The sequence below is a fragment of the Salinicola sp. RZ23 genome (genome assembly GCF_003206675.1).
In the GTDB taxonomy this organism is placed as follows: Bacteria; Pseudomonadota; Gammaproteobacteria; order Pseudomonadales; family Halomonadaceae; genus Salinicola; species Salinicola endophyticus.
Genome location: NZ_PZJK01000011.1, coordinates 1 through 54091, shown reverse-complemented (window position 1 = coordinate 54091; position 54091 = coordinate 1). Strand labels below are relative to the sequence as shown.

Below are 54091 nucleotides of genomic sequence, written 5' to 3'. Positions count from 1 at the left end.
GTTGCTGTCACGGGCCGTGCACATACAGCAGGGTGACCTGACCAGGCTACGTCGCGACAAGGCGCGCACCGGCACGGGATCGCAGATCCTGGCGCGGCTCGGCGTGACGCGGATACGACTGCTGGGCGCGCCGGGCCCCTACCGCGGGTTGGCGGGGTTCGGGCTGGAGGTGGTGGATACGCTGGCGCCGCAAGGGGCAGAGGATGGCTCTCACGAGATGAAGTGAATGTGCCCGCTTTCCATGCTGCCACTGTAGACGCCGTGGCGGCCGGTAAGGCCTTCGTCGAAGTAGCGCGTGAGAATCTGGCCGATGGCAGGATAGAAGATCTCCTGCCACGGCAGATCATTGGCGCCGAACCACTGCACTTGCAGGCTTTCGGGGCCAGGCTCGGTCTCCTGGGCGACCAGGGTGGCGCGGTAGATCAGATAGATCTCGTTGGTCGGCGGGACGCTGAAAATCGAGTAGGGGGAGCGGATCTCGACCCGCATCCCGGTCTCTTCCATCACTTCCCGCGCGGCGGCCTCTTCGACGCTCTCGCCGTGCTCCATGAACCCCGCCGGCAGTGTCCAGCGCCCGACGCCGGGCGGAATGCCGCGCTGGCACAGCGCGATGCGCCCGCCTTCATCGATGATCGCGCCGGCGATGACGCGCGGGTTGTCATAGATCAGGTGGGCACAGGCCGGGCAGCGTAACCGCAGGTGGGTATCGCCCGGCGGCACGCACTGCTCCAGCGGCGCATGGCCGCACTGGGGGCAGTGGCGGGCGGCGGGGTGGCGTGGATTCACGGCAGGTTCTCGACCGGTAAGGGTGGGGTGATGGGGTCCGCGCTGACACCGTCGCGCTCGGCCAGCATCTCCAGTGCGACGAGGCTGGCGGACTCGATATGGGCGACACACGCCTGATGCGCCGCGGCGGCGTCACGTGCCCGAATCGCCTCGACGATGCGCGACATCTCGCGAAAGCTCTCGCGATAGCGCCCCGAGCGCGAGACGGTGGTCGCACGCAGATAGCTCACGCGGGCCTGCAACTGGGCCAGCAGCTGCCCGGCGACGCGGTTGCCGGAGCCGTCGTAGAGCACGCCATAGAAGGTACTGACCGCTTCCACGATGGCATCCGTCTTGCCGCTGCGCAGATGCGCCTTGAGCACCTCCCAGGCGGCGTCGAGCTGAGCCATCTGCACGGCTGTCGCCTTCTGGGTGAACAGCTGCACGATCAGGCTCTCCAGGCTGCAGCGCAGTTCATAGATGTCGCGGGCGTCCTGCAGCGAGATCACTGCCACGCGTGGCCCGCGGGTGCCGCACTGCTCGACCAGGCCTTCGGCCTGCAGATGACGCAACGCTTCACGCACCGAGGTGCGGCTGACGCCGAGGCGTTCGCACAGGTCGCGCTCGACCAGGCGGTCTCCGGGCAGGAACTGAAAGTTCATGATCGCTTCGCGGAGCTTTTCGAGGACCATTTCGCGCAGGGTGACCTGGGGGCGGGTGACCTTGAGGCTGTCGTCCATGGGGGTTCTTTTCATCGCTGACGTGTCCCTGGCGTCCGATTGAGCGAGCGAGAGGCCGCCGTCGGCAGGGCCGACGCACGCGCCTCGAGAGCTCGATCTTAGCATGGCGCCGGGGCCCGCCGCGGCTAGCCGCACGGGCGCGTGGTCAGCGCCTCGGGCAGTCGGCTCATCATGCCGCGGCAGTAGAGCAGCGGGTCGGGGCTGTCATCGCACAGCGTCAGGTGCTCGACTTCGCCGACGATGATGGCGTGGTCGCCCCCGGGATAGTTCTCCCATAGCCGGCACTCCAGGTAGGCGGCAGCGCCGGCGAGAATGGCATGTCCCCGCGGCGAGCGCTCCCAGGCGATGCCTGCGCTCTTGTCGGGGCGCTTGGAGGCGAAGCGGTAAGCGGTCTCTTCCTGGTCGTGGCCCAGAATATGGATGGTGAAGCGCCCGCTTCTGCAGATCACCGGATAGGAGTCCGATGTCAGGGCGGGGCAGACCAGCACCAGGGGCGGGTCCATGGAGACGGCCGAGAAGGCGCTGGCGGTGAAACCGACCAGGCGCTCCTGCTCATCCAGGGTGGTGACGACGGTGACGCCGCTGGGGAACGAACCCAGTACGCGCTTGTAGTTGTCGCTAACGCTCAGGGTCATGACGGTCTCCTCTCTCTCAACGCATGACGAAGGGGTCTGGCATCGGCTCATCGGAGAGATTGATCCAGATCGTCTTCAGTTCGGTGTAGTCCTTGACGCTATCCGGGCCGCACTCGCGGCCGTAGCCGCTGGCCTCGAAGCCGCCGATAGGCGCCATCGCCGAGACCGCCCGGTAGGTGTTGACCCACACGATGCCGGCGCGGATATCGCGGCTCAGTCGGTGCGCCCGTGCCACGTCGCGGGTCCAGATGCCCGCGGCCAGGCCATAGTCGGAGTCGTTGGCCAGCGCCAGGGCTTCGGCCTCGTCGCGGAAGGGCATCACCACCATCACCGGGCCGAAGACCTCTTCGCGCACGATGCGCGCCTGCGGATCGCGGGTGAGCAGGATGGTGGGCTGGAAGTACCACCCCGCGGCATCGCCCGGGGGGCGGTGGCCACCGGAGATCAGCTCCACGCCCTGCGCTTCGGCATCGCGTACGCGGCGCTCGACCGCTTCGAGCTGGGCCTGGGTCGCCATCGGGCCCATCTCGGTCGCGGGGTCGTCGGGGCGGCCGATGACGATGCTCTCGGCGCGCCGGCGCAGGGTCTCCAGCAGCGCGGGCAGGGCCTGTTCCTGGACCAGCACCCGCGAGCCGGCGACACAGCTCTGCCCGGCAGCGGCGAAGACGCCGGCGACGATACCGTTGGCGGCGCTGTCGAGATCGGCGTCGGCAAAGACGATGTTGGGCGACTTGCCGCCGAGCTCCAGCGATAGCTGGGCGAAGTTCTCGGCGCTGCCACGGACCACATGACGGGCGCTCTCGGTGCCCCCGGTGAACGCGATCTTGCGCACTTTGGGATGGCGTGTGAGGGCGGCGCCGGCGGTGGCGCCGTAGCCGGTCACCAGATTGACGACGCCCGCCGGGAAGCCGGCGCGCTCGACCAGCCGCAGCAGTCCGACCAGGCTGGCGGAGGCGTGCTCCGAGGGCTTGATGACCAGAGTGTTACCCGCTGCCAGCGCTGGCGCGAGCTTGATCGCGGTCAGATAGAGCGGGCTGTTCCAGGGAATGATGGCAGCGACCACGCCCAGCGGCACACGCACCGTGGCACCGAACATGTCGGGCTTGTCCAGCGCCAGGGTATCGCCGGTGACCTTGTCGGCCATCCCCGCGGCGTAGCGGAAGAAGGCCGGCAGATAGGCGACCTGGCCGCGGGTCTCGCGGATCAGCTTGCCGTTGTCGCGGCTCTCCAGCTGCGCCAGCGTCTCGGCTTCCGAGGCGATCAGGTCGGCCAGGTGGTTGAGCATCTGGCCACGGCGCGAGGCAGTCAGCGTCGGCCATTCGCCCTGTCTGAAGGCGCGGTGGGCACTCTCTACCGCGCTGTCGATATCTTTCTCGCCGGCATCTGGGAAGCGGCACCAGGGCGCGGCGGTGACCGGATCGAAGCTCTCGAAAGTGGCGCCGTCCTGCGCATCGCACCACTGTCCGTCGATGTACATCTGCATGTGCTCGAGGGTCATGACTGCATCTCTCCACGCGAGTGAGCGGAATGGTGGATCGTGAGGAAGTTGGCGATCAGCTCGGTGGCGACGCGTGGATGCTCCATCACGAACATGTGCCGCATGGCCGGCAGAATTCGGCACTCGGCGTTGGCCAGCCGCTGGCTCAAGCGCCGGGCCATGGCCGGGGTCGAGCCCGGGTCGTCGTCGCCGGTGGCGACCAGAACCGGCACATCGATCTGTGACAGACGGTCGCGACCGACGTTGTGCTCGCTGCCGAACAGCGCATAGCTGACGGTGTAGCCGTCTGGATCGTTGCTGGCCACCATGTCGCGAATGCGCGCGATGGCCTGTGGATGAGTGGCGCGGTAGGCGGGGCTGAACCAGCGCTCGATGGCGCTATCGACGTTGGCAGCCGGGCCCTCGGCACGCACCTGTGCCAGGCGCTCGCCCACGCCCTCGACCTGGCTCGGGCTGCGCTCGAAGACGCTGGCCAGAATCACCAGCGCCCAGCAGCGCTGGGGGTGATCCAGCGCCATCAGCCGTGCCACCAGGCCACCCATCGAGAAACCGACGATCGCTGCCGTGTCTATCTGCAGGGCATCCATCAGCTCGCAGGTCTGGGCGGCGTAATCCTCGAGCGTGCAGCCGGAGGGCGGCCGCGGGCTCGCGCCATGGCCCAGCATGTCGTAGGCGATGACGTCGTAGCGCTCGGCCAGCGCCGCGAACTGGGCCGACCAGATCGTGGCATCGAGACCGACGCCATGGATCAGCACCACGCTGGGGCCATGGCCCGCCCGCCAGTAGCGCGTGCCCGCTGGCGTCTCGCGCGCCTGGTGGGTGTGCATGCTCGCGTCCCGGGAACTCATTGTCCGGTATCACCCTCCGCCGCAAGCTCCTCGAGGTCCTGGTAACGGTTGCCGATCCGCGGATGCAGACGGCCGCCGTCGGCGGCACCCAGCGCGACCACGATTTCGTTGGCGCGGGGGGCATCCTCGATACGCATTTCGAGCGTGATGTAGTGCGAGCGGAAGCCCTCGTCGTCCTTGTGCATCATCGGGATCTGAATGGATGTGCCCGGGGCGCCGCGCTTGTTGGTGAAGCTGAGATAGCTCTGAGCGTTGACCGCACGACGGTAGTGATTGCCGAAGCGCAGCGTATGGATGATCGCCGAGGCGTGCTCGATCTCGCCCTCTGCACCCACCACGGCCGCCTTGCCGTAGGCCTCGATGGTATCGCCCGGCATCTCGCGCAGAAGGCGCGCGACGATCTCTTCACCCAGCGCCGAGCAGTGCTGCCGAATTTCGGGCTTCAGGTCCTCGACGAAGCCCCGGCCGGCCCACGGATTGGTCACCACGGCGGCGATACCCAGCATGGTCACGGGTTTGTCGCCGGCGCGGCCGCCCTCGATGAAGGTGGTCTCGCGGTAGCTGACGATCTTGCGAATCTCGAAACTCATGGCGCTCTCCCTTGAGCTGGTGAACAGGCCGGCGCGCGGCACTGCGATCGTTTTTATTCTTGGCATACCATAATACAGAAAGTCAAACCCCATGAATCGACAGCGAATCTCGCGGCAGACCCGAATTGAACTTTGGTATCAGGGGGCCTTTTTTGAGGTGACTGGATTTTTCTCTGAGTTTAAGGTTTTGTATTACGGTATACCAAAAACCCGAAAAACAATGATGCGCTTCGGCTGACAGCGGTGGGACCGGTTCGGCTCGAGGCTCCCGACAGGAGAGGCAGATGCACGACACGCGAGAGGACATTCCTCGATCCGGGCCGTTGGCTGGCGTCGACGTCACGACCACGGTGGCAGCGACGACCATGGTCATCGCTTTCATTCTCTTTACCGTGCTGATGCCGGATACGGCTCAGGCGACCTATACCTCGATCAAGGACTTCATCACCCAGCGGCTGGGCTGGTACTACATCGCCACCGTCAACCTGGTGCTGCTGGCGGCCGTGGTGCTGATCCTCTCTCCATGGGGCGGCATCCGCCTCGGGCGTGACGAGGATCGCCCCGAATTCAAGTGGTTCAGCTGGTTCGCGATGCTGTTCAGCGCCTCGGTCGGCACCGGCCTGATGTTCTTCAGCATCGCCGAGCCACTCACCCATATGCAGGGCAATCCGTTTCAGCGTATGGCGGGGATCGAGGCGGGGTCACTGGCCAGTGGCGAGCAGGCGCTGCAGATCACGCTGTTCCACTGGGGCCTGCACGGCTGGGCGATCTACATCCTGATCGGAGCCATGCTCGGCTACTTCTCCTATCGGCGCGGCCTGCCGTTGACCATCCGCTCTGCGTTCTATCCGCTACTGGGACGCCACATCTATGGCCCACTGGGTCATGCCATCGATCTACTGGCGATCTTTGCCACCCTGTTCGGCACCGCGACCACGCTGGGGCTGGGGGTGGCGCAGATGAATGCCGGGCTCAACCAGCTCTTCGGCTTGAGCATCAGCACCACGCACCAGGTGGTTCTGGTGGTGATCGTGAGCGTGCTGGCGACGCTGTCGGTCGTCTCGGGGCTGAAGAAGGGGATTCGGCTGCTGAGCGAATGGAACATCCATCTCAGCATGATTCTGTTCGCGTTCTTCATCATTGCTGGGCCCACGCTCTTCCTGCTGACCACCTTCGGCAAGACGATCGGCGGCTATCTGCTCCACATGATCCCGATGGGGCTGTGGGTCAATACCGATCCCAGTGACCAGTGGCAGAGCTGGTGGACCCTGTTCTATTGGGGCTGGTGGCTCTCCTGGGGCCCGTTCGTGGGCATGTTCATCGCGCGGATCTCCTACGGTCGCACCATTCGGCAGGTGCTGCTCGGTGGCATGGCGGCGTCGCTGCTGGCGGCCGGAGCCTGGATCGCCATCTTCGGTGGCACTGCGCTGCACCTGCAGTTCTTCGCCGGCGTCGATCTGGCCAACCTGGCGTCGAAGGATCTCGCCTCGGTGCTGTTCCACACCATCGACTCCGTCGCCGGTGGCGCGCTCGGCACCACCATGATCGGCATGGCGACGCTGATGATCATCACCTGGTTCGTCACTTCGGCCGACTCGGGAACCCTGGTGATCTGCACCATCCTCTCCCGCGGGGAGGCGCATCCGCCGCAGCTGCAGCGTGTCTTCTGGGGGCTTTTCCTCGGTGCGACCTCTGCCGTCCTGCTGGTCGCCGGTGGGCTGCAGGCGCTGCAGACCGCGGCCATCGCCTCCGCGCTGCCTTTCTCGGTGGTACTGCTGCTGATGTGTTTCTGCCTGTTCAAGGCTCTGATCGAGGACGGCCGCAGTCCCAGCCCGAAACGCTACGCATCCTCGCAGCAATGACCACATCACGTTCACCTTGGAGGCAATGATGAAGTTCTCTCTCTTTCTGCACATGGAACGCTATCAGGACAAAGAGTACCGGCAGCTGTTCGAGGAGCTGTGCGAACTGGCCCAGATCGCCGAGCAGGGCGGTTTCGACAAGATCTGGATCGGTGAACATCACGGCATGCAGTACACGGCGTCGCCCAGTCCGAGCCAGCAACTGGCCTACCTGGCGTCCAAGACGTCGCGGATCCGGCTGGGCGCCGGCACCTACATCGCGCCGTTCTGGGATCCGCTGCGCCTGGCCGGCGAAGCCGCCATGCTCGATGTGATCAGCAACGGCCGTCTCGAGTTCGGGATCGCGCGCGGTGCCTACCAGTACGAGTTCGACCGCCTGGTGCCCGGCATGAAGGCCTCGGAGGGCGGTGCCGCGCTACGTGAGATGGTGCCGGCGATCAAGGCGTTGTGGCAGGGCGACTACGCCCATGAGGGCGAGGTCTACCAGTTTCCTACCAGTACCTGCGTGCCCAAGCCCCAGCAGTCGATGCCACCGATGTGGATCGCGGCGCGCGATCCCAGCTCGCACGAGTTTGCGGTCGCCAATGGCTGCAATGTCATGGTCACGGCGCTGATGAAGGGGGACGAGGAGGTGGCCGACCTGGCGGACAAGTTCGCTACTGCCTGCGCCAAGCATCCTGAGGTGCCGCGGCCTGAGCTGATGCTGCTGCGCCACACCTATGTCCACGAGGAAGACGATCCGGAGGGCTGGAAGGTCGGTGCCGAAGGGCTCAACCGCTTTTATCGCCACTTCCTTGGCTGGTTCAAGAACGAGTCGCCGGTGACCGATGGCTACATGCCCCCGGTCAGCCCCGAGAGCGTGGCCGACAACCCTGAATTCACCCTTGAGAGCCTGCATCGCAACATGATGGTGGGGACGCCGGACGCCTTGACCGAGCGCTTGCGCTATTACGAGTCCCTGGGCATTACCGAGTACAGCTACTGGACCGACAATACCCTGTCGTTCGAGGAGAAGAAGCGCTCGCTGGAACGCTTCATTCGCGACGTGATGCCGCGCTTCGCGGCCTAGCGGGCCAGCGCCCGGGCTCGGTTGCACGGGCGCGGGGTGTCGTGGCCGCCGATGGGCCGCGACACCCGCTCTCGATCTGATCACGCGGCTGGTGCAGGAGGGCGGCTCGTCGGGGGCGTTCGAGCTCATCGATGGCCCGCATACCGATTATCGATGCCTTCAATTTTCCGTCACACTTTCGTGATTATATCCTTGCTGCCAATCCCCCCAGTACCTCTCTTGCAAGGAGACGCAGCGTGAAAATCTCAGGGCGCATCAAGGCGTTGATCATCATGGCCGTGGCTATCTACGTGGTTGCCCACGTAGTGCGTGTCATGGTGATGATGCTGGCGCGCCCGGCCATGCTGCGTCTGCCGGCCCGCGAGGCGCGGCCGCGCCCGGCCATGCTGCGTCTGCCGGCCCGCGAGGCGCGGCCGCGCCTGACCAGCGCCGAGCGCAAGGCCCTGAAGTCTTGCTCACGTTGCTGAAGCCGTTCTGCTCGCACTGTTGAAGATATGGCGTTGATCGCTCTGCGCTCGCCGACTTTTTGATCATTCGCCGAGTGCTGGCTGGCGCTCGCTGCGGGCGCTGGCCAGCAAGGCGGAATCGGAAGGCGAAACCGGCAGGTGAAACAGCGAGATAAAAAAATGCCCGCACTCATGGAGCGCGGGCATTTTTCTGTGGCTTGTTGGTGCGCCTGGGCAGCCGGTTTACTTGTTGGGCTGCTTGGTCACGCGCAGGTAGGGCTTCTTCTCGTCCCAGCCGTTGGGGAACAGCTCCTTGGCTTTCTCGTTGTCGATCGACGGCACGATGATGACGTCGTCGCCATCCTGCCAGTTGACCGGGGTGGCGACCTTGTAGCCGTCGGTCAGCTGCAGGCTGTCGAGTACGCGCAGGATCTCGGAGAAGTTACGTCCGGTGCTGGGCGGATAGGTGATGGTCAGGCGCACTTTCTTGGCCGGATCGATGATGAATACCGAACGCACGGTGTTGGTGCCGCTGGCGTTGGGGTGGATCATGCCGTAGGCCTCGCTCACCGAGCGGTCGGCATCCGCCAACAGCGGGAAGTTGAGGCCGCAGCCCTGGGTTTCCTCGATGTCGCCGACCCAGCGCTGGTGGTCGTCCAGCGGGTCGACCGAGAGACCGATCGCTTTGGTGTTGCGGCGCTCGAACTCCGGCTTGAGGCGCGAGACCTCGCCGAGTTCGGTGGTGCACACCGGCGTGAAGTCGGCCGGGTGGGAGAACAGGATGACCCAGCTGTCGCCGGCCCACTGGTGGAACGAGATCGGCCCTTCGGTGCTCTCCTGGGTGAAGTCCGGGGCGGTATCGCCGAGCTGTAACGCCATGACACTCTCCTGTTTGCCTGTTGACCTGGGGTGGCCGTGAAGCCGGAATCGGACGCTCATCATGACGCAGCGCCGAGAAGGTGTGAAACAACCGCTGGCGCTAACGACATGCCCGACATCCCGGGCGGCGGCGCCGGCCCGGGATGTCGTTCTCTATATGAAGTGGTAGCGCTGTCGGTGTTTCTCAAGCCCCTGGCCGGATTCTGCGTGGCATCAGCGCTTGTGCGCCTGGCGCAGCTGCTCGCGGCGGTAGTCGCCCTGGCGTTCGAGCATCCAGCCGGGGTACTCGGCGGGCAGGGCACTGACCTGATCGAGCCGCGCCAGCTCGTCGTCGCTCAGCGTGACCTGGGTCGAGGCGATGTTGTCGTCGAGCTGATCGAGCCGCTTGGCGCCGACGATCACGCTGGTCACACGCGGCTGGTGCAGTAGCCAGGCCAGGGCGATCTGGGCCACCGAGACGCCCTTGGCGTCGGCGATCTCGCGCATGGTGTCGATGCAGTCGAAGCCGCGTTCGCGGTCGACCGGCGGGAAGTCGAAGGTGGTACGGCGGTTGCCGGCCTGGGCCTCGCCGTCGCGTGAGTACTTGCCGCTGAGCAGGCCGCCCGCCAGCGGGCTCCACACCATCAGCCCCAGATCCTCGCTCTCGAGCATGGGGATCAGCTCGCGCTCCAGGTCGCGTCCGGCCACGGTGTAGTAGGCCTGCAGCGATTCGAAGCGGTGCCAGCCGTTGCGCTGGGCGATCCCCAGCGCCTTCATGATCTGCCACGCGGCCCAGTTGGAGACGCCGACGTAGCGCACGTGCCCATGCTCGACCAGCGTGTGCAGGGCGCGCACGGTCTCCTCGATCGGCGTGGCGGGATCGAAGCCATGGATCTGGTAGAGGTCGATATGGTCGAGCTGCAGCCGTTTCAGGCTCGCCTTGACTCCCTCCATGATGTGGTAGCGCGAGGCGCCGCGGTTGTTGACCCCGGTCGAGCGGTAGGGGTCGTCGGTGCCGGTGGGGCCGAACACCTTGGTCGCGACCACCACATCGTCACGCGCCACGCCGAGGTTCTTGAGCGCCTGGCCGGTGATCACCTCCGACTGCCCCTGGGAGTAGACATCGGCGGTATCGATGAAGTTGATGCCGGCGTCGAGCGCGCGACCGACCAGCTTGTCCGCGTCCGCCTGCTGTAGATCGCCGATCTGGCGCCACATGTCACCGTCGCCGCCGAAGGTCATGGTGCCGAGACAGAGTTCGGAGACGAACAGGCCGGTATTGCCGAGCTTGCTGTAACGCATGGGGAGAGCTCCTGACACGAGAATGAAGGGCGCGACGTCGAGCGTCGCCGCTGCCACCCCAGTATGGTCAAGCCCGGGCGCGGAGACTGGCTCGATCCGGTCGGATATTTGCTCAAAACTCTTTGTCGTCTTGATGGCCGCCACACCGGCTTTCGGCTTGGCGTAAGCTGTCCCTGGCGCGACAGAACAGGAGGGGAGAGCCGTGCGGCTTTATCGGATGGGAGAGATGGCGATGTCGGCACGCCAGGAGACGGCTGCTGCGAACGCCCAGGCGCTGCGCCAGGAGCTGATCGAGTTGCTCGATCGTCTGACCCGTGGGCGCCAGGGCAAGTTGCCCACGGCGATCCCCGGGCTCGGCATCAATCGGTTCGATGCGCCGCAGCCGCCGCGCCACGTCATTCACGACCCGGTCTTCAGCGTGATCGCCCAGGGCGCCAAGCAGCTGGCGGTGGGGGAGACGCTGTTCGAGTACGACCCCATGCACAGCCTGCTCGCCGCGGTCGATATGCCGGTGCTGGCCGAAGTCACCCAGGCCAGCCGCGAACGCCCCTATCTGGGGCTGCGCCTGGATCTGGATCTCGAGTGCATCGGTGAGCTGCTGCGCGATCCCGGGCTACCCGCCATCGCCACCGGCGAGACTGCGGGCGGGCTCAGCGTGAGCGACCTGGAAACACCGCTGCTGGAGGCCTGCGTGCGCCTGCTGCGGCTGCTCGAGACGCCAGCGGACATCGCCGTCCTGGCACCGATGCTGCGGCGGGAGATCTTCTATCGCCTGCTGCGCGGTGAGCAGGGCGCACGACTGGCGCAGATCGCCAGCCAGGAGAGCCACGCTCACCGGGTGGCAGCGGCGGTGCGGCGGCTGCGCGAGCGTTACGCCGAGCCATTGACGATCACCGAGCTGGCCGCCGGCGTGCACATGAGCGTGTCCGCCTTCCATCATCACTTCAAGGCGGTCACGGCGATGAGCCCGCTGCAGTATCAGAAGCGGCTGCGGCTGCAGGAGGCGAGGCGATTGCTGCTGGGCGAGGGGCTGGAGGTGACGCTGGCGGCGCAGCGCGTGGGCTATGCCAGCCTGTCCCAGTTCAGCCGCGAGTATCGACGCTGCTTTGGACTGTCGGCGCAGCAGGACCGCCAGCGCTGGCGTCGCGGTGAGCGGAGTCAGTCGGTCGGGGCCGCTGCCCCCAGGTAGTGCTTGCGCCAGTAGCGCACGTCCAGCGACGAGACCGTCACCGTGCGGCCGCTGCCGGGGGCGTGGATCATCTGGCGGTGGCCCATGTAGATGCCGACATGGGTGGCGCGGTTGCCGCCGCCGAAGAACAGTAGATCGCCGGGGCGGGCGACGTCGATCTCGGGCAGGGCGTGGTACTGCTGGTTGGCGGTGCGTGGCAGCTGTACGCCGATCTTGGCGTAGGCCATCTGCACCAGCCCCGAGCAGTCGTAGCCGGCGGGGGTGCTGCCACCCCAGCGGTAGGGCGTGCCGAGGGCATTCTTGGCTGCCGCCATGACCAGGATGCGCGAGATCGAAAGGTTGTCGCCGTCGATCGCCGGGCCGCTGTCGCGGGTGACGATCGCCTTCTGGGTGCTGCAGCCGGCAGCGAGTAGCAGCAGAGTGCAGAGCAGTAGCCAGCCTAAGGTTCGCACAGGGGCCTTGATGGATGTGCCACTCGGGGTTGTCGCAGAACAGCGTGTCGCGGGTGTCGCCATGCCTACTCGTCTCGCGCCGGTTTGTCAGGAGTGTAGAGCAGGCCGCGGGCAGGCAACAGCGCGTTGCCCCTGCCCGGTTGAGACGCGGGGGTACGCTCCCCATCTCTCTACGACAGGCCTGCAAGGCTATAGGTTTTCAAGGCTATAGGTTTCAAAACTATAGGTTTTCAAGCACCAGATGCTGTCGTCGCGAACGGCATTCAGCCCGGTCGCGCCGCGCATGCATCATTATCGATCATACACAGCAGGAGAGTGCCCATGAGTATCGCCGAAGACCAGGTGCCGGGCGTCGAGCCCGCCACTGCCGAGAGTCAGGGTTTCGTGTTCAACCACACCATGCTGCGGGCCAAGGACCCCAAGGTCTCGCTGGCGTTCTACACCCGGGTGTTCGGCATGCGCCTGCTGCGCAAGCTCGACTTCCCGGAGATGCAGTTCACGCTCTACTTTCTCGGTCACGCCGAGGCGGGAGAGGTCCCGGAGGATGATGCCGAGCGCACCGCCTATACCTTCTCGCAGAAGGGCGTACTCGAACTGACTCACAACTGGGGCAGCGAGAACGACCCCGAGCTCAGCTATCACGACGGTAACGCCGAGCCCCAGGGCTTCGGTCATATCTGCTTCGCGGTGCCGGATCTGGCCGCCGCCGAGCGCTGGTTCGACGCCAACGATGTCGAATTCAAGAAGCGCGCCAACGAAGGCAAGATGCCCAACGTGGTGTTCGTCAAGGACCCGGACGGCTACTGGATCGAGGTGGTACAGCCCGCGCTCTCCGCCGGCCTCGGCGACTGAGCCGCGCGTGGCCGTGGCACTGGCTGGCGTCGCCCCGACGCCGGCCAGCCCCGATCTGTCGACCTTTCCGGCGTTACCCCGTCTACCCTTCGTTATTCGCCACGTGCTCACGGTAGCCGTCGATTCCGCTCCCTCGACCGGCCATCGACGGGAACCCATCTGCCCGACCAGCGTCTTATCATGGGATTTTATCGATGCAGCCCGGCGCGCGACGATCGGGTATGCTGCCAATCGTTGGTCCACCGAGGTCGGACTCGAGACGCAAAAAGGATGGGGTGTTCATGGATCGTAGAAGTGTACTGAAAAGTGCCATTGCGCTGGCGGCCTGGTATGGCGTGCCTTCGGCGCCACTGTTCGCAGCGGCAAAGGCATCCAGCGGTATCGCCGACGGCAAGTCGCAGGCATTCAGTTTCGACTGGCTCAAGCAGTACGCCGGTTCGCTGGCGGCGAAGCCCTACCAGAGCACGGTCGAGAAGTTGCCGCCGACGCTGGCCAACCTCACGCCGCAGCAGTACAACGCCATCGGCTACGATCCGGCCCACTCGCTGTGGCACGACATGAAGGGCCCGCTGGATATCCAGTTCTTCCATGTCGGCATGGCCTTCAATCAGCCGGTGCGGATGTACTCGATCGACCCGGAGACGCAGCAGGCCAAGGAGATCCACTTCCGCCCGGAGCTGTTCGACTACAGCAAGGCGGACGTCGATGTCTCCCAGCTCGAGGGCCAGGGCGATCTCGGCTTCGCCGGCTTCCGCGTGTTCAAGGCGCCGTCGCTGACCCAGCGCGACATCGTCTCCTTCCTGGGCGCCAGCTACTTCCGCGCGGTCGACGACACCTATCAGTACGGCCTGTCGGCACGCGGCGTGGCGGTCAACACCTATACCGACGGTAAGCGCGAGGAGTTCCCCGCCTTCACCCGCTTCTGGTTCGAGACGCCGAAGCCGGGCAGCACCACCTTCACCGCCTATGCGCTGCTCGATTCACCGAGCCTCGCCGGCGCCTATCGCTTCATCATCCACTGCGAAGAGACCCGCGTGGTGATGGAGATCGACAACCATCTCTACCCGCGTGAGACGATCGCCCAGCTCGGCATTTCGCCGATGACCAGCATGTTCAGCTGCGGTACCCAGCAGCGTGACATGTGCCTGACCTTCCACCCGCAGATCCACGACTCCGACCGCCTGTCGATGTGGCGCGGCAACGGCGAGTGGGTGTGCCGGCCGCTCAACAACCCGCCGCGGCTGCAGTTCAACACCTTCGACGACGACAGCCCCAAGGGCTTCGGGCTGTTGCAGACGGATCACGACTTCGAGAGCTACGAAGATATCGTCGGCAACTACCACGCGCGTCCGAGCCTGTGGGTCGAGCCCAAGGGTAACTGGGGCAAGGGCGAGATCCAGATGCTGGAGATCCCCACCACCGGCGAGACCATGGACAACGTGGTGGCGTTCTGGAAGCCGGCCAAGCCGGTGAAACCCGGCGAGACCTTCAGCTACGGCTACAAGCTCTACTGGAGCGCGCTGCCGCCGGTGCAGAGCGACCTGGCCCGGGTGCGCAAGACCTTCACTGGCATCGGTGGTTTCCCCGAAGGGTGGGCGCCGGGCGAGCACTACCCCAAGGTGTGGGCGCAGCGTATCGCGGTCGACTTCGTCGGCGGCGAGCTCAAGCACTTCTACGACGACGGGATTCCGGTACACGCCCAGCTCGACGTGCCCGATGGCAAGGTCGAGCAGGTCGAGATCCTGTGGGTGGAGGAGGTCAACGCCTTCCGCATCCAGTTCGACTGGTATCCGACCAGCGACTCCACGGATCCGATCAATATGCGCCTGACCCTCAACGCCGATGGCAAGACGGTCAGCGAGACCTGGCTCTATCAGTACTTCCCGCCGGCACCGGAGGATCGCAAGTACCCGGCGCACCCCAACGAGGCGAGCTGAGCGACGCCTCGGGCGGCTGATATCAGCCTGTGACATCCAGAAGGGCGGCCCGGTGGGGCCGCCCTTCTGGTTTCCAGGGGCTGGCGTCGTCTAGGGGATGGCGTCCAGGGGCTGGTGCGTGCCGTACGGTGCGAGGCGTGCAGGCCGCAGGCATTGGATTGGGCATATTGCGACGATCCTCCTGGTTTCTGAGTGTCTGTGATCGTTTTCGCCACCATTCGCGCCTGTTCGCCATCTAGGTGGGTCGAGTGACCGCTGCCAATCCGATGTGACCCGAGGCCTGGAGGCGTCGGCAGAGGAGGAAAATCGTGGCTTCCCCTGGCGTTCGCGGCCTGTAGCGATATCATCGGCGGCTTCGCGCGTAGGGTCGGCCGTTGGCGCCGGCGTCATGAAGCAGAGAGTCGAGGCGACGCATGAATGCAGTGGTTCTGGCCATCCTGGTGATGGTCACGTTGAGTCTGGCCCGGGTATCGGTGGTCTTCGCGCTGATCGTGGCGGCGCTGGTCGGTGGCTTGTATGCCGGCCTGCCGCTGGCGACGATCCTCACCGCGTTCAACGACGGGCTGGGCGGTGGCGCCACGGTGGCGCTCTCCTACGCGGTGCTGGGGGCTTTTGCCGTGGCGCTGTCGCGCTCCGGTATCACCCAGTGGCTATCCCACCGGGCGGTGGGCAAGCTGGCGCTGGATGGCAGCGGGCCGTCGCGGCGCAGCGTGATCCTGGGTCTGCTGGGCTGTCTGCTGCTGGCGGCGATCAGTTCGCAGAACCTGATCCCGGTGCATATCGCCTTCATCCCCATCCTGGTGCCGCCGCTGCTGGGGCTGATGAATCGGCTCAAGCTGGACCGCCGCGCAGTGGCCTGCGTGATCACCTTCGGTATCACCGCGCCCTACATGCTGCTGCCGGTGGGGTTCGGGGCGATCTTCCTCAACGACATCCTGCTCAGCAACGTCAACGCCAGCGGCGCCGCCTACGGGCTGCAGGTGCAGGCATCGCAGGTGCCACTGGCCATGGCGATTCCCATTGGCGGCATGGCGTTGGGGCTGCTCACCGCGGTGTTCTTCAGCTATCGCGGCCAGCGCCACTACGAGGATCTGCCCTATGTCGGCGAGAGCCCGGCCGATGAGCACGATCCGGCGGCCAGCGCCGGTGGACTGGCGCTATGGCAGAAACTGCTGCTGCTCGTGTCGCTGGCGGGCACGGTGCTGGTGCAGCTCTACACCGATTCGATGGTGCTGGGCGGGCTGTTCGGTTTCGCCGTGCTCTCGTTCACCGGGGTCTTCCGCTGGCACGAGCAGGACAGCGTCTTCACCGAAGGCATGCGCATGATGGCGCTGGTCGGCTTCATCATGATCGCCGCTGCCGGCTTCGCCAGCGTGATGCAGGCGACCGGCGCGGTCGACAGCCTGGTCGGCAGCTCCACCGCGCTGATCGGTGACCACAAGGGGCTGGCGGCGCTGATCATGCTGCTGGTGGGGCTGTTCATCACCATGGGGATCGGCTCGTCGTTCTCGACCATCCCGATCATCGCCTCGCTCTATGTACCGCTGGCGCTCAACTTCGGCTTCTCGCCGCTGGCCACGATCGCCCTGGTGGGCACCGCGGCGGCGCTGGGCGACGCCGGCTCGCCGGCCTCCGACTCGACCCTGGGGCCGACCGCGGGGCTCAATGCCGACGGCCAGCACGACCACATCTGGGACAGCGTGGTGCCCACCTTCCTGCACTACAACGTGCCGCTGCTGGTCTTCGGCTGGATCGCCGCGATGACGCTCTGAGCGCCGCCGAGGCTCATCCGGCGCTCATGCGGGGCACACCCGGCGTTCACTCAGGAGCAGGGGCGGCCGCCTCTGCCTGCACCTGACGGGCGATGGCCCCGGGGGTGGTCCACCATACCCCTTCGGCCTCGCGGTAGCCGGCCAGCTCGGTGAGCACCTCGCGCAGCTGGCGCAGGCGGAACGGCTGGCCCACCAGCCAGGGGTGCAGGGCGATCCCCATCACCAGTCGCTGCTGCTGCGACTGCGCCAGCAGCTCCAGGAACTGATCGCGGATCATGGTGCAGAACTCCTGCATGCTCACCCGGTGGGTGGAGATGGTGGGAATGTCGTTGACCTCCTGCGGGTAGGGGATCGACCACAGCGTGCAGGCGGTGGTGCGCATGGCGGTCGGGCGGTCGTCATGGGCCCAGTTGAGAAGGTAGTCGAAGCCCGCCTCGGCGAGCAGGTCGGGCGTACGCTCGCTCTCCGAGATCCAGGGTGAGAGCCAACCGCTCGGCGCCTGGCCCAGGTGGGTCGCCAGACGCTCACGGCAGGCGACGATCAGGCGGCGCTCGGCGGCTTCATCGAGCTGGCCCTGACGCTCGGCGTTGGTGTGGCCATGGGCGATGATCTCGTCGCCCCGCGCGGCGAACGCCTCGAGCAGCTCGGGGCAGTGGTCGAGCAGCGCGGTATTGGCGATCACCCCTGCCGGCAGATTCAACGATTCGAACAGTGCCAGACAGCGCCAGGCGCCGACTCGGTTGCCATAGTCACGCCAGGCGTAGTTGAGCACGTCCGGCTCGCCCTCGGGGGCCGGTGGGGCGATGCCCACGCCGCGCCCCTCGCCGAAGGCGTAGTGCTCCAGGTTGAAGCCGAGATAGACCGCCAGGCGGGTCTCGCCGGGCCAGTGGGCGGGATCGTGGTCGGTGATCGGGCGGTAGGGAAAGCGGCCGTGGTGGCGCAGAAGGGGTTGAGACATCCTGTCGGTTCCTGTCCGTCATGGGGCGCTGGCGCGGCGGGGGAGCGCCGGGGCCAGCGGATCTCCCCAGCGTAGCTTGCGCGTTGCGCTGGCGCTGCCCATTCGCGGCGCGGCACTGCTAAGCTGGACGAGGAATCCTCCTCTTCACGACAGACACCAGTCAGGAAGGTGGTATGAGCAAGAGCACTAGTTCCAGCAAGAACGCTAGTTCCAGCAAGAACACCAAGGCCAAGACGCCGAAACGCACGCGCAGCGGCGGCAAGCCGCTCGACGATCAGGCGATGGCGTTCCTGGAGCGCTATCTCAACAACGCATCCCCCACCGGCTACGAGTGGGAGGGCCAGAAGCTGTGGATGGAGTATCTGCGCCCCTACGTGGATGAGTTCATCACCGACACCTATGGCACTGCGGTGGGCGTGATCAACCCCGACGCCGAGTACAAGGTGGTGATCGAGGGGCACGCCGACGAGATCTCCTGGTACGTCAACTACATCACCGACAACGGCCTGATCTACGTCATCCGCAACGGCGGCAGCGACCATCAGATCGCCCCCTCCAAGCGGGTCAATATCCACACCGACAACGGCATCGTGCCCGGCGTCTTCGGCTGGCCGGCGATCCATACCCGTCGCCAGGGGCCGCAGGAGAAGCCGCCGGAGCTGGACAACATCTTCATCGATGTCGGTGCCAGCACCAAGGACGAGGTCGAGGCGCTGGGCGTGCATGTCGGTTGCGTGATCACCTACCCGGACGAGTTCTTCGTGCTCAATGGCGACAAGTTCGTCTGCCGCGCGATCGACAACCGCATCGGCGGCTTCATGATCGCGGAAGTGGCGCGGCTGCTGAAGGCGCGCAAGCAGAAGCTCGATGTCGGCCTCTATATCGTCAACGCGGTGCAGGAGGAAGTGGGGCTGCGCGGGGCGGAGATGATCGCCGAGCGGTTGAAGCCGAACGTGGCGATCGTCACCGACGTCAGCCACGACACCTCGACGCCGATGATCGAACCCAAGCGCGAGGGCGCCAACAAGATCGGCGACGGCCCGGTGATCTGCTACGCCCCGGCGATCCAGAACAAGCTGCGCGAGCGCCTGATCCAGGTCGCCAACGCGCAGAAGATCCCGTTCCAGCGTCTGCCGCGTTCGCGGGCCACCGGCACCGACACCGATGCCTTCGCCTACTCCAACTCGGGGGTGGCCTCGGCGCTGATCTCGCTGCCGCTGCGCTATATGCACACCACCGTGGAGATGGTCCACAAGCAGGACGTCGAGCATGTGATCGAGCTGATCTACCACACGCTGCTCGACATCAAGCCCGGCGAGACCTTCAGCTACTTCGAGTGATGGCCGGCGCCTGACGCCTCCCGACCCGCGCCGGCGTTATCGCCGGCGCGCGGTTCTCACACGCTGATCAGATTTTCCCACCACCGCTTCACCGACACCCACCAGTCTGGCTGCGTCTCGTGCTCGGCGCGATCGCCGCCGAGATAGATGGTGGCGGTGAGTCCGGCGGAGAGCTTGGTCCCCGGCGGAATGTCGTCGAGGGCGATACGCACCGGAATGCGCTGCGACAGCCGCACCCAGTCGAAGGAGGCGTTGACCGAGGCCAGCCCGCCGTTCTGGTTGCTCAGGCTGCTGTCGCTGATGCCGCGGGCGAAGCTGTCGACGTGGCCCCAGATCGGGCGACCGTTGGCCAGCAGCTGGACCCGCGCCGGCTCGCCGATCTCGATGCTGTCGAGCTTGGTCTCCTCGAAGTAGCCCAGGGCGTAGAAGCTATTGGCATCGACCAGGGTGAGGGTGTCGGCCCCCACACCGACATACTGCCCCGGACGCAGCAGCAGATTGGTGACATAGCCATCCACCGGGGCGCGCACCGTCGCTCGCTCCAGATCGAGTTCGGCCTTGGCCACCTCGACCTTGGCCTGTTCGACCGCGGCCTGGGCGGTCGACAGGGCGAAGCGGGCGTTGTCCTTGTCCTCCTGGGAGACGTAGTTCTTCAACTGCTGGCGCCGGCCGCTGGCGGCCTGGGCCTCGTCGCGCTGCTGCTGCAGGCGGTTCAGGTTGGCACGGGCATCGTCGAGGGCCAGCTGATAGCGGCGCTTGTCGATGGTGAAGAGCACGTCGCCCTTGGCCACTCGCTGGTTGTCGTGGACCTCGAGATCGTCGACCAGCCCCGCCACGTCGGTGCCGAGATGGATGACGTCGGCACGGATACGTCCGTCCCGGGTCCACGGGTCGTGCATGTAGTGGTTCCAGATCTCGGCCACGGCGACCAGGGCCGCCGCCACCAGGATCAGCGTCAGGGTCAGGCGGATCGCCCGGCGGAGTCGGTGGGTCATGGTCATGGTGTCTCTTGTCTCGGTCTCGGGCAGCCTGGCGTTGTCGATCAGGCGTTGTCGATCAGGTCTTGTCGATCAGATGTTGTCGATCGGATCTAGCGGTATCCCTGCCGGCAGCGGCGGGCGACCGGCGCCAGCACGATCATGGGGCGATCGGCAGTGCGCCGCTGAGCGCGAGCACCGCCCACAGTAGCAGGGCGAAGATCGCGATATCGGCCAGCACCGGCTGCCATAGCCAGTGATAGAGCCGCCAGCGCACGAACAGCCGCCGGATCAGCAGATAGAGCGCCAGCGCCAGCAGGACCGGCAGCGCCAGCGGAGGCAGCAGAAAGCCGAGAAACGACCACTCAGCGAACATGTGGATCTTCTCCCGTATCGGGCTCGTCCGAGCCGCTATCTGTCTCGTTCGTGCCCGTGTCTGGCGCATCCGGGCCGGTATTTGTCTCGTTCACGTCCGAGTCTGGCTCATCCGGGCCGCTATCTGTCTCGTTCACCCCCGTGTCCGGCGCATCCGGGCCGCTATCCGTTTCGTTCACGTTCGTGTCTGGCGCATCCGGGCCGCTATCCGTCTCGTTCGCGCCCGTCTCTGGCTCATCCGAGCCGGTATCCGTCTCGTTCACGTCCGCGTCCGGCTGGCTCGGCTCGGGCGCGGCCGTCGCGCCCGGCGTGGCGGTGGGCGCTGCCATGACTGCCTCTGCCTTGTTGGCGTCCTGCGGCGCCGGGGCCGTGGTGTCGCCCTGTTCCAGTGTGACACCGGGGGCCGCGCGCATCAGGTGCCCGAGCATGGCGATCTCGCCGATGCTGGCGATGGGCAGGCGGGTCTCGTGGTAGAGCCGCTCGACCCAGGCGATCGCCTCGTCGGCGAGCTGGCGCCAGACCGCCGGGTCGTGGCGCTGGCGCGCCAGCAGGCGCGTGCCGATGCCTGCCAGCCACGCCTCGATCGCCTCGCGGTGCACGCCCAGCTCCGGGCCCAGGCGGCGAATGCGCCACACGCACAGGGCCAGGGCGTGGAGGTCGATCGCCTCGCGCAGGGCGGTATCGCTGCCACCCAGCGCCACCAAGCGGCCGAGGCGGTCGTAGAGGCGGCTCTCCAGGCGCGCGCGGCTGGGCTGGCTGCGCTCGCCGAGCAGCCGCGCCAGCCCCTGCCAGTAGGCCGACATCAGGGTGCGAATCCGCTCGTGCGGCGAGCGCTGACGCATCACCGAGTAGGTGATCATCGCCACCAGCGTGCCGATGATCGAGGCCACACCGCCGTTGATATAGCGTGCCGGGGCGAAGGTGTAGGTCGAGTTGAGATTGAGCAGGGTCATCATGGTGATCGCGCCGGCCAGACCCATCGCCGACCAGCGCGGGTGCGGCGTCAGCAGGGTGCCGATGGTCACCGGTACCGCCACTGCCAGGGCCAGCAGCGGGAAGCCGTTGATCACCGGCAGCACCAGGAACAGCAGCACGCCGCCCAGTATCACCGCCGCCAGCGATCCCCAGAGAAACTGATAGACCACCGCCGCGGGGTTGGGCGCCTTGGCGAACAGCATGGTGAAGACCCCCAGCAGCATCATCGCCAGATAGCCCGAGTGCCAGCCGCTGTGGATCCAGTAAAGCCCCAGCAGCTCGAAGGCGATGAATACACGCAGGGCGTTGTAGCGTGCCACGAAGTGCTCGTTGTGGGTGGTGCGCGAGCGGCGCTTTCGCGGCAATGTCTCGATCCGCGCCGAATCGGGGGCGGCCAGGGCGTGGCGCAGGCGCTGGCCGTGGTGGAGCAGGTCGAGCACCCCGCCCAGGCGCTGGCGCACCAGCTCGGCGCGGGTACGGCTGCGCGGCGAGACCTGATCGGGGTCCCAGTCGAACGCGTCCAGTACCACCGGCTCATCCGGCGCGGCGGCGGGCTCGGCGGCGATGCGCTCGAGCACCGGCAGGGCCTGGTCGAGCAGCGGCGCCAGCCAGCGCTGGCCATCGTCGCAGGCGCGCAGGTAGTCCAGGGCGGTCTCCAGCTCGCGGATCGCGGTGATCAGCGCCAGGCTGTCACTGGCGAAACGGTCCAGGGCCGGGATGAAGTGGCTCAGCCGCCGGGTCTCCAGGCGGGTCAGCCCGCGCAGCTTCTGGAACTGCTGGTAGTGGCCCAGCAGGCGCTTGAACTGGCTGTCGCGCAGCGCCCGCGAGCGTGGCTGTGCCAGCGCGGCGAGGGTGTCGCGGGCGCCTTCGGCGAGAAACTCGGAGAGCGTCTGCGGCAGCGCGCGGCTGCCGAAGCGGGGCGCAATGGCGATATGCATCAGCAGCGCACAGCCGATGCCCAGGGCGGTCTCGCTGAAGCGCGCCTGGGCCACGTGCCACACCTGATCGACCCCGGTGCCGATGGCGGTCAGCGAGACCAGGGTCGCTGTATAGCCGCTGAGCATCATCACGTAGCCGAGATACTCGTCCTGCTCGAGCATCACCCAGTACATGCAGAAGGCCAGCCAGCCGCCGGCAAACAGCAGATAGAGCATCGGCTGCTGGCCGAACAGCGAGATCAGCACCAGCCCGACGATGGCGCCGAACAGGGTGCCGAACAGCCGCGCCACGCCGCGCCCGATGATGATGCCGATGGGCGGTGTGCCGCCGGTGAACATGACCGGCTGCAGGGTCACGATCATCACCGCCAGGATGGACCAGGCGGGCTGATAGAGATCCAGGCGCATGGCCAGGAACAGTGCCAGCCAGACGGCGAGCAAGGTCCTCAGGGCGAGCAGCCAGTGATCGGCGGGAATGCGTGTCATAAAAGAACCAGAGCCCGGACGTGTGCACACGCCCGGGCCAGTCGTCGATGTCTCGAAAAAGACGCGAAAAAGTGAACTAACAGTTAGTCTGCGAAGTATCACATCGACTACGACGTTTGTCTAGCGCCGGCCAGCGGATTGGGTCAGACGAAAAAAAGGCCACCGCACGGGTGGCCAAGGAGAGAGTGGGAGCTCCCTGAGAAGATCGAGTCGCCGGCCCTGCCGGCCGGCGGCTTTAAACGTGGTTACCTAGAAGCGGTAGCCGAGGCCCGCCATCACCACCCAGGGGTCGATATGCAGGGTGGTGTCGTAGGACTGCCCGCCCACCTTGGCAGTGGCATCGGAGTCGATATCGAGATACCAGGCAGCGGCGTTGAGCGACCAGTGATCGTCGATCAGCAGATCGACCCCCAACTGACCGGCGGCGCCCCAGGAGTCGTCCAGGTCGAGACTGGCGCCGGGTACGTCGATCTTTTCATCGGAAAAGTGGGTGTAGTTGAGACCCGCGCCGACATAGGGCTGGACCCAGGCATCGGTGCCGCCGAGCGGGTAGTACTGCAGCGTCAGGGTCGGCGGCAGGTGCTTGATCGAGGCGCCGTCGTTGCCGTTCAGATTGATGTCGTGCTTGAACGGTGCCGCTGCCAGCAGTTCCACCCCGAATTTGTCGTGAAAGCGGTAGCCCAGTGTGAAGGCGAAGTTGCTCTTGTCCTGGACGTCGACATCGATACCGAGGTCATCGAAGCGGCCGTTGTCGTCCTTGGGCGAGACCTTGGCCACCCCGAAGTGGGTGAACCAGTCGCCGGCGCCATAGGCGAGGGCGGTGCTGCTCGGCAGTGCGGTAGCCACGGCGACGGCAGCGAGACAGAGATGACGAGTCATTACGTTCATTAGCGTTCCCTTGTGCGATCCACAAGCACAGGTTACGCGGTAAAAACCTTATGGATAATGTGGTTATTTGTCGCAAAAGCAAACTTAGGCTGCGTACCGATCCTGGTTTTGACGCAACGCCGTCTCATCCCAGACGCTGTCTCATCCCAGATGGTGGGCGAGCCACTGCCCCGGCGGTCGGGCATCGTGCAGCTGCAGGCTCAGCCCGAGCCACGCCGCCAGGCGCTCGAGTTCGCCCGACAGCGCGCCCAGGGCGTCGGCGTCCAGCGTGGCCCCCGGCTCCGGGTGCAGCGCCAGCACGGCGAGCTGGCCCTCGCCGCGGCGCGCGCGCAGATCGAGTCGGGCGATCAGGCGCTCGCGATAGAGGAAGGGCATGACGTAGTAGCCGTAGCGCCGCTGCGCCGGCGGCACGTAGAACTCCAGCCGGTAGTGGAAATCGAACAGCCGCTCGGTGCGCTCACGCGCCCAGATCAGCGAGTCGAACGGAGACAGCAGCGCCGCGGCTTCGATCCGGCGCGGCACCCGCGGCGTACCGCAGACGAAGGCGGTATGACGCCAGCCGTGCACCGCTACCGGGGTCAGGGTGGCATCCTCCACCAGCGTCGCCAGCGCCGCGCGGCTATCCTCGGGCGCCAAGCGGTAGTAGTCGCGCAGGTCGCGTTCGGTGGCGACTCCGAGCGCCTGTGCGGCGTGGCGCAGCAGCTCGCGGTGTGCCTCCAGCAGGGTCGGCTCGGGGCGCGCGAGCACAGCGGCGGGGATCACCCGCTCGGGCAGATCGTAGAGGCGCTCGAAGCCGCGACGGCTGGCCACGGTCACCTCGCCGGCGGCGAACAGCCACTCCAGCGCCTGCTTCTCGTCGCTCCAGTCCCACCAGGCGCCGGCCGGCCCGTCGCGGGTGCTGAGTTCGCCGGCGCCGAGCGGGCCCTGGGCGGCGACCCGCGCCAGCACCTGGTCGATCAACGGGCGCTGCTCGCGTCCGAAGCGTGCCAGATGCTTGTAGATGCCCTGACCGCGGCGCGCCCGATGCATGCGCCAGCGCAGCGCCGGGTAGCTTGGGAGTGGCAGCAGCGAGGCTTCGTGCCCCCAGTACTCGAACAGGCTGCGCTGGCGATTTCGGCCCCAGGCGAGCTCGTCGAGCAGCGCCCTGGGGTAGGCGCCGAGACGCGCAAAGAGCGGCAGGTAGTGCGAGCGGGCGAGGGCGTTGACCGAGTCGATCTGGAGCACGCCGAGTCGGTTCAGCAGCCGGCGAAGATGGCCGCGGTCGATCGCTGTGGTGGGGGCGGCACCGAAACCCTGGGCGCGCAGCGTCAGACGGCGGGCCTGAGCCGGTGTCAGCGTATCCTGGGTGGGGGGTATAGCGGCGGGCATGGCGGCTCGCGTCGGCGACATATGGCGATCAGTCTCGTCGACGCGAGTGTGAAAGGCCAGCGACGCGCGCCGCCGGCCTGCCGAGGTCGAGTCAGTGACCGCCCTCCAGGGCGTCCACCAGGGTATCCACGTTGTGGCGGAACATGCCCAGGTAGGTGCTGCCTTCACCCTTCGGCGTCAGGGCGTCGGCGTAGAGGGTGCCGCCGATGGCGATACCGGTCTCCTGATGCAGCTGCTGCACCAGCGCCGGATTGCTCATGTTCTCCAGGAACAGCGCCTTGGCGTGGTTGTGCTCGATCTGCTGGATCAGTTCGGCCATGTCGCTGGCGCTGGGTTCGGCCAGGGTGTTGAGCCCTACCGGCGCGAGCAGCTTGAGGCCGTAGGCGTGAGCGAAGTAGCCGAAGGCGTCGTGGCTGGTGATGATCAGCCGATCGGCTTCGGGAATCTTGGCCAGACGCTCGCGGGTTTCGGTATCGAGCACCTTCATCTGCTCGATATAGCGTTCGGCGTTACGGCGGTAGTCGTCGGCGTGGCTGGGGTCGACCTTGATCAGACCGTCGCGGATATTGCGCGCGTACTGTTCGCCGTTGCGCAGATCCTGCCAGGCATGGGGGTCGAGATTACCGTGGTGGTGATGTCCGGCTTCGGCGTGATCGTGATCGGTATCGCCATGGTCGTGGTCATGGTCGGCATCGCCGTGGTCATGGTCATGCTCGTGGTCGCCGTGGTCGTGGTCGGCGTCGCCATGGTCGTGATCGGCGTCATGATCCGCGACTTCCTCGTCGTGGTGGCCGTCGAACGCCAGCGGTTGGATGCCGCGGCTCGCCACCACCACATCGCCCTGATAGCCGCTGGCCTCGATCAGGCGGTCGATCCAGCCCTCGAACTGCAGGCCGTTGACCACCACCAGATCGGCCTTGGCCAGCGACTGGGCATCGGAGGGCTTGGGCGAGAAGGCGTGGGCATCGCCGTTGGGACCGACCAGCGAGGTTACCGCGACATGGTCACCGCCGATGGTCGAGACCATGTCGTCGAGGATGCTGAAACTGGTGACCACGTCGAGCGGCTCGTCGGCGTGGGCCGGGCCGAGCAGGGCAAGACCCAGGGTGCCGGCGATCAGCCCCTGGCGCAGGGCGGCTGAGAGTGAGAGACGGGACATCGCGACTTCCTCCTTCTTTGTTTTCGTGACGAGTGTGGGTGTGACGAAGCGTGTGACGTGACGACCCCGGGCGCTGATGCCTGCCCGGGCAAGATGGCCAGACGAGATGGCTCAGCCATGCGCATCCGGCGGCAGAATCGGCTGCACCCGGCGGCGCCAGCGCGCGAAGACGCTGTGGTAGCGGCCGAACAGCGCGGAGAGCAGATAGATCGCCCCCGCCAGCAGAATGATGCAGGGCCCGGAGGGCAGGCCGGCGTGATACGACAGCAGCAGCCCGCCGACGCTGGAGAGCATCCCGATCGCGATGGCCAGCCCCATCAGCCCCTCGAGGCGCGTCGACCAGAAGCGCGCCGCGGTGGCCGGCAGCATCATCAGCCCCACCGCCATCAGCGTGCCCAGGGTCTGGAAGCCGGCGGTGAGATTGAGCACCATCAGCCCCAGGAAGAGCCCGTGCACCGCGCCGCCGCGAATCCCCTGGCCGCGCAGGAACAGCGGGTCGAGACACTCCACCACCAGGATGCGGAAGATCGCCGCGAGCACCACCAGGGTGACGCTGGAGACACCCACGATCAGCCATAGCGCGGTGGTGTCGACGGCCAGGATCGAGCCGAACAGCACATGGGTGAGGTCGACGCTTGAGCCGCGCAGCGAGATCAGCATCACCCCGGCGGCCAGTGAGATCAGATAGAAGCTGGCGATCGCCGAATCCTCGCGGTGCCCGGTCAGGCGCGAGACGCTGCCGGCCAGCCCGGCCACCAGCAGCCCGGCGGCCAACCCGCCCAGGCTCATCGCGGGTAGCGAGAAGCCGGCGAGGAGGAAGCCGACCGCCACCCCGGGCAGCACCGCGTGGGCCATGGCGTCACCGACCAGGCTCATGCCACGCAGGGTGAGGAAAACGCCCAGCGGCGGGGCCACCAGCGACAGCGCCAGCCCGGCCACCAGGGCACGGCGCATGAAGCCGAAGTCGAGCAGCGGAGAGATCAGCCAGTCGATCATGACGTCGGCCCCTGAGTCGTCGCGGTAGCCGTCATGGGCTGGCCGCTGGGCGCCCAGGTCATGGTCTGTGGCGTGTACCAGTGGCCGTGGCCGCGGTCGAGGTGGAGCACCCGGTCGGCCAGTCGGCGTAACTGGTCGTGGTCGTGCAGCACGATGATCACCGACACGCCCTCGGCGGCCATGTCTCGCAGCGTCTGGATCAGCAGCTCGACGGTCGCCGCGTCGACGTTGGCGAAGGGCTCGTCGAGCAGCAGCAACCGGGCTTCCTGCATCAGCGTGCGGCCGAGCAGGGCGCGCTGGCGCTGGCCGCCGGAGAGCTCGCCCAGCGGTCGGTGCTCCAACGCCTGCAGCCCCAGGCGCTGCATCACCGCCTGGCCGCGGCGATACTCCGCTGGGCCGTAGCGGCGGAAGCTGCCGTGGGTGGGCCAGCAGCCGCTCATCACCAGCTCTTCGACGCTCATGGGGAAGGAGAGGTCCAGGGCCAGCTGCTGTGGCAGCCAGGCGCGGCGGGCGTGGGGCACCTGACACAGCACGCGACCGCGCAGCGGCCGCAGCACGCCCATGATGCCCTGTACCAGGGTGCTCTTGCCGGCGCCGTTGGGGCCGACCAGGGCGGTGATACTGCCGGCTTCGAATTCGCCGCTGAGATCCTCCAGCACCAGGCGATTGCCCTGGGCCAGCGACAGCGATTCAAGGGTCAGAATGGCGGCCATGCTCAGCCCTGCATCCCGACAGACCAGGCCGCGACCAGCCACAGCAGGGCCAGCGGCAGTAGGGTCAGCAGCATGCGACGCCCGGCGCCAAGCGACATCAGCGAAAAGTGACAGGGCCCATCCGGGCGGTGGCGGTGACGATGCGACATGGAACGACCTCTTGGATAGGTCGTGAAGGTTATAATATAACAAAATTGCTGCCAAGGAGAATCACGGCACAGTGACGACCTTGGCAGGCAGAAAAACGACTCGGCGCCCCCTGGAGGGCGCCGAGTCGTCGATGGTTTGAGCTTGCGAGACGGTATGCGCAGCGATCCGGCGGGTAACGTCGGATCGCTGCTGCGCGCCTCAAACGTCGAAGCGGTCGTGCATCATCACCTTGTGCCACGCCTTGGCGAAGTCCTTGACCAACTTCTCGTGGCCACCCTTCTGGGCGTAGAACTCGGCCAGCTGGCGCAGCTGGGCGTTGGCACCGAAGATCAGATCGCAGCGGGTCGCCTTGAACTTGGTCTCGCCGGAGTGGCGGTCGTCGAGGGTGAACGTCAGCCCTTCGTCATCCACTTTCTTCCACTCGAAGTCGGGTGAAGTCAGGTTGACGAAGAAGTCGTTGGTCAGCACGCCCGGACGGTCGGTGAACACGCCGTGCTCCCGGTAGGCGCCCTTGGCGTTGACGTCGAGCACCCGCAGGCCTCCGACCAGTGCAGTCCACTCCGGCGCGGAGAGACCCAGCAGGGCCGCGCGGTCGAGGAAGATCTGCTCCGGCGAGACGTGGTAGCGGATGTCGTCGCGATGGAAGTTGCGGAAGCCATCGGAGACCGGCTCGAGCCAGCGGAAGGTCTGCTCGTCGGTCTGTTCGGCGGTGGCGTCGTTACGTCCCGGGGTGAACGGCACCTCGAGGGTGACGCCGGCATCCTGGGCCGCTTTCTCCACCGCGGCACAGCCACCGAGCACGATCAGGTCGGCCAGCGAGACCTTCTTGTTGCCGCTCTGGGCGCCGTCGAAGTCACGCTTGATGCCTTCCAGCACGCCGAGCACGTGAGCCAGGTCGTCGGGGTTGTTGACCGGCCAATCCTTCATCGGCGCGAGGCGGATACGCGCACCATCGGCGCCGCCGCGCTTGTCGGAGGTGCGGAAGGTGGAGGCGGCGCCCCAGGCGACGGCGGCGAGCTGGGAGACGCTGACGTCGGCACCCAGGATCTTGGCCTTGAGTTCGGCGATGTCACGGCTATCGACCAGTTCGAAGTCGACCGCAGGGATCGGGTCCTGCCAGATCAGATCTTCCTGCGGCACTTCCGGGCCGAGATAGCGCGCCTTGGGGCCCATGTCGCGGTGGGTCAGCTTGTACCAGGCGCGGGCGAAGGCGTCGGTGAAGTAGTCGAAGTCGTCGAGGAATTTCTCGCAGATCTTGCGGTAGGCCGGGTCGACCTTGAGCGCGATGTCGGAGGTCATCATCATCAGCGGATGATCGACGCCTTCGAGGTGGGCGTCCGGGGTGCGCGGGGCGTTCTTGTCCACCGGGGTCCACTGCAGCGCGCCGGCGGGGCTGCGGGTCTGCTCCCACTCGAACTTGAACAGGTTCTCGAGGTAGCTGTTGTCCCACTGGGTCGGGTTCTGGGTCCACGAGCCCTCGATCCCGTTGGTCATGGTGTCTTCGGCGTTACCCTTGCCGCGCGGGTTGTGCCAGCCCAGCCCCTGGGACTCCATCGGCGCGCCTTCCGGGGCGAAGCCGATCTGGTCCGGCGGGGTCATGCCGTGGGACTTGCCGAAGGCGTGGCCGCCGGCGATCAGCGCCACGGTCTCCTCGTCGTTCATCGCCATCCGACCGAAGGTGATGCGAATATCGGCGGCGGAGTCCTCGGGGATGCCCTTCTTGGCCGAGCCTTCCGGGTCGACGTAGATCAGGTTGGAGTTGGAGGCGGCCAGCGGCGCTTCGAGATCGTAGTCGTCGTCACCCGCTTCACCGGTCCAGCGCAGGTCGCGGTTGACCATCTGATCCGGGTGGCCTTCGAACGGGCCGCGCGGGGCGTCCTCGATCTTCTTGCCGTACCACGCCTCCGGTCCCCAGTAGGTCAGGGTGTCCGGCTCCCAGGCGTCGATGCGCCCACCGGCAAAGCCGTAGGTGGGGAAGCCCATCACTTCCAGCGAGCAGTTGCCGGTGAGCACGATCAGATCGGCCCAGGAGAGCGCGGCGCCATACTTCTGCTTGATCGGCCACAGCAGCCGCCGCGACTTGTCGATATTGCCGTTGTCCCACCAGCTGTTGATCGGGGCGAAACGCTGCATCGCTTCGCCGGCGCCGCCGCGGCCATCGGCGATACGGTAGGTACCGGCGGAGTGCCACGCCATGCGGATCATCTGCGGGCCGTAGTTGCCGTAGTCCGACGGCCACCAGTCGACCGAGGAGGTGAGCAGCGCCTTGATGTCCTGCTTGACCTCTGCCAGGTCGAGCTCGCTGAAGGCCTTGGCGTAGTCGAAGTCAGGATCTTCGGGATTGGCCAGGGGCGCGTTCTGATGCAGCAGCTCGACCTTGAGGCGATTGGGCCACCACTGATTGGTGGTCGGTTCGGAACCGGCAACGCCGCCCACCGAGTCGCCGGCAAAAGGGCACTTGCCGCCGATCTTGATCTCTTCACTCATGCTGTCCGTCCTTAAACGCTACTGTGTCGACTTCCGATATCTTTCAGGCACCGCGATGACGACGCGGCGAGACGATATCGCAATGCGTCGGAGCGGCACTGCGCCCGGCCGCTCGCGTCTCGGCGTCGTCGCCGAATCTTCAGCATAGGTAAACTTTGGGACCAGCGTGTGACGGTGGCGATAGTTTCTGACTACCAGCTCGTTTGGCTGACACCATGTCGCCGGACAGACGTGATGGGGATGGCTGGCGACAGGTCTTGGGGCTGACGCCGTGCCCGCCGGCAGCGTGGGCGGCGTTCAGGCTTTCAGCCAGCCGTAGAGCAGGCGGTAGAAGGTCTCTTCGCTGAGGGTGTCGTACTGGGAGAGGTCGCGGCGCTGACCGTACTGCAGATCGGAGAAGCGGTAGGCGCCCTCGGCCTCGATCACCTCCTTGACGTCATCCTCGTCGGTGGAGGCGTAGAGCAGCACGCGGTGGCCGGAGAGATACTGCTCTTCGGGCTTCAGGTGTAGCTTGCACGCCCCCAGGGAGAGGGTCTGCTCACGCAGGGTGAGCCGATAGGTCTCCTCGAAGCGGGTCAGGGTCTGGGTCGTCTCCGTGTAGTGGATCTCGACCTCATCGAGGTCGAGTGACTCGATCCACTGGGCGACACACTGCTGTAGCGCTTCCAGACGCAGGCGCAGATCCTCGAGCGCCTGTTCGAAGTCGAGGCGCCGCTGCTGGCCTTCGGCGACCGCCTGCTGGATTCCGGTTCTCAACTGCTCGATATCGGCCATGGATGAATGTCCGTGAAAGGGATGATGCCTGGGATCCGCGTAGATAGGGCCCCACGCAAAGAAGCCGCCCGGGTCGGGCGGCTTCTCGGCGGTACCGTGTTCACGCTCGGCGTGACCTTCAGGCGGCGGCGGGCTGGCGGTTGTCCGGCGAACGCCGCATTGCCGTCAGCGCGCGTTCCAGATCCAGCGCTTTGCACTTGAAGGCGCTGCAGTTGGCGCAGCAGACGTTGACGCCTTCTTCTGCCTTGATCGGCAGATGAAACTGTTGATGACCGCAGATGGAGCAGGTGAGATCCAGAGTGACTGTGATCATGTCCTGCCGCTCCCATGTTCGGCGCGTGCCATCTGCAACGACAGCGAGCGTGCCAGGTTGAGGGTATGCAGCAGGTAGTTGGGGGTTGCGATCTCCTGCTGGTGCCCATAGGTATCGATGAAGTCACCGCACTCGATGCAGTTGATCTCATCCCAGGCCTGATGACATTCAGAAGAAGCGGTTTGCGTATTTCCGCAGCGGGTGCATGAAATCCGGTGTTCCATGGTCAGCCCTCCTTGGCGTCGATGTCCGGTCTTCCTGACCGGTAATGAGTGGCGGCAATCCTTGCCGTCGTTCCCGATGTCCCTATCGGGTTGGCCACCCGGGGGTGGCCGATGCGACACATGCAGAATGGCATAGCGTTTCTTTCTGTACAAGAGTTGTACCAGGGTCGAAAGGTCGTAGCACTTATCCCAGGTTAACATTACCCTGACAACCCCTTGAATTGCTTGAACTATTCTTCGGGAGCAAATTGAAAGATCAACACTTTCAGTCATTTGCGCTCAGCAATCCGGAGCGGTCAACGGGCCACCCATAAGCTGTACAACAGCTGAGTTTACGCATATATGAAACGCGCTACGGTGCTCCCATGAGGCCACGCTGGCGGGCGCGCCAGGTGGTTGGCGATCGATAGAAGCGGCCACAAAGGCCGGGTTGCGGCTATGCTTGGCGTGTCATTTCCCGGAGCCTGTCGATTCCATGAGTTCTCTGAGCCAGCACAAGGCGTTCATTCTGCTGCTGACGGCGGTCTCCATCGCTTTCGTATGGCTGCTGCTGCCGTTCTATGGTGCGATCCTGTGGGCGGTCATCCTGGCGATCCTGTTCCAGCCGATGCACCGGCGACTGAACACGCGGCTTGGGCAGCGGCCCAACACGGCCGCGTTCCTCAGCGTGCTCGCCTGCGTGTTCATCGTCATCATCCCGATGTCGCTGATCTTCTTCTCGCTGCTGCGCGAGGGGGCGAGTCTCTACCAGCGGCTCGACCAGGGCGATATCGACTTCAACGCCTATGTCGCCCAGTTCCGCGATTCGCTGCCGCCTTCTGTGCAGGGCTGGATGGGGGATGCCGGTATTGGCAGTTTCGCCGATCTGAGCAACCGGCTCGCCTCGGCGCTGGAGCAGGGCAGCCAGCTGATCGCCCAGCACGTGCTGAGCATCGGCCAGAACACCCTGCAGTTTCTGATCAGCGCCGGGATCATGCTCTATCTGCTGTTCTTCCTGTTCCGTGACGGCCGCAAGCTGGGCTATCAGATCCGCACCACGGCGCCGCTGAGCGATGCCTATACTCATCGCCTGATCGACAAGTTCACCGCGGTGGTCCGGGCCACGGTCAAGGGCAATGTGATCATCGCCATGGTGCAGGGCGCGATCGGCGGGGTCGCGTTCTGGCTGCTGGGGATCGAGGCGGCGCTGCTGTGGGGCGTACTGATGGCGTTTCTGTCACTGCTGCCGGCCATCGGCTCGGCGATCATCTGGGTACCGGTGGCGGCCTATCTGCTGCTCAGCGGCGACTACGTCAGGGGCTCGATCCTGGTCTTCGTCGGTGTCGTGGTGATCGGGCTGGTGGATAACCTGCTGCGGCCGCCGCTGGTGGGCAAGGAGACCAAGCTGCCGGACTACGTGGTGCTGATCTCGACCGTGGGCGGGATGACGCTACTGGGTATCAACGGCTTCGTGCTGGGGCCGCTGATCGCAGCGCTGTTCATGGTGTCATGGTCGCTGTTTCGCTCCGAGAAAGAGGACGAAGAGCGGCCGCTCTCCGGTGGCGGTGAGATCACGACCGATTCTCAGCATCAACTACCGCACGCCGCGCAGGAAGCGCGACACGAGCACCGGGACGTCTAGNNCTAGACGTCCCGGTGACTGCAACGAGGGACGATGCCCGGCCAACCAGGTCGCCGGGCAGGCCAGTGGGGACAAGGATGTCGTTACACCAGGGAAGGCGTCGGGGACTGGTCGGCGGGCTGATGCTGGCACTCTCGCTGCTGGCGGGGTGCGCCAACTATGCCGGTATCTCGCCGCAGGCGACGCTGACGCCAATCAGCCGGCTGAGCGCGCAGCAGGTGCTGGGCGAGACCCCGATCTCGCCGGCGGCTTGGCCCGAGCGCGCGTGGTGGCGCGCGCTCGGCGACCCGGAGCTGGACGCGCTGATCGACGAGGCGCTGACAGATTCGCCGGATATCGGCATGGCGCGGGCGCGACTGCGGGCGGCCAATGCGGCGATTGCCAGCGCCCGGGCCAGTGGCCTGCCGAGCGTCGACGGCTCGGCCCAGATCTCGCGCTCGCGGGTCTCGCAGGTGCAGGACCCGCGCGGGCAGGGCAACTTCTACTCCACCACCCGCGAGCTGATGCTCTCGTTCGACTACGATCTCGATCTATGGGGTGGCAGGCGGGCCGCCTGGCGTGCGGCGCTGGGCGCGGCGCGGGCGCAAGAGATCGAGTTTCATGCGGCGGCGCTGACCCTCTCGGTCAACGTGGTGCGGGCCTATGTCAGCCTGGCCCACGCCTATGAGCTGCGCGATATCGCCAACCGCCAGCTCGACCGCGCCCAGCGGATCGATGCGATCAATCGCGAGCTGCAGCAGGCCGGGCTCGACAACCAGCTGCAGAGCCTGCAGTCCCAGGTCACCGTCGCCAATGCGCGGCAGACGCTGGAAGCCGCCGAACAGTCGATCCGCAGCCAGCGCATCTCGCTGGCCACGCTCTTGGGCAAGGGGCCGGATCGCGGCCAGTCGATCCCGCGGCCGAGCGACCTGGCGCCGGCGATCGTCGCGCTGCCGAGCGTCATCCCCGCCGAGCTGATCGGGCACCGTCCCGACGTGATAGCGGCGCGCTGGCGGGTGGAGGCCGCCTCCCAGCGCATCAAGCAGGCCAAGGCGAAGTTCTATCCCAATCTCGACCTGACCGCGATGGCCGGCTTTCAGTCACCGCTGGGGGACTACTTCTTCAGCGAAGCGGCGAAATCGGCCAGCGTGACGCCGGCGATTTCGCTGCCGATCTTCGAAGGCGGGCGGCTGCGCGCCAATCTGGAGAGCAGCGATGCCGACTACGATCTCGCCGTGTCGCGCTACAACGCCACTCTGGTCGAGGCGCTGGGAGAGGTGGTCGACGATATCACCACCCTCGACTCGGTGGCCCGCCAGCGTCAGCGCCAGCAGCAGGCGGTGACCAGTGCACGCGCTGCCTATTCGCTGGCCGGTGAGCGCTACCGCGCGGGGTTGGCCAACTATCTCGACGTGCTGAGCAGCGAGCAGCAGCTGCTCAGCGTCGAGCAGAGTCTGGCACAGCTCACCACCCAGCGTCTCGATCGCTCGGTGCAGCTGGTTCAGGCGCTGGGCGGTGGGCTGCAGCTGGATGCGGCGGTGCCCCATGCGCCCGGTGGCTTTCCGCAGGCACCGAATCCGGCGACGATGGCCAACGTGCAGCCGTAGATCGCCGGCGTTCGCCCCGCAGCATCACGGACGGTGGATCGATGCCAGCGATATCCGAGGCATCTGCCCCTACCTCAGGTCGGGACAGGCGCTGCGGCTTTCACTGGCGGCGCGGCTGGGCGGACTCTTGAGGCGGGCCAGCATATCGCGCAGCGGAGCCGGGCGGGCGTAGAGATAGCCTTGCAGGTGGTGCACGCCGTGGTCGCGCAGATAGGCGTTCTGGGCGGGGGTCTCGACGCCTTCGGCGATCACCGTCAATGACAGGCGCTGGGCCAGATCGACGATGTTGTCGAACAGGTGCTGCGACAGGACGTCTTCGTCGGCCATGGCGACGTAGCTGCGGTCGACCTTCAGGGAGTCGACCCGGAAGTGGCGCAGATAGTCGAGCCCGACACTGCCGGTGCCGAAATCGTCCAGGGCGATCAGGATGCCCATCTCGCGCAACCGCTCGAACAGCCGGAAGGTGTGCGGCGTGGCTCGGAACGGCTCGCGTTCGGTCAGCTCCAGCACCAGGATGATTCGCCCCGGAGGAAAAGCGGCCAGGAACTCACGGCAGTCGTCGAGCAGCCGCCAGTCGTGGCAGTGGGCGGCGGAGAGATTGAAGCCGATATGGAAGCCGTGAGGCAACTGCCCCAGCCGTGTCGACAGCTCTCGGCGGACCTGCTGCATCAGAGCCTGGGTCAGCGGCACGATGAGGCCGCTGCTCTCCGCCAGGGGAATGAACTGATCCGGCGGGATGACGCCCTCTACGGGGTGGCGCCAGCGTACCAGCACCTCGGCACCGTCCCAGCGGTCGGCGTCGGCATCCACGATCGGCTGGTAGTAGGGCACGAACTCGCCATCGCGCAGGGCGCGCTCCAGCTCTTCCGTAGGAGAGCGGCGCTTGAGCATGAGCCAGAACACCAGCGTGCCGCACAGGATCAAGAGACCCAGAATCGGCAGGAAATAACTTTCCAGCGTGCGATTCAGACTGCCCGGGGCCAGCGTTGCACGCAGCCGGAACGGATAGCGGCTCGAGGCGCGCTCGGAGACGTTATCGCTGGTGATCCACGGGGTGGGAGAGACGCTGCCATCGGCATCGAGCTGGTAGTCGCCGATCTGCAGCGACAGCGATAGATCGTTCCCTGTCAGTTGCAGCGCATTGACCACGTACTGGCCATCGATACCGGCCAGCACGCTCCCACCCGGGGTCGGTAGGCGAAACACGATCAGCGCCCGCTCTGGCGTGACCAGGTTGCCGGCCATCAGGCGCAGGCGCCCGGAGCTGTAGTTCTGACTCTGCTCCGGAAACAGCCGCGCGCCCTCCAGCGAGGTGCAGTAGACCTGGCCATCGCGGACGAGATTGAGCGAGCGTACGAACGGCGTCGCCATGCTCTGCTGACGCAGCGTGAACACTGCCGACTTGCACGGGGCACCGACCAGGTAGCGCACCTGATGGGTGGCCGTCTCGGCATAGTCGAAGATCGACTCCACCTTGCGCAGGGCGTAGTCGAAACTCTCCTGGGTCTGTCCGACCAGCTCGCGCTCCGCCTGCCACAGCATCAGCGGTACGCCCACCAGCACCGGCGCGAGCGCAGCGAGTAGCGGCAACGTGAACTGCCTTGCCAGCTTGGCAAAGCGGAAACGATAGGGGGTGTGGGACATGACGGCAGGTTGTTGTCATTTCGCCATCAATAGCACGTTGCCCCGCCGAGGGCTAGGCGAGTGAAAATCTACAGCCGGCATCCGCGTTTACGCTTGTCCCCGTGCCTCCGCCTGATTATGATAGGCGCCGCCTGGCCGGTGTAGCTCAGTCGGCAGAGCAACGCATTCGTAATGCGTAGGTCGGTGGTTCGAATCCACTCACCGGCACCAGGCGTAGCAAGGGCTCTAGCCCGCTTTCCCTCTGAATCACTTCCTTTTTATCCAGTATTTGGCACACTCCCGGTACACCACCGTTGAGATGCCCCATGGCCACGTTTCAAAAGCGCTCAGGTTCCTGGCGCGCGATCGTCCGCAAGAAAGGCTACCCCCAGGTCAGCGCCACGTTTGACACCAAGGCTGAGGCCGAGCGCTGGGCGAAGCAAGTCGAGACCGAGATGAGCCAAGCTCGGTTCGTCGACACGCGTGAGGCTGACGCTTTGACGATCGCCGCCGCGCTCGAGCGATACGAGCGCGAGATATCGGTGCACAAGAAGAGCTATCGCAACGAGCGGTCGCGGCTGGCGATCCTGGCTCGCGACCTCGGCCGCTTCACACTCTCGACGCTGCGCTCATCTGACGTCGCGCTCTACCGCGATCAGCGCCTCGAGGTTGCCTCGGGCTCGACTGTTCGCCGCGATCTGGCGCTGTTGTCGCACCTCTATACGATCGCGATCAAAGAATGGGGGATGCCGGTCGAAAACCCGTGCGCGAAGATCCGTAAGCCGAAGCTCAACGCAGACCGTGAGCGGCGCGTCGGCGACGGGGAGCTTGCCGCGATACTCGAGGCTGCCGGCGCGCTTCACACGGAGATGCCGCGGCTGATCACGCTGGCCGTTGAAACGGGGATGCGGCGGGGCGAGCTGCTGGGGCTGAAGCGTGCGGACGTGCGGGGTAGCGTCGCCTATCTGGCCGAGACGAAGAACGGGACTAGCCGCGCGGTACCGCTTTCACGCGCTGCGCGGGCTGTTGTCGAGGCGCTGCCGGCGAGGATGGATGGCCGGCTCTTCTCGTTGCGCCCGGATACGGTCACGCACTATTTCGAGAAGAGCTGCAAAGTGGCGGGCGTTGAGGGTCTGCGCTTTCATGACCTGCGGCATGAGGCGACGTCTCGCTTTTTCGAGAAGGGCTTGAACATCATGGAGGTGGCCTCGATCACCGGCCACAAGGATCTCCGCATGCTCAGGCGCTATACCCACCTCAACCCCTCAACGCTCGCGGAGAAGCTGGGGTAGCGCGTGGCCGCCCAGGGCGGCGCTTGGGCTCGATCTCGACGGCGCCGTCCTCCAATCCCTCTAGCCACTTCATCACGGTCACTCGGCGCCAGGCCCAGAGCCGCCCGATTTTGAATCGCCCCGGCGGTAGTGCGTCGCTGTCGCGCTTGATCAGGTTCGTAACGGCCTGCTGCGATTTGCCCATCATCTCTGCCACGTCAGCAGCATAGAGGATCTCGGGTTCATGGCGTCTCAGCATGAGCGCTCTCCTTGGCTTGACTGACGGCGGGCGCGCCATCGGTTGAATCGGTTCTGTATCATGCGCAGCATCGCGGCTGCGCTGGGGTTGCCGTCGAGCTCCGACCGGCTGGCGACGCCGCATGCGCGGCGCAGCCAGTCGCCGGCGTCTTCCTCGGTGTGTGTGCCGTCCGGCACGTCCGCGCCGAATCGGGCACGGGCGCGCTGGTCGAGGTAGCGGCGGAACGCGGGATCACGGCATAGCATGCCCGCGGCGCGGGCGAGGTGCTGGCTCATGCCACCCCCTGCGCCAGGCGCTCGGCGGGTCTGTTCATCTCGCGATAGATGGCAGCCATCGGCAGCGGCGACACCGAGTTTCCGCAGAATTTGACCTGCTTCGACTTCGAGAAGCGGCGGCCGTCGTGGCCATGCTCGATGATGTAGCTGTCGGGGAGCCCCTGGGCGCGGTATAGCTCGCGCGGCACCAGCATGCGCAAACAGATATCGACGATGACGTAAGGCGTTCCCTTGATCCACACAGTGACCAGGGCGAGGCGGTCGCGCGTAGTCACTGTGTCGAGGGGCTGCTCTAGATCTCTCGCTGTGCCCTTGCCGTAGTAGTTCACAAGGAATGCTGCGACGCGCAGCGCGCCGGCTTCGTCCTCCGGCGAGAGTGTGCATTCGATCAGGCTGTGATGCTCGCCGCCGGCAGTGATGGTGGCCAGCGGCTCGCTGGCCGCCGTGCCCACGCTGTGGCGCCGATGCGTCATCAGGTGTGCTGTGACGAGCTGCTGCTGGCTCCCCTTGTTGGTCACCGTGCTGGTCGGCCGGCGCAGGTCATGCCCGGGTGTCTCGTTGAATCCGCCGTTCATCTGGGCCATGTAGGCGGTTGCGATCGACTGGCCGCCGCTGCCGCTGGCCGTGATGGTGTTGCACGGCTGAGTGATCGATTTGCAGCCAGAGCCCCAGCGCTGGACGCCGCCGGGTTTGCCTTCGCCGTGGCCGGCTTGAATCATCGTCGGCGCGGCCAGCATCAGCTCGCCACGATTGGCGGTGGTGACCGTCCGCAGCGGTTCGCGGATATCGTGCACGCGATCGCTACCGACGTGCGTTGCCGGCACGATAAACGGGTCGGCGGCGCCGAGCACGAATCGGTCGATGCCCTTGGCGATTCGGCGCATGGTAGCGGCGGCCAGCGGCTTGGGGCGGTCGAAGATCGAGCGCGACGGGATCGACCAGTCGATGCACTCATGGGCAGCGCGATGGCGTTTCTGGCCGCGTTTCGGCTTGGCCGCGTGGCTCGGTGTCGGCCAGGTGATCGGCACGCCGTCGCACCGGGCGATCATGTAGAGCCGGGCGCGGGTCGTGGGCGCGCCGAAGTCGCACGCCTTGAGCGTGCGCCACTGCACGGCGTAGCCCATGGCGCGCAGACCGTCGACGAAGTGCCGCCAGTTGCGGCCCTTGCGGCGCTTGTCGGGCACCAGGAACTGACGCTCGACCGGCACCCGCTCGCCGCGGTCGGCCACGCGATTTACCTTGCGTCCGGTGGTCGGGCAGGTAATGACGTCGAGCGTGACGACGCGGCCGGTGGTCTTGTCGCGTTTGGCGACCAGCGGGGACCACTGCAGGATCTGTTCGACGTTCTCAAGCGTGATTTTCGCCGGGCGGACGGTTCCCGCCCACTTGTGCACCACCCACGACAGCGATCGGATAGCGCGCTTGCGAGATTGACCGCCGCGAGCCTGGCTGTGGTGGGTGCAGTCCGGTGAGGCGTGCAGATGGTTGACCCGCCGCCCGCGGACGGCTGTAACTGGGTCGACCTCGTAGACGTCGCTCAGGTAGTGCTCGGCGTGCGTGTGGTTCGCCTGATGCATGCTGATCGCGTCCGGGTCGTGATTGATCGCGATATGCACCGGGCGATTGAGCCCCATCTCGATGCCGGTCGATGCGCCGCCACCGCCAGAGAACAGGTCGACATTGATGCCGTCGTCGAAGTCGAGGCCGTACTGGGTGTGCCAGTCTTTCAGTTGAGTGATGGCGTTCATCGCGCGCCCTCGGCTTGACCCAGCAGCCATTCGGCGGCGGGCTTCAGGCATTCGAATTCGGTCGCCTTGCCGGGCCGCATCGGCTGGTGGTGCATTTGAATCAGGCGCTCGGTCACCAGGGCGACAAGCGTTAGCCGGATGTCCTCGGGGATTGCTGCCGGGGCGCGCGTGGCGACTGGCTCGCCCCGCCCGAATTGGTGGCACGCCTTCTTTTGGGTGCGCCGAATCATGCTCTCTCGGTCGTTATCGCACATGGCGGCCTTTCTCCTCTCGGATCGACTGGCAGTCGATGCACGTCGTCGCCCAGGGCGCGGCCGCTCGGCGCGCTGCTGGGATCTCTTCGCCGCACTCTTCGCAGTCCGCCGGCGTGTGCGCGGCGACGTGGGTGGCCACCGGCAGCCGGTGGCGCGCGAGAGAGGTGGCGAGGTGGTGCTCGATCGCGGCACCGGCGTTGTCTACGGCGTCAGCCATTGGTGGAGACCTCTCCCTTTGCCGCTTCGGCTCTCACGCCGCAGAACGGGCAGTAGTTGGCGAGCACGGTGTGCTTGATCTTTTGCCGCTTCATACCGCCCGCTTTTTTGGGCACCTGAACATCGCCAGTGAATTCCAGGCACACCCCTTCATCGAGCCCGCCATCTACCATCAAGAAGGTGTAGCCGTTCAGCTTCGCGTCGAAATCTTGGTGCCCTTCGGGCAGCTTCTCGCGAAACATGTCGGCCAACTTCTGCTCTATGTCTTTCCGGCAGTTGCATTGCATGGTCAGTCTTCCCAGTTGCTGAGTTCTTCGTCGGCGGCGGTCTCGGGCTCGACCTGGCCGCCGCCCGGGTGTGCCTGGCGCTCGCTCTCGGCTTCGCGCCAGGCGGTATCTGCGACCTGGCTGGCCGCGTCGTTGCCGACGCCGGTCTGGCGGTGGATGCGCAGCGCGAAGCGCCGGCACCATTCGTCGCGGGCCAGCAGGCGCTGGCGTTCGGCGTCTCGGGCGCCGCGGTCGACATACAGCTCACGTGATTTCAGTGCGTCGGGGATCATGTCGGTCTCCTGATCAGATGCCGTCGGGGAAATACTCGCCCTGCCACAACGGCAGAGCGGCGGGTTTGGCGTGCCGCTGGGCGGCGTCGCGTATCTGTCGGTGCTCGAGGTCGGCGTTTTCCAGCTCGGCGCGCATCTCTTCACTCGCGCGCCACTCTTGATAGCGCTCGATCTGCGCTTGTAGCTCCGCCGGCGAGGGTTCGCGCGGGGTCAAAATGCCCTTGGGAACGAGGCTTTGGCCGGCCCCCGGGGCGGGGGCCGTACAGTTAGTGACACAAGTCCAAGGGTCGGCGGCTGCGCCGCCTCCCGAAAAACCACCCGCCGCCGCACGCTTGGGGCGCACGTCCCAGCGATAGAGGCGGGTGAGGTATTCGGCCGAGCGGCCACGGCGGTCGGTGACCACCAGACCCTTGGGGACTTTGATCTCGTCGCCGTAGCGGCCGCGCTCGATGAGCCCACGATTCACCTCGCCGGTGGCGTGGCTTATGTCGTCGGCTTGGCTGTCGAGGCGATAGGCGGGGATCGACCACGGCTTGATCGGCTGCAGCTTGCGCGGCGCATTGGGCCCGCCCATCAGGCGGACGAACTGATCCCACTGGCCGGCCAGGGCGGCGGCGCGCACCTGGTGCAGCACCCGGGCGATGGACGCCCGCGGCTGGGTCGCTTCTTCCCACCGGCGCAGGGCGTCCGCCTGCTGCTCGGTCAGCCGGCGCACCTCGCGCCACACGGTGACGCTGGGTAGGCCCATGAACTGAAACTGGCGAATGCCCCAGGTAGCCGCCCACGCCTCGATGCGCGGGGCGGAGTCGGCGAGGTCGTGGCCGTAGCGGTCGAGGTGGTCGCCGTCGACCCCGGCGCGGGTGAACTGCTCGCCGTTGATGTTCTTGCTGATGTACTTGGCCACGTAGCCGGCGGCGGTGCCGCGGGCGCGGTCGATGATCTCTACCTTGAATCGCGCGGTGGTCTTCTGGCCGAAGCGGTCGAACAGCTCCTCCGGCGATTCCGCCTCGGCGTAGCCGCGTAGGGTCTCGGTCACCGCCTCGACGTTCTCGGGTTTGGCCCACACCAGCAGATGCCAGTGCGGCGTGCCGTCGTGGTGCGGCTCCACCACGCGGATGCCATAGATGCCGAGGCCATCGCGCGCCAGCGAGGCGCGGGCCTTGGCCCACAGCGCCTGCAGGTGCTGCTGGGCATCGCGCGGGGTGCTGCCGTCGTACTTCGGATTGCGCTGCGAGCTGGCAGCCAGCACCGGGTGAAAGCGGCTCGGCGTGGTCAGGGTGAAGAACAGCCCCACGTGGCCCAGGCGGTTTGCCTCGACCTCGGTATCGCGGATGCGCAGCATCAGTTCGGCGCGGCGGTGGTCCGGGTTGGCCAGCCCCAGCTCAGCCAGCTCGGCCAGGGTGTAGGTCTGGTCGTCCTGGTTGATTGCTTCGAGGGTTTCCAGCAGCGCGCGGTTGCGCACCTTCTGGGCGCGGCGGCGCTCGACCGTCAGGTCGCTACAGTAGATGCCGGCTCGCTTGTGCACCCGGCGCGCCTCGCGCATCACCTGCTCGAGGCGCCGCCCGGCGGCCCGGCGCAGCTTGCGCCGCCACCACTTATCGCAGCCCAGCCGGGCGAGCTGGGCCGCCGGCTTGAGCCGCGGGCTTGGCGGGGCGATGCCGTGCAGCCTGGCGCGCTCCCGTGCGCGGCCAAGCGCCAGCTCATCGGCTACCGCGATGGTCATGACCGGCGCGCGCTGCCAGCTAAACACCGCGAGCAGCGGGATGGTGGGGAGCGGCGGGGTCAACGGGTTGGGCGCCTGGGCGATCAGCATGGCCAGGTGGCGCGCCTGGGCGGAGATCGTCTCACCGCGCACCGGCGGCAAGCGGCGCGGCGGCGGCAGCAGCCCCAGGCGCAGGCGGCGGTTGTGGCTGGCGATGTTGCCGATGACCGCGTTACGCACGTCCTCGACGCCCAGGGCCTGCGCCTTGGCGTAATCGACGAGGGCGTCATCGTCGTGGGTAGCGTTGAGCGAGCCCACCGTCAGGCGTTTCTCGACAGTCGCCAGCCAGTCGCACCCGGCCACCAGCCCCGGCAGGGCGGCGTCGGATTGGCGGCGAATCTCGGCAAACGCCCGGCGCAGGTCATCGGCGATGCTCTCGAAGCGGCGGAACACGTGGCCGGGCTCGATCAGCCTGCCGGTGTGCCTGGCCAGCCAGCGGTTACCCGCGGCATTGCCGTGGCGCTGGGCGATCTCGACGAAGCCGGCGGCCAGATCCTCGGCCAGTGACGGCAGGCGATCAAAGAACGCCTGGCGCCACCGGTGGCACTCGGCGGTGCCGAAGCTGAGGGACTGCTCGATGGCGCTCTCGCTCACTTCGCCCCCTGTTCGATCAGGTCCAGCCAGTGGCGTGCGGCGCGGGTGTCGCCGTCATCCAACGCGCGGCGCGCATTGGCAGCCAGCGCCCGGCTGGGGTGGCTGCCCTGGCGCGGCATGAGCTGGCCGCGCAGGCCCTGGGCGTAATGGCTCATCCGGCCGATGGCGGCGCGGATCGCGTCGCGGTCGGTCTGGCTCATGCTCTCGATGCTGCGCAATGCATCGCGCGCTTCTAGCCCGGCGCTGGCTGCCAGCGCCTTGCGCTCGGCCAGCTTCAAGCCGGCCCACAGCGCGGCGAGGTCTTCGTCGGCGCAGCGGGCGTGCAGCTCGGCGCGCAGGGCGCCAAAGCCGGCGCGGCCATCCGGCTGGACGACGGATAGATGCGGCGGGGTCGTAGTGGTGACGTGCTGGGTTGCGGTCATGATCGGCTCCCGTCGGGTGTGGGTTACTGGACGGCCGGCAGCGGGCGGTGATTGACCACGCGCAACGCGCCGCGGTCCCGCGCCAGCTCCCGCGCGGCGAGCAGGTCGCCGACCGTGAACGGGATCGGCGCGCCGCCGGCGGTGCGCAGCACCACCACGTGCTCGGTGCTCGCGCTCAGATCGAGCCACGCCACCTGGTTGAGCGATTCCAGCTCGGCGCTGGCGTGCAGCGCGGCCAGCTCGGCCCGCGCCTCGCTCATCGCGTGCTCGCTCATCAGATGCCGGGTGCAATCCTCGAGCGCCGCGGCGCGGTCCAGCCCGCGGCAGTGGCGCAGCAAATAGGCCGTGGCGGCGTTCTGCGGGCCGAGCTGGGGAGCCCGCTGGGCAGCACGGCCAGCGGTGAGGGTGTCGATCGTCATGGGGTCACCTCAGATTTTTTGGGGGTTCAACAGCTCAGGGAAAAAGTCGACCGGTGGCTTCATCATCGGCTTGAACTCGTAGGGCAGATGCCCGGCGAAACGCCGCTGATACTCGGGATTCGGGATACCGCTGGGGCTGATCGTCTTGTCGACGACGTACTCGCCGATGCCGTGCCAGCCGCACCCCTCTCGGGTGCAGATCAGGTAGGTCACGCGGTAGTCGCTCAGCAGTTGCTTGGACGTGCGCACGACGCAGCGCGAATGGCACTCGAAGCACTCCCACTGGGGGCGGCTCGAATCGCGGTTCGCCGCGGCCTCACGGCGGGCGGCGGTCTTGTCGTCTTCGCTCAGCGCCGAGGGCGTGAGCGTCTTCTTGGCCACATGGGTGGCATTTCCGCACCAGCCGCATGCCGGCTCGGTGCACTGCTGGTAGGAGACGCCGGGCGCGCCCGGCATCAGCCGGGAGCGGCGCAGGCGGCTCGGCGATCCGCACTCGGGGCATGTCCAGAGGTTGCGCATTACCGGCGCCCTCTGACCGGCGTGAGATTGCGCGGGCCGGCGGCGCGCTGGGACATCAGGCGCATTCGGCGCCGAATCAGGAATTCGGCCGCCTGATCGGTCGTTTCCAGCCCCTGCTGTTCACGCACCGCCTCCAACACGCGATGCGTGTCCGGGTCAGCGGAGAACGTGATATGGCGTGAATTGGGCATGGTCACCTCTCGAGGACCTTGGGCGGGCCTTAATGGAGCTTCGGAATCGCGTTCGAGACGGCGATACTCACCGCATCGAACTCGTGGATATCGCGAACGCCGAGCATTTCCAGCGCCTCGCGCATGACCATCTGGCGCAGCAACGTGGCCTTTTCGATGCCGGTGTAGTCGACGAGCGCATCGATCAGGTTGTCCTCGTACTCGTCCAGGTTGATGCCGGTGCGATGGGCCTTGAGGCGCTTACTGTCCTGATGCATGGCTGCGGTTCCTTGCGTTACTGGACGGTCTGGTTAGTCGGTTCGGGGCGGGCGCTGGGGTAGTTCTCCAGGCCGCGCAACATCAGCATTCGCAGCGTGCCGGAGAGAGAGCGCATCTCCTGCTCGGCGAGCTTTTCGACACGGGCGCGCTCTTCGGGCGTCACGATGGCCATGATTGGGCAGCTACAGCCATGGGGAGATTGGCGGCGACGGGCTTGGGTCATGTGTTAAGCTCCTAAATGGTCTTAAAGAGGTGCGTTTATGGCGATTGGCTACATCGACGGTGTTGACGTTCCCGACTACGACGACCGAGTCAGCGCGGCCATCGAGAAGGTTCAGCCCCCGGAAGACCCTGATGCCTTCAACCCTTTCTCTGGCGACGAGTACCTCATGGGCATCGCCAACCGTGATGGCGAGGTGTACCGGGTCATTGGGGTTGGCATGACGGAAGGCATGCGGATGGAGAGGGAGCTGGCTGATCTTGGCCTTCGCGACGTTGTTGGCGAACGAGGGTCAGTTCGCGGACTTCAGTTTCTGATGCGCCTCGATAGCGATAGCTGACCGTCACATCGGGTAGGCCGCAGCCGAAAAGATCTTCCCCCATGCGTATGAGGTCGGACGGGTACTCAACCCTGGTTGCGGCCTTCGCCATCATGGCCCGCGTGCCGCTATGGCCGACGTGGGGGAACTTGGCCGGCAGGCCAGTGCTGGAATAGCCGAGAACTTCGATAGGCGGCTGGGCAGTCATGGCAGTGACTTCCTTGGCGGTTAGCGGTTAAAGACTGTACGACGGAGGATAGGGCTCGCTTTGAATCCCTGTCAACAGGATTGGGGAATTAAATGGATTCTATTGGGAGCCGGTTGCGCGAAGAAAGGCTTCGCCTCGAGCTGACTCAGACCGAAATCGGGGAGCAGGCGGGCGTGACCAAGAACACGCAGCGCCTCTACGAGGCAGACCAGAGAAGCCCCAAGGGTGACTATCTGTCCTCTTTGGCGTCGATTGGCGTTGACGTTCAGTTCGTACTGACCGGGATTCGATCAAATCCCGTTGGTGGGAGCGTTTCGGATTCTTTCGATGCCGCAGATGGAGCCCTCTCTGTTCCGCTTTACGACGTTGAAGGGGCGGCTGGTGCTGGGCGCTCGCTGGAACATGAGACGGTGATCGGGCACTTTCCGTTGACCGCGGAGCTGATCGCCCAGCTCGGCCTCGCCGATGCCCGACTCGCCGGCGTGCGCGTGCGCGGCGATTCGATGGAGCCGACGCTGTTCGATGGCGACTGGACGTTCGTCAATCTCGCCGACACACACTGGATGCCGGGCGGCGTGTTCCTGATCTGGGTGAGCGGTGAGCTACGCATCAAACGGGTCCAGCGTCTCGCCGGCGCGGCCATGCTGCTGATCAGCGACAACTCGCACTATCAGCCCGAGATGATCCCGCCCGACCGCATGGATGACGTCGCCGTGCTGGGGCGGGTCAGAACACGCCTGGGCGATATCGCCTAGGGGCGACGATAAAAAATCCAGCCTTGGAGTTTCTATGTGGTTTGCCGGTGTAGTCGTATGCATTGCGATCGCATTCGTGGTCGCAATCAACGGCATGAAAGATCAGAAACGGAAGGGCAAAGGCGGCTTCTCAAGCGTTGTGATTGGCTGCTTTGCGGGCGGCTTTTTCGGGGCATTCCTGCTGGTGCTGCTGGGTATCGCGTATCTGGTAGTTCATTGACGCATGCGGGTTAGCTACCTCGGGCCGGCGCTGGTCGTGCGTGACCATCCGGCCATCCAGCATATGCCCGTCAGCGATCTCCCGGCGAGCTGCTATCTCGCCGAGGTCGTGGCGGGTGCGGGGGTCGAGGGGGAGCTGATCGAGGGCGACGTCCTGGTCGCCGACGAGGGTCGCGTCGCCGGGCATGGCGACCTAGTGGTCGCGCGGGACGATGGCGCGCGGCTATGTGCCTACCGCGCCCACCGGGTCGGGGCCGATCTGCGCTTGGTACCGGTCGGCGGCGGGGCGCCGGTGATGGCCTCGCGCGTGTCCGGCACCGCCGTGGTGGTGCGCCGTGCCCGCCACCCCATCGGCGATGGCGAGCCCGTGGACGACGTCGATCAGACGTTGGTCGATGCCTTCGCGCCCTGGTTCTCGCTGCCGACGTGGAACACGCCTAGCCCGGCTGACGCCCGGCGGTTTCATGACTGCTGCCGCGACTACCTGCAGGACCACGGCGCTCAGGTGCACGCCGAGGTGTTCGCCGAGTCGCTGCGCGGCGCGATCCGCCGGCGCCACGGCGGGCGCTGGGATGACTACTGTGAGCGGGCGCTACAGCACCGGGCGCAGTGCGCCGAGGCGATCAGCGAGTATCTACACGACACGCAGCAGGCGCTGCGTTAGCCGCACCCACGCTCTCACTCTGACCCCTTGGCCATTCTCCACACACGTGGCCCAACGCCCAGCGGCAGTGCGGCCCCGATCAGAAAATAGTGATGCCCTGGCGTGTTTGCGTCACTCCATGCGTAGTCGCCCAGTGTGCAACGGCCGGAGTAGATCCGGCCATTCCATACCGAGTGATATTCGATGCGGTCGTAGTGGGGCGGCGAGTGCTTGAATCGGTCGATCCAGCCGCGCTCGAGCATCTGCTCGAGCCATCGGGCGTGGGCGGGGTCATACATGGCGGCATCACTGTTTACTGTTTACCTATACAGTATATTGCGACTCAGCGCCGCGCTAGGGGCTGGCGTCTTCGCTCGCCGCTTCGTCGTCTTCGGATACCTCCGAGCCCAGTACCTCGCAACGTACTCGGGTGCCATATCCGCTCTCGCTCACTGAGTCCTCGACCTCGGTGATCAGCCAGCCGTCGCCGTCGATCCCGGCCTTGAAGCCGCGCAGGGTGAGCGGGGTTTCGGGGGTGAGGTCGGCGCGGCCGTGGGCGAGCGTCAGCTCGAACTCGGCCTTGCCCCGGTTGATGCGGCGAAGCTCGGCCTTGGCGGCGTGCAGGGCGTCCTGCTCGCTGGCGTAGGTGTTGCGCAGATCCTTGAACTTTTCGCCTTCGCCAGCGATGACCACCTTGCGCTTGCTGCCGCTGGTGTCGTTCCAGAACGCGCGCACGCCGGTGTACGCATCGCGGTCGGTCTGGCTGTAGCGGTGCTGATCGCCGTCGCGGCGAGTGAGGGTGACCCGGGGCAGGGCGAGCCCGCTAGCCGTGAGCGCTTCGCCGGCGAGGGTGAACAGCATCCGCTCGCTCTTGACCGCGGCGATGGCGTCATAGCGCTTGCCGAGCCGGGTGAGGAAATTGAGGTCTGATTCGTCGGTCTGGTCGATATGCCCCACGCGGATGCCGGCCAGCGTCTCGCCGACCACCGGCTTGAGGCTGTGGCGCTTGGCGATGGTGTCGATGATGTCGGCGAGGGTGATGTTGTGCCAGCTCTGCGAGCGTTTGCCGGGCAGTAGCTGGCGCATGTCCGCGGCGCGCGCCCGGATGGTGATCTGGTCCGGGGAGCCGCTGTGCTCGACCTCGTCGACGGTGAACACGCCGCGATCGATCAGGCCCTCATCGCGCCAGCCGATGGCCACGTGCAGCGTGGCGCCGTGGGGCGGCAGCGCCAGGCGGCCATCGTGATCGGTGAGGGCGAGGTCGAGCTGGTCGGCTTCCTCGCCCCGCTGGCTGGTGATGCGCAGGTTGATCAGCCGGCCGTTGATGCGCGGGGTGATGTCCTGCCCGGCGAGGGTGATGCGGTAGCCGGGGCGGCGGTACTCGGGCGCGCGGTTCATGCATAGGCCCCGGCCAGGCGGGCGAGCGACGAGGTGCCGAGGTCGCCGATCAGGTCGGTGCGCTCATCGTCGACGTGCTCGAGCGAGAGGGTGAAGTCGATTTTGCCGGCGGCGCCGTCACGAAACAGCGTGCTCGAGGTCTCATCGACCTGGGTGATGACCCACAGCCCGTACTGGCGCCCGGTGCCTTCGACCAGCGGCCAGGCTTTGCCCTGGTCGGCCATGTCGCGAATGTCGTCGAGATCCAGCCGGCCGCCGGTGAATTCCGGCAGCAGGGTGCCGGAGAGGGTGATTTTGTCCGAGCCCGGGCCGACGAACTGATAGGCCGGGCGGTCGCCGACGCGGGATTGCGAAGTGTGGCGCCACTCGGTGGCGCGCTGCAGTTGCTGGTAGGGCACGGTTCGCGTCTCGAACACGAACATGCCGAGGGCCATGAGCATGCTGATCTCCTATGTCTGGTCCCGCGTCACTCTTGATCCCACATCGACGAGCGGCGGCGGGCGGCCTGCTGGCGCTGGGCGTCGGCCAGGGCGCGCTGTACCTCTTGCGCGACGTAGCGCGCGAGCGTCTGCTCGTCCATGCCTGGGCCTGGGGTCACATTGATGTCGCCAATGTGGATGCTGTAGTCGGCGGACTGCTGGCCACCGGCGGCGCTGATCGGCGGGCGGGTGTCGAAGCGGATCGGCTCGCCGGCATCGAAGCTGGGCATTGCCGCGGCGGGCAGGGTCGCTGCGCCCAGGGCGATGCCGGCACCGGCGCGGGTGGCGCGTTTGGCGATGTCGGCAACGCGCTTGGCCGGCTCGTCGCGCTGCCGATCGAGGCCGACATTCAAGCCGTCGACGGTATAGCCGCCCAGCTTGGCGAACACGCGGGACGGGCTGTGGATGTCGAGCTTTTCCTTGAACCAGCCCGTGACGGCACTGGCCAGGCCGGTGACGCTATCCTTGAGCGCGTTCCATTTGTCCTTGAGTCCATTCATCAGCCCCTCGCCGATCCAGCCGCCGAACTCGGCGAACACCCGCGACGGGCTGTTGATGCCGAGCACGTCGGCGAACCAGCTTTTCACGCTGCCCGCGATCCCGGTGATCGAGTCTTTGAGCGCGGTGACCTTGGTTTTCACCCCGCCGATCAGGCCATCCATGATGTCACCGCCGATGCCGGCGAGTTTGGCCGGTATCTGCTTGAACCCTTCCCACTGGTTAGAGATGTGATTCTTGATGCCATCCCAGGCGGTGGTGATGGTGCCGCTCACGGCGCCCCAGGCGGTGCTGGCGCTGCTTTTGATACCGTCCCACAGCCCGCTAAAGAATCCGCTTAGCCCGCTCCACGCCGCCTTGATCGCGCTGCCGAGCGAGCGCATCTCTTCGGGGATCTCGACGCCCATCGCTGAGAGGACAGTCGTGATCCCTTTCCACACCAGCCCCAGCGGCGACCAGTTGGCCAAGAGCTGCATGACGCTGCCGATGCCGCCGCTGAAGGCGTCCTTGACCTCCTGCCAGCGGTCGCTGAACCAGCCGGCGATGGCATCCCAGTTTTTGTAGATGAGGTACGCGGCACCGGCGAGCAGGGCGACCACGGCGACGATGCCGAGCACGATCCAGGTGATCGGGTTGGTCAGTAGCGCGAGGCCGGCTTTGCCGATCGCGCCTGCCAGGCCGATAAATCCGCGGCCGATGCCGACCAGCCCCTTGCCCAGGGCGGGCAAAATCTTGCTGGTGAATCGGTAGATCACGCCGCCGGCACCTTCGGTGCGCAGCCCCAACATGGCCATGCCATAGCGCACGGTGACGATGGGGCCAAGGATCGAGGCCAGCATGACCGTCAACGCACCGCCCACGGCGACCAGGGCCGCGAGGCCGGCGGCGGCCTTGAATAGGCCGCTGGCCAGCTCGGGATTTTCTTTGATCCAGTTGCCGATGCCCCGCGTGAGGGCGGTCACGTTCTGGATCAGCTCACGCAGCCCTCCTTTGTTGGTCTCCGTGATGCTGATCCCGACTTCTTCCCACGCTGACCCGAGCCCCTTGAGGTCGCCGCCGAGGTTGTCTTGCATGGTCTTGGCCATGCGGTCGTTTTCGCCGGCCGCGACCTGCAGCTTGGCGATGAGGTCATCAAGCGCACCGGTGCTCATCTGACTGACAAGCTCGGCCATGCCCGAGCCGGCCTCGGCGCCGAATATCTTTTGCAGCGCCTGCTTGCGATCCGCGTTGCCCAGATCCTTGGTGGCCGCGTTGATGTCGCGCAGGATGTCGGGCATGTCTCTCATCTCGCCGTCGGCGTTGGAGACCTGGACGCCCAGGTTTTTGATGACGGCCGCCGCTTCCTTCGACGGATCGGTGAGCCGGTTCATCATGCCGCGCAGCGTGGTACCGGCTTGGCTGCCCTGAATACCGATATTGCCGAGCAGGCCCGCCATGGCGCTGGCCTGCTCGAGGGTTAGATCGAGGTCTTCGGCACCGCCCAGGTACTTGACCGTTTCTCCCAGCTTTTCGAGGTCGACGTTGGCGCGACTGGCCGTGGCTGAGAGCACGTCGGCGACGTGCCCCATGGCGCCCTCTTTTTCCAGGTCGATCTTGAAGGTGCCGGCGATGTTGGAGGCGATGTCCGCGGTTCGGCCTAGCTCGGTGTTGTTGGCCAACGCCAGATTGAGTACGTCTTTCATCGACGACTGGATCGCCTCGGCACTCATACCTGCACGCAGCAGAAACTCCTGCCCGGCGCCGACCTCGCTGGCGCTGAACGCGGTGGATGAGCCGAGGTCGCGCGATTGCTGCTTCAGCGCCTGGAAACGCTCATCATCCGCGTTGAACCGCCCGACGGCCTGCACCGCGCTCATCTGCTCGCCATATTCGACGCCTGGGGAAAGCACACGGGCGCCGGCATAGAGCGCAGCGCCGCCGGTGGCCATGCCGGCCATGCCCGCGCCGCGCATGGCGTTGGCGCGGCCCATGCGGGTGTCGTACTGGTTCTGAGCTTGGGCGAGTTTGCGCTGACGCTCGGCGAGTTGCTGCAGCTTGCGCTTCTGCTCGTCGACCGCGGCGTTGGCCTGGTTCATCTCCTGCGTCAGTTTCTGCTGCGCCTGCCCTAGCTGTCGCGTGTCGACGCCGGACTGGGTCAGGGACGAACGTAACCGCTGCAGTTTTTGCTGTTCATCGCTGTAGCGCTGGCTGAGCTTACGCGCCTGCTCAATGGCTTTACGCCGCTCGGCCGCCAGGGCCTGGGTGTCGCCCTGGTTGTCCCTCATCTGCCGCGAGAGGCGTTTGATTCGCTCCTGCTGCTCGCGTAGTGCCTGCCCCGTGGCATTGGACTGGCTTTTCAGCGTCTTGAACGAGCTGACGTCTTTTTGGACCGCCTGCAGCCGCTTGAGTGTTTGACGCTGCTCTTTCAGAGCCGTCGACGCGGATTCGGTTTGGCGCTGGATCGCGCGTAGGGGGCGAGTCGCCTTATCGACGGCGTCGAGGATGACCTGCAGTTTGAGATCGCGCGCCATGGGTGTCCTCGGGGGATGAGCGTTTGCGGGCGCGCTCGCGCCACTCCATCAATTCGCGCAGGCTGAATGCCGCGCAGTCGGCGGGGGTCCAGTGAAACACGATGGCCAAGTCGGCCATCGCGTCTTCAACCGAGGCGGGGAGGCTTACTCGGTCTCGCCCCGTGCCCGCTTCGAGAGCAAAAAACCGGCAATCTCGCTGCCGCACTGCACCAGGTCTGCCGGGTCCATCTGGCGCGCTTCGTGGTCGGTCAGGCTGGGCTGGGAGAGGCGCGGGATCAGCTTGATCAAGGCGTCGGTCTGCATCTGCAGCACGTCGGCCAGGTTGACCCCGCGCAGCTCGCCGGCGCTGGGCTTGCGCAGGGCGATTTCGGCGATGCGCTGCTCACCGCGTACCACCGGCGTATCGAGTTCGACGGTGGCGGTGGTCGGCTGGGCGGCGGGGGTGGTGGTCTTCTCGGTCATGGTTTGCTCTCTGCTGGTGAGGTCATACCACCCCGGCGGGGGTGGCGGGATTCTGTCGGGGGTGACGTAGTGCACGGGTTAGAGGCGCGCGGCTTAGATGCCGAGCGCCTGGCGCCGCTTGGCGAGGCGGTCGTCGCCGTTGACCTTGAAGACGGCATTGGGGATGTCGACCTCGATTTTGGTCGCGCCGTCGATGACGAGCTTGTAGTAGCTCAGGGTGGTGGTGATGCTGTGCTCGGTGTTCTCGCCGTCCTGGGCGTCGCCCATGTCGATCTCGGTGTGACGCCCGCGCATGACCACTTCCACCGCGACCACCTCGTCGACGTCATCGCGCTCATAGCTGCCGGTCATGCGCAGCAGGTCGGCGTCGATGCGCGAGGTGCCGAAGTTGTCGAAGATCGATTCGATCAGCCCGCCTACCGTCCATTGGCAGGTCATCAGGCCATCCATGCCCATGTCGATGCCGACGGTGCCGTCCATGCCGCCGCCGCGCCATTCCTCTATCTTGCGCGTGAGCGTGGGCAGCGTGACCGACTGGACCTGGCCCTGGTAGCTGTCGCCGTTGCCGAACAGGTTCAGGCCCTTGAGTTTCTTGGGGAGTGCCATCGTTCAATGCTCCTTGGGGTTCCCGGTACTGGACCGCGTCAGGCGGTGGCGGCGACGCGCTCGGCGAAGTCGGCGAGATAGGTGTCGGTGATGCGCTGCTGAAACCCGAGGTCTTCCAACGGCGGTACCGGGGTGTAGTCGTAGTCGATGCGCAGCTTGCCGGCCTTGAGGCTGCCCGCGGTGTTGAGGTCTTCGTTCAGCCAGGCGGTGCCGTCGACGATCAGGCCCAGGGCCTTGAGTTCGGCAAACTTGGCGTTGATG

General features: G+C 66.2%; 60 protein-coding genes and 1 tRNA gene (1 of these 61 cut by a window edge). 17 read left to right on the top strand and 44 right to left on the bottom strand.

Annotated elements, in window-relative coordinates:
- Positions 1–226, top strand: partial view of a 3,4-dihydroxy-2-butanone-4-phosphate synthase gene (gene ribB, locus DOM67_RS11605; protein WP_110676023.1) — the 3' portion only. The gene continues 938 nt to the left of window position 1, outside the view; only the last 226 of its 1164 coding nucleotides appear in the window; its start codon lies beyond the left edge, outside the window; the stop codon is at positions 224–226.
- On the opposite strand, the gene DOM67_RS11600 is transcribed toward ribB, so the two are convergent.
- The 6 genes from DOM67_RS11600 to DOM67_RS11575 all read right to left on the bottom strand — a co-directional run bounded on the left by DOM67_RS11600 (position 211) and on the right by DOM67_RS11575 (position 5076).
- Positions 211–786, bottom strand: coding sequence for an NUDIX hydrolase (locus DOM67_RS11600; protein ID WP_110676021.1), 576 nt, complete (start codon positions 784–786; stop codon positions 211–213). The two genes, ribB and DOM67_RS11600, sit on opposite strands and share 16 nt — an antisense overlap.
- Positions 783–1520 carry a GntR family transcriptional regulator gene (locus tag DOM67_RS20225; RefSeq protein ID WP_110676019.1) on the bottom strand — a complete coding sequence of 246 codons (738 nt, stop codon included), beginning with the start codon at positions 1518–1520 and terminating at the stop codon, positions 783–785. The genes DOM67_RS11600 and DOM67_RS20225 overlap by 4 nt, the downstream gene beginning before the upstream one ends.
- A 110-nt stretch (positions 1521–1630) precedes the next feature.
- On the bottom strand, positions 1631–2140 hold the full coding sequence (locus DOM67_RS11590) for a flavin reductase family protein (protein WP_110676017.1): 510 nt from the start codon (positions 2138–2140) through the stop codon (positions 1631–1633).
- A 16-nt stretch (positions 2141–2156) separates the two neighbouring features.
- The gene (locus DOM67_RS11585) at positions 2157–3638 is read right to left on the bottom strand and encodes an aldehyde dehydrogenase (RefSeq protein WP_110676016.1); all 1482 of its coding nucleotides are present in this window, start codon (positions 3636–3638) and stop codon (positions 2157–2159) included.
- Entirely contained in the window at positions 3635–4465 is an 831-nt protein-coding gene (locus DOM67_RS11580) for an alpha/beta fold hydrolase (RefSeq protein WP_110676014.1), read from the bottom strand. Before DOM67_RS11580 ends, DOM67_RS11585 begins: the two co-directional genes overlap by 4 nt.
- A gap of 17 nt (positions 4466–4482) precedes the next feature.
- A complete protein-coding gene (locus DOM67_RS11575; RefSeq protein ID WP_110676012.1) occupies positions 4483–5076 on the bottom strand; it encodes an amino acid synthesis family protein in 594 nt (197 codons plus the stop codon).
- A gap of 284 nt (positions 5077–5360) precedes the next feature.
- Between DOM67_RS11575 and DOM67_RS11570 the strand changes: the two genes are divergently transcribed.
- The 3 genes from DOM67_RS11570 (at position 5361) to DOM67_RS11560 (ending at position 8474) form a co-directional block, all read left to right on the top strand.
- Entirely contained in the window at positions 5361–6938 is a 1578-nt protein-coding gene (locus DOM67_RS11570; RefSeq protein WP_110676010.1) for a BCCT family transporter, read from the top strand.
- A gap of 28 nt (positions 6939–6966) precedes the next feature.
- Positions 6967–8007: an LLM class flavin-dependent oxidoreductase gene (locus DOM67_RS11565; protein ID WP_110676008.1), complete on the top strand. Its 1041-nt coding sequence runs from the start codon at positions 6967–6969 to the stop codon at positions 8005–8007.
- Positions 8008–8243: 236 nt separating this feature from the next.
- Positions 8244–8474: a hypothetical protein gene (locus tag DOM67_RS11560; RefSeq protein WP_110676006.1), complete on the top strand. Its 231-nt coding sequence runs from the start codon at positions 8244–8246 to the stop codon at positions 8472–8474.
- A 222-nt stretch (positions 8475–8696) separates the two neighbouring features.
- Here DOM67_RS11560 and DOM67_RS11555 read toward each other — a convergent pair whose 3' ends face one another.
- Both DOM67_RS11555 and DOM67_RS11550 read right to left on the bottom strand, forming a co-directional pair.
- The gene (locus tag DOM67_RS11555) at positions 8697–9332 is read right to left on the bottom strand and encodes a peroxiredoxin (protein WP_110676004.1); all 636 of its coding nucleotides are present in this window, start codon (positions 9330–9332) and stop codon (positions 8697–8699) included.
- Positions 9333–9545: 213 nt separating this feature from the next.
- Positions 9546–10613, bottom strand: a complete 1068-nt coding sequence (locus DOM67_RS11550; RefSeq protein ID WP_110676002.1) for an aldo/keto reductase — start codon at positions 10611–10613, stop codon at positions 9546–9548.
- Positions 10614–10815: 202 nt separating this feature from the next.
- Here DOM67_RS11550 and DOM67_RS11545 point away from each other — a divergent pair, with 202 nt between their 5' ends.
- Positions 10816–11802 carry an AraC family transcriptional regulator gene (locus DOM67_RS11545; RefSeq protein ID WP_232825229.1) on the top strand — a complete coding sequence of 329 codons (987 nt, stop codon included), beginning with the start codon at positions 10816–10818 and terminating at the stop codon, positions 11800–11802.
- Here the strand turns inward: DOM67_RS11545 and DOM67_RS11540 are convergent.
- A complete protein-coding gene (locus DOM67_RS11540) occupies positions 11772–12254 on the bottom strand; it encodes a C40 family peptidase (protein WP_232825228.1) in 483 nt (160 codons plus the stop codon). The genes DOM67_RS11545 and DOM67_RS11540 overlap by 31 nt on opposite strands.
- Before the next feature lie 321 nt (positions 12255–12575).
- On the opposite strand from DOM67_RS11540, the gene gloA reads away from it, so the two are divergent.
- The 3 genes from gloA to DOM67_RS11525 all read left to right on the top strand — a co-directional run bounded on the left by gloA (position 12576) and on the right by DOM67_RS11525 (position 16815).
- On the top strand, positions 12576–13106 hold the full coding sequence (gene gloA, locus DOM67_RS11535) for a lactoylglutathione lyase (protein WP_110675996.1): 531 nt from the start codon (positions 12576–12578) through the stop codon (positions 13104–13106).
- A 281-nt stretch (positions 13107–13387) separates the two neighbouring features.
- Positions 13388–15043: a glucan biosynthesis protein D gene (locus DOM67_RS11530; RefSeq protein ID WP_110675994.1), complete on the top strand. Its 1656-nt coding sequence runs from the start codon at positions 13388–13390 to the stop codon at positions 15041–15043.
- 413 nt (positions 15044–15456) lie between these two features.
- On the top strand, positions 15457–16815 hold the full coding sequence (locus DOM67_RS11525; protein ID WP_110675993.1) for a Na+/H+ antiporter family protein: 1359 nt from the start codon (positions 15457–15459) through the stop codon (positions 16813–16815).
- A 46-nt stretch (positions 16816–16861) separates the two neighbouring features.
- Here DOM67_RS11525 and DOM67_RS11520 read toward each other — a convergent pair whose 3' ends face one another.
- On the bottom strand, positions 16862–17773 hold the full coding sequence (locus DOM67_RS11520) for a polysaccharide deacetylase family protein (RefSeq protein ID WP_110675991.1): 912 nt from the start codon (positions 17771–17773) through the stop codon (positions 16862–16864).
- A 173-nt stretch (positions 17774–17946) separates the two neighbouring features.
- Here DOM67_RS11520 and DOM67_RS11515 point away from each other — a divergent pair, with 173 nt between their 5' ends.
- The gene (locus tag DOM67_RS11515; RefSeq protein WP_198651796.1) at positions 17947–19113 is read left to right on the top strand and encodes a M42 family metallopeptidase; all 1167 of its coding nucleotides are present in this window, start codon (positions 17947–17949) and stop codon (positions 19111–19113) included.
- A gap of 56 nt (positions 19114–19169) precedes the next feature.
- Here DOM67_RS11515 and DOM67_RS11510 read toward each other — a convergent pair whose 3' ends face one another.
- The 13 genes from DOM67_RS11510 to DOM67_RS11455 all read right to left on the bottom strand — a co-directional run bounded on the left by DOM67_RS11510 (position 19170) and on the right by DOM67_RS11455 (position 31936).
- Positions 19170–20114 (bottom strand): efflux RND transporter periplasmic adaptor subunit, encoded by a 945-nt coding sequence (locus tag DOM67_RS11510; protein ID WP_110675989.1) that lies wholly within the window; start codon positions 20112–20114, stop codon positions 19170–19172.
- Between the two features lie 136 nt (positions 20115–20250).
- Entirely contained in the window at positions 20251–20466 is a 216-nt protein-coding gene (locus tag DOM67_RS11505) for a DUF1656 domain-containing protein (RefSeq protein WP_110675987.1), read from the bottom strand.
- Positions 20456–22864, bottom strand: a complete 2409-nt coding sequence (locus tag DOM67_RS11500; RefSeq protein ID WP_110675984.1) for an FUSC family protein — start codon at positions 22862–22864, stop codon at positions 20456–20458. Before DOM67_RS11500 ends, DOM67_RS11505 begins: the two co-directional genes overlap by 11 nt.
- A gap of 249 nt (positions 22865–23113) precedes the next feature.
- Positions 23114–23743: an OmpW family outer membrane protein gene (locus tag DOM67_RS11495; protein WP_110675983.1), complete on the bottom strand. Its 630-nt coding sequence runs from the start codon at positions 23741–23743 to the stop codon at positions 23114–23116.
- Between the two features lie 150 nt (positions 23744–23893).
- Entirely contained in the window at positions 23894–25141 is a 1248-nt protein-coding gene (locus tag DOM67_RS11490) for a crosslink repair DNA glycosylase YcaQ family protein (RefSeq protein WP_198651795.1), read from the bottom strand.
- A 70-nt stretch (positions 25142–25211) separates the two neighbouring features.
- The gene (locus DOM67_RS11485; protein ID WP_110675981.1) at positions 25212–26279 is read right to left on the bottom strand and encodes a metal ABC transporter substrate-binding protein; all 1068 of its coding nucleotides are present in this window, start codon (positions 26277–26279) and stop codon (positions 25212–25214) included.
- Positions 26280–26390: 111 nt separating this feature from the next.
- Positions 26391–27275, bottom strand: a complete 885-nt coding sequence (locus tag DOM67_RS11480; protein ID WP_106419258.1) for a metal ABC transporter permease — start codon at positions 27273–27275, stop codon at positions 26391–26393.
- Positions 27272–27988 (bottom strand): metal ABC transporter ATP-binding protein, encoded by a 717-nt coding sequence (locus tag DOM67_RS11475; RefSeq protein ID WP_110675978.1) that lies wholly within the window; start codon positions 27986–27988, stop codon positions 27272–27274. Before DOM67_RS11475 ends, DOM67_RS11480 begins: the two co-directional genes overlap by 4 nt.
- A 2-nt stretch (positions 27989–27990) precedes the next feature.
- On the bottom strand, positions 27991–28137 hold the full coding sequence (locus DOM67_RS20000) for a hypothetical protein (protein WP_198651794.1): 147 nt from the start codon (positions 28135–28137) through the stop codon (positions 27991–27993).
- A 199-nt stretch (positions 28138–28336) separates the two neighbouring features.
- Entirely contained in the window at positions 28337–30625 is a 2289-nt protein-coding gene (gene katG, locus DOM67_RS11470) for a catalase/peroxidase HPI (RefSeq protein ID WP_110675976.1), read from the bottom strand.
- A gap of 297 nt (positions 30626–30922) precedes the next feature.
- Positions 30923–31399 carry a hypothetical protein gene (locus tag DOM67_RS11465; protein WP_110675974.1) on the bottom strand — a complete coding sequence of 159 codons (477 nt, stop codon included), beginning with the start codon at positions 31397–31399 and terminating at the stop codon, positions 30923–30925.
- A 118-nt stretch (positions 31400–31517) separates the two neighbouring features.
- Complete coding sequence (locus DOM67_RS11460) at positions 31518–31712, bottom strand: hypothetical protein (protein ID WP_110675972.1); 195 nt, start codon at positions 31710–31712, stop codon at positions 31518–31520.
- Positions 31709–31936, bottom strand: a complete 228-nt coding sequence (locus DOM67_RS11455) for a hypothetical protein (RefSeq protein WP_106419261.1) — start codon at positions 31934–31936, stop codon at positions 31709–31711. Before DOM67_RS11455 ends, DOM67_RS11460 begins: the two co-directional genes overlap by 4 nt.
- 475 nt (positions 31937–32411) lie before the next feature.
- Between DOM67_RS11455 and DOM67_RS11450 the strand changes: the two genes are divergently transcribed.
- The gene (locus DOM67_RS11450) at positions 32412–33557 is read left to right on the top strand and encodes an AI-2E family transporter (protein WP_110675970.1); all 1146 of its coding nucleotides are present in this window, start codon (positions 32412–32414) and stop codon (positions 33555–33557) included.
- Positions 33558–33634: 77 nt separating this feature from the next.
- On the top strand, positions 33635–35143 hold the full coding sequence (locus DOM67_RS11445) for an efflux transporter outer membrane subunit (protein WP_110675967.1): 1509 nt from the start codon (positions 33635–33637) through the stop codon (positions 35141–35143).
- A gap of 69 nt (positions 35144–35212) precedes the next feature.
- Here DOM67_RS11445 and DOM67_RS11440 read toward each other — a convergent pair whose 3' ends face one another.
- Positions 35213–36787 carry an EAL domain-containing protein gene (locus DOM67_RS11440; RefSeq protein WP_110675965.1) on the bottom strand — a complete coding sequence of 525 codons (1575 nt, stop codon included), beginning with the start codon at positions 36785–36787 and terminating at the stop codon, positions 35213–35215.
- A gap of 134 nt (positions 36788–36921) precedes the next feature.
- Here DOM67_RS11440 and DOM67_RS11435 point away from each other — a divergent pair.
- Positions 36922–36997 (top strand) — tRNA-Thr (locus DOM67_RS11435).
- 95 nt (positions 36998–37092) lie between these two features.
- Positions 37093–38058, top strand: a complete 966-nt coding sequence (locus tag DOM67_RS11430) for a site-specific integrase (RefSeq protein WP_110675963.1) — start codon at positions 37093–37095, stop codon at positions 38056–38058.
- Between the two features lie 231 nt (positions 38059–38289).
- Here the strand turns inward: DOM67_RS11430 and DOM67_RS11420 are convergent, their stop codons facing one another.
- From DOM67_RS11420 to DOM67_RS11360, 13 genes are read right to left on the bottom strand one after another with little or no spacing between them, the layout of a single operon-like run.
- Positions 38290–38571: a hypothetical protein gene (locus DOM67_RS11420; protein WP_110675959.1), complete on the bottom strand. Its 282-nt coding sequence runs from the start codon at positions 38569–38571 to the stop codon at positions 38290–38292.
- On the bottom strand, positions 38568–40319 hold the full coding sequence (locus tag DOM67_RS11415) for a DNA cytosine methyltransferase (protein ID WP_110675957.1): 1752 nt from the start codon (positions 40317–40319) through the stop codon (positions 38568–38570). The genes DOM67_RS11420 and DOM67_RS11415 overlap by 4 nt, the downstream gene beginning before the upstream one ends.
- Entirely contained in the window at positions 40316–40573 is a 258-nt protein-coding gene (locus DOM67_RS11410; protein WP_110675955.1) for a hypothetical protein, read from the bottom strand. Before DOM67_RS11410 ends, DOM67_RS11415 begins: the two co-directional genes overlap by 4 nt.
- Positions 40563–40790, bottom strand: a complete 228-nt coding sequence (locus tag DOM67_RS11405) for a TraR/DksA C4-type zinc finger protein (RefSeq protein ID WP_110675953.1) — start codon at positions 40788–40790, stop codon at positions 40563–40565. The genes DOM67_RS11410 and DOM67_RS11405 overlap by 11 nt, the downstream gene beginning before the upstream one ends.
- Entirely contained in the window at positions 40783–41076 is a 294-nt protein-coding gene (locus tag DOM67_RS11400) for a hypothetical protein (protein ID WP_110675951.1), read from the bottom strand. The genes DOM67_RS11405 and DOM67_RS11400 overlap by 8 nt, the downstream gene beginning before the upstream one ends.
- A gap of 2 nt (positions 41077–41078) precedes the next feature.
- Positions 41079–41348, bottom strand: coding sequence for a hypothetical protein (locus tag DOM67_RS11395; protein WP_110675949.1), 270 nt, complete (start codon positions 41346–41348; stop codon positions 41079–41081).
- Positions 41349–41361: 13 nt separating this feature from the next.
- Positions 41362–43704: a replication endonuclease gene (locus tag DOM67_RS11390; RefSeq protein WP_110675947.1), complete on the bottom strand. Its 2343-nt coding sequence runs from the start codon at positions 43702–43704 to the stop codon at positions 41362–41364.
- Complete coding sequence (locus DOM67_RS11385; protein ID WP_110675944.1) at positions 43701–44126, bottom strand: hypothetical protein; 426 nt, start codon at positions 44124–44126, stop codon at positions 43701–43703. The genes DOM67_RS11390 and DOM67_RS11385 overlap by 4 nt, the downstream gene beginning before the upstream one ends.
- 23 nt (positions 44127–44149) lie before the next feature.
- The gene (locus DOM67_RS11380) at positions 44150–44545 is read right to left on the bottom strand and encodes a hypothetical protein (protein ID WP_110675942.1); all 396 of its coding nucleotides are present in this window, start codon (positions 44543–44545) and stop codon (positions 44150–44152) included.
- Positions 44546–44554: 9 nt separating this feature from the next.
- Positions 44555–45064, bottom strand: coding sequence for an ogr/Delta-like zinc finger family protein (locus tag DOM67_RS11375; protein ID WP_110675940.1), 510 nt, complete (start codon positions 45062–45064; stop codon positions 44555–44557).
- Positions 45064–45255 (bottom strand): hypothetical protein, encoded by a 192-nt coding sequence (locus tag DOM67_RS11370; protein WP_110675938.1) that lies wholly within the window; start codon positions 45253–45255, stop codon positions 45064–45066. Before DOM67_RS11370 ends, DOM67_RS11375 begins: the two co-directional genes overlap by 1 nt.
- A 29-nt stretch (positions 45256–45284) precedes the next feature.
- Positions 45285–45512 carry a hypothetical protein gene (locus DOM67_RS11365; protein ID WP_110675936.1) on the bottom strand — a complete coding sequence of 76 codons (228 nt, stop codon included), beginning with the start codon at positions 45510–45512 and terminating at the stop codon, positions 45285–45287.
- Between the two features lie 17 nt (positions 45513–45529).
- Entirely contained in the window at positions 45530–45736 is a 207-nt protein-coding gene (locus DOM67_RS11360; RefSeq protein ID WP_110675934.1) for a hypothetical protein, read from the bottom strand.
- A 37-nt stretch (positions 45737–45773) separates the two neighbouring features.
- Between DOM67_RS11360 and DOM67_RS11355 the strand changes: the two genes are divergently transcribed.
- The 4 genes from DOM67_RS11355 (at position 45774) to DOM67_RS11340 (ending at position 47898) form a co-directional block, all read left to right on the top strand.
- The gene (locus DOM67_RS11355) at positions 45774–46073 is read left to right on the top strand and encodes a hypothetical protein (RefSeq protein ID WP_110675932.1); all 300 of its coding nucleotides are present in this window, start codon (positions 45774–45776) and stop codon (positions 46071–46073) included.
- A gap of 279 nt (positions 46074–46352) precedes the next feature.
- The gene (locus DOM67_RS11350) at positions 46353–47015 is read left to right on the top strand and encodes a S24 family peptidase (RefSeq protein WP_110675930.1); all 663 of its coding nucleotides are present in this window, start codon (positions 46353–46355) and stop codon (positions 47013–47015) included.
- A 34-nt stretch (positions 47016–47049) separates the two neighbouring features.
- On the top strand, positions 47050–47235 hold the full coding sequence (locus tag DOM67_RS11345; protein ID WP_110675928.1) for a hypothetical protein: 186 nt from the start codon (positions 47050–47052) through the stop codon (positions 47233–47235).
- A 3-nt stretch (positions 47236–47238) separates the two neighbouring features.
- Positions 47239–47898: a hypothetical protein gene (locus DOM67_RS11340; RefSeq protein ID WP_110675926.1), complete on the top strand. Its 660-nt coding sequence runs from the start codon at positions 47239–47241 to the stop codon at positions 47896–47898.
- A gap of 14 nt (positions 47899–47912) precedes the next feature.
- On the opposite strand, the gene DOM67_RS11335 is transcribed toward DOM67_RS11340, so the two are convergent.
- The 7 genes from DOM67_RS11335 to DOM67_RS11300 form a co-directional block, all read right to left on the bottom strand.
- A complete protein-coding gene (locus tag DOM67_RS11335) occupies positions 47913–48176 on the bottom strand; it encodes a hypothetical protein (protein ID WP_110675924.1) in 264 nt (87 codons plus the stop codon).
- Between the two features lie 55 nt (positions 48177–48231).
- Positions 48232–49275, bottom strand: coding sequence for a contractile injection system protein, VgrG/Pvc8 family (locus tag DOM67_RS11330; protein ID WP_110675922.1), 1044 nt, complete (start codon positions 49273–49275; stop codon positions 48232–48234).
- Entirely contained in the window at positions 49272–49715 is a 444-nt protein-coding gene (locus DOM67_RS11325; RefSeq protein ID WP_110675920.1) for a phage tail protein, read from the bottom strand. Before DOM67_RS11325 ends, DOM67_RS11330 begins: the two co-directional genes overlap by 4 nt.
- Positions 49716–49741: 26 nt before the next feature.
- A complete protein-coding gene (locus tag DOM67_RS11320; protein WP_110675918.1) occupies positions 49742–52762 on the bottom strand; it encodes a phage tail tape measure protein in 3021 nt (1006 codons plus the stop codon).
- 144 nt (positions 52763–52906) lie between these two features.
- Positions 52907–53224, bottom strand: a complete 318-nt coding sequence (locus tag DOM67_RS11310; RefSeq protein WP_110675914.1) for a phage tail assembly protein — start codon at positions 53222–53224, stop codon at positions 52907–52909.
- 93 nt (positions 53225–53317) lie between these two features.
- On the bottom strand, positions 53318–53830 hold the full coding sequence (locus DOM67_RS11305; RefSeq protein WP_110675912.1) for a phage major tail tube protein: 513 nt from the start codon (positions 53828–53830) through the stop codon (positions 53318–53320).
- A gap of 38 nt (positions 53831–53868) precedes the next feature.
- The coding region (locus DOM67_RS11300; RefSeq protein WP_280951062.1) for a phage tail sheath C-terminal domain-containing protein at positions 53869–54091 on the bottom strand (223 nt) is incomplete at its 5' end.

Excerpts from the sequence above, each read along its gene's own strand:
- DOM67_RS11355 (WP_110675932.1), top strand. The coding sequence starts at position 45,774 with ATGGCGATTGGCTACATCGACGGTGTTGACGTTCCCGACTACGACGAC.
- DOM67_RS11370 (WP_110675938.1), bottom strand. The coding sequence starts at position 45,255 with ATGCCCAATTCACGCCATATCACGTTCTCCGCTGACCCGGACACGCAT.
- DOM67_RS11505 (WP_110675987.1), bottom strand. The coding sequence starts at position 20,466 with ATGTTCGCTGAGTGGTCGTTTCTCGGCTTTCTGCTGCCTCCGCTGGCG.
- DOM67_RS11330 (WP_110675922.1), bottom strand. The coding sequence starts at position 49,275 with ATGAACCGCGCGCCCGAGTACCGCCGCCCCGGCTACCGCATCACCCTC.
- DOM67_RS11500 (WP_110675984.1), bottom strand. The coding sequence starts at position 22,864 with ATGACACGCATTCCCGCCGATCACTGGCTGCTCGCCCTGAGGACCTTG.
- katG (WP_110675976.1), bottom strand. The coding sequence starts at position 30,625 with ATGAGTGAAGAGATCAAGATCGGCGGCAAGTGCCCTTTTGCCGGCGAC.
- DOM67_RS11325 (WP_110675920.1), bottom strand. The coding sequence starts at position 49,715 with ATGCTCATGGCCCTCGGCATGTTCGTGTTCGAGACGCGAACCGTGCCC.
- DOM67_RS11515 (WP_198651796.1), top strand. The coding sequence starts at position 17,947 with ATGAGCAAGAGCACTAGTTCCAGCAAGAACGCTAGTTCCAGCAAGAAC.
- DOM67_RS11305 (WP_110675912.1), bottom strand. The coding sequence starts at position 53,830 with ATGGCACTCCCCAAGAAACTCAAGGGCCTGAACCTGTTCGGCAACGGC.
- DOM67_RS11410 (WP_110675955.1), bottom strand. The coding sequence starts at position 40,573 with ATGTGCGATAACGACCGAGAGAGCATGATTCGGCGCACCCAAAAGAAG.
- DOM67_RS11450 (WP_110675970.1), top strand. The coding sequence starts at position 32,412 with ATGAGTTCTCTGAGCCAGCACAAGGCGTTCATTCTGCTGCTGACGGCG.
- DOM67_RS11340 (WP_110675926.1), top strand. The coding sequence starts at position 47,239 with ATGCGGGTTAGCTACCTCGGGCCGGCGCTGGTCGTGCGTGACCATCCG.
- DOM67_RS11455 (WP_106419261.1), bottom strand. The coding sequence starts at position 31,936 with ATGGAACACCGGATTTCATGCACCCGCTGCGGAAATACGCAAACCGCT.
- DOM67_RS11380 (WP_110675942.1), bottom strand. The coding sequence starts at position 44,545 with ATGACGATCGACACCCTCACCGCTGGCCGTGCTGCCCAGCGGGCTCCC.
- DOM67_RS11575 (WP_110676012.1), bottom strand. The coding sequence starts at position 5,076 with ATGAGTTTCGAGATTCGCAAGATCGTCAGCTACCGCGAGACCACCTTC.
- DOM67_RS11415 (WP_110675957.1), bottom strand. The coding sequence starts at position 40,319 with ATGAACGCCATCACTCAACTGAAAGACTGGCACACCCAGTACGGCCTC.
- DOM67_RS11420 (WP_110675959.1), bottom strand. The coding sequence starts at position 38,571 with ATGAGCCAGCACCTCGCCCGCGCCGCGGGCATGCTATGCCGTGATCCC.
- DOM67_RS11395 (WP_110675949.1), bottom strand. The coding sequence starts at position 41,348 with ATGATCCCCGACGCACTGAAATCACGTGAGCTGTATGTCGACCGCGGC.
- DOM67_RS11440 (WP_110675965.1), bottom strand. The coding sequence starts at position 36,787 with ATGTCCCACACCCCCTATCGTTTCCGCTTTGCCAAGCTGGCAAGGCAG.
- DOM67_RS20000 (WP_198651794.1), bottom strand. The coding sequence starts at position 28,137 with ATGTCGCATCGTCACCGCCACCGCCCGGATGGGCCCTGTCACTTTTCG.
- DOM67_RS11405 (WP_110675953.1), bottom strand. The coding sequence starts at position 40,790 with ATGGCTGACGCCGTAGACAACGCCGGTGCCGCGATCGAGCACCACCTC.
- DOM67_RS11585 (WP_110676016.1), bottom strand. The coding sequence starts at position 3,638 with ATGACCCTCGAGCACATGCAGATGTACATCGACGGACAGTGGTGCGAT.
- DOM67_RS11485 (WP_110675981.1), bottom strand. The coding sequence starts at position 26,279 with ATGTCCCGTCTCTCACTCTCAGCCGCCCTGCGCCAGGGGCTGATCGCC.
- DOM67_RS11525 (WP_110675993.1), top strand. The coding sequence starts at position 15,457 with ATGAATGCAGTGGTTCTGGCCATCCTGGTGATGGTCACGTTGAGTCTG.
- DOM67_RS11480 (WP_106419258.1), bottom strand. The coding sequence starts at position 27,275 with ATGATCGACTGGCTGATCTCTCCGCTGCTCGACTTCGGCTTCATGCGC.
- gloA (WP_110675996.1), top strand. The coding sequence starts at position 12,576 with ATGAGTATCGCCGAAGACCAGGTGCCGGGCGTCGAGCCCGCCACTGCC.
- DOM67_RS11590 (WP_110676017.1), bottom strand. The coding sequence starts at position 2,140 with ATGACCCTGAGCGTTAGCGACAACTACAAGCGCGTACTGGGTTCGTTC.
- DOM67_RS11490 (WP_198651795.1), bottom strand. The coding sequence starts at position 25,141 with ATGTCGCCGACGCGAGCCGCCATGCCCGCCGCTATACCCCCCACCCAG.
- DOM67_RS11400 (WP_110675951.1), bottom strand. The coding sequence starts at position 41,076 with ATGCAATGCAACTGCCGGAAAGACATAGAGCAGAAGTTGGCCGACATG.
- DOM67_RS11320 (WP_110675918.1), bottom strand. The coding sequence starts at position 52,762 with ATGGCGCGCGATCTCAAACTGCAGGTCATCCTCGACGCCGTCGATAAG.
- DOM67_RS11475 (WP_110675978.1), bottom strand. The coding sequence starts at position 27,988 with ATGGCCGCCATTCTGACCCTTGAATCGCTGTCGCTGGCCCAGGGCAAT.
- DOM67_RS11580 (WP_110676014.1), bottom strand. The coding sequence starts at position 4,465 with ATGCACACCCACCAGGCGCGCGAGACGCCAGCGGGCACGCGCTACTGG.
- DOM67_RS11345 (WP_110675928.1), top strand. The coding sequence starts at position 47,050 with ATGTGGTTTGCCGGTGTAGTCGTATGCATTGCGATCGCATTCGTGGTC.
- DOM67_RS11360 (WP_110675934.1), bottom strand. The coding sequence starts at position 45,736 with ATGACCCAAGCCCGTCGCCGCCAATCTCCCCATGGCTGTAGCTGCCCA.
- DOM67_RS11385 (WP_110675944.1), bottom strand. The coding sequence starts at position 44,126 with ATGACCGCAACCCAGCACGTCACCACTACGACCCCGCCGCATCTATCC.
- DOM67_RS11550 (WP_110676002.1), bottom strand. The coding sequence starts at position 10,613 with ATGCGTTACAGCAAGCTCGGCAATACCGGCCTGTTCGTCTCCGAACTC.
- DOM67_RS11445 (WP_110675967.1), top strand. The coding sequence starts at position 33,635 with ATGTCGTTACACCAGGGAAGGCGTCGGGGACTGGTCGGCGGGCTGATG.
- DOM67_RS11375 (WP_110675940.1), bottom strand. The coding sequence starts at position 45,064 with ATGCGCAACCTCTGGACATGCCCCGAGTGCGGATCGCCGAGCCGCCTG.
- DOM67_RS11350 (WP_110675930.1), top strand. The coding sequence starts at position 46,353 with ATGGATTCTATTGGGAGCCGGTTGCGCGAAGAAAGGCTTCGCCTCGAG.
- DOM67_RS11495 (WP_110675983.1), bottom strand. The coding sequence starts at position 23,743 with ATGACTCGTCATCTCTGTCTCGCTGCCGTCGCCGTGGCTACCGCACTG.
- DOM67_RS11335 (WP_110675924.1), bottom strand. The coding sequence starts at position 48,176 with ATGTATGACCCCGCCCACGCCCGATGGCTCGAGCAGATGCTCGAGCGC.
- DOM67_RS11460 (WP_110675972.1), bottom strand. The coding sequence starts at position 31,712 with ATGATCACAGTCACTCTGGATCTCACCTGCTCCATCTGCGGTCATCAA.
- DOM67_RS11310 (WP_110675914.1), bottom strand. The coding sequence starts at position 53,224 with ATGACCGAGAAGACCACCACCCCCGCCGCCCAGCCGACCACCGCCACC.
- DOM67_RS11570 (WP_110676010.1), top strand. The coding sequence starts at position 5,361 with ATGCACGACACGCGAGAGGACATTCCTCGATCCGGGCCGTTGGCTGGC.
- DOM67_RS11465 (WP_110675974.1), bottom strand. The coding sequence starts at position 31,399 with ATGGCCGATATCGAGCAGTTGAGAACCGGAATCCAGCAGGCGGTCGCC.
- DOM67_RS11430 (WP_110675963.1), top strand. The coding sequence starts at position 37,093 with ATGGCCACGTTTCAAAAGCGCTCAGGTTCCTGGCGCGCGATCGTCCGC.
- DOM67_RS11530 (WP_110675994.1), top strand. The coding sequence starts at position 13,388 with ATGGATCGTAGAAGTGTACTGAAAAGTGCCATTGCGCTGGCGGCCTGG.
- DOM67_RS11510 (WP_110675989.1), bottom strand. The coding sequence starts at position 20,114 with ATGACCATGACCCACCGACTCCGCCGGGCGATCCGCCTGACCCTGACG.
- DOM67_RS20225 (WP_110676019.1), bottom strand. The coding sequence starts at position 1,520 with ATGAAAAGAACCCCCATGGACGACAGCCTCAAGGTCACCCGCCCCCAG.
- DOM67_RS11520 (WP_110675991.1), bottom strand. The coding sequence starts at position 17,773 with ATGTCTCAACCCCTTCTGCGCCACCACGGCCGCTTTCCCTACCGCCCG.
- DOM67_RS11565 (WP_110676008.1), top strand. The coding sequence starts at position 6,967 with ATGAAGTTCTCTCTCTTTCTGCACATGGAACGCTATCAGGACAAAGAG.
- DOM67_RS11365 (WP_110675936.1), bottom strand. The coding sequence starts at position 45,512 with ATGCATCAGGACAGTAAGCGCCTCAAGGCCCATCGCACCGGCATCAAC.
- DOM67_RS11555 (WP_110676004.1), bottom strand. The coding sequence starts at position 9,332 with ATGGCGTTACAGCTCGGCGATACCGCCCCGGACTTCACCCAGGAGAGC.